Raw genomic sequence first — 46631 nt, 5'->3', positions numbered from 1 at the left:
TCCGCCGACGCCGCCATCAAGCCCGCGCAAGAAATAGCCACTACGCCCGACAAGCCCTCACCAAGCCGTGATCACGATCCCCGGCTGGAGTACTAAGCGACGACGTAGAGAGCACCCCGACGAAGCCGTCGCCCACGATCATTCCTTCCCGGCCGAACAACATCGCCGAGCTGCCTGTCACTCCCACCCGCGATGCCGACGCTGAACGCGAGGCCGTCGAAGCCTCCGCCAAGGCGGACCGCCAGCGCCAAGAGCAGGAGGCGCGGGAAGAGGCGGATCAACGGCGCCAGGAGCAGCAAGCGCGGGAAGCGGCGGAACTCGAACGCGCAGAGCAGCGACAGGAGGAGGAATCCGAAGAGGAATCGCAGTCGGCGTACTACGCGAACTGTTCCGCGGCGAGGGCGGCCGGCGCGGCCCCGCTCTATCGCGGCGACCCGGGCTACCGCAAAGGCTTGGACCGCGATGACGACGGCGACGCCTGCGAGTGACCAAGGCGGGCTCGCCTCCACCGACGGGTTGAATCGCAAAAGTACGCAGTACGCATCGCCGACCGGTAGAGAGGAACCTGCTGTGCCAGAGGACGCTGAGGCGCTGGCGGAATTCGGGTACGAGCTGGGGTTGCTGATACGGGTGAGGCGTTCCGGTTGGTGGCATGCCGGCGTACGCGATCCGGAGTCTGTCGCCGAGCACAGCATGCGTGCCGCCCAGTTGGCCGCGTTGATCGCGGTCGAGGAGGGTGCTGATCCGGCTCGGGCTGCGCTGCTGGCCCTGTGGCACGACACTCAGGAAACCCGTACCGGCGACCTCCCGCATACCGCCGCCGCCTATGTGGCCAAGCCCGATCCGCGCCAGATCACCGCGGACCAGACGGCAAGACTCCCCGAGCGGTCGGGGGCGATGGTTCGCGGCGCTGTCGACGAGTACGAGGCCCGTGAGACGCTCGAAGCCCGCTGCGCCAAGGACGCTGATCAGTTGGAGATGCTGCTGCAAGCCGTCGAGTACCGCGATGTCGGGGTGCGGCGCACGGCGGGCTGGATCGACTCGGCGCGCAAGGGTCTCCGTACCGAAACCGGTAGGCGGATTGCCGAAGTAGCGGTCAACCTTTCGCCGCTCTCCTGGCGCGACCGCTGATCAAGATCCGCGCCTGAGCCGAGACCGGCGTTGATGTCGTGGAAGTGGGAGTTCGGTGCTGCCGTCTTTGGCTCCCACCGTGGTGTAGCCGGCGCGTTCGAGGGCGAACGTGAGCATGTGGCGCAGGTCGGTGTCGTCCTCGGCGACGAGGATCAGGTTCTCGTTCAAGTGGGCAGTCATCGGCGGGATCGGTCGCGATGATCTTTGTGATACATCGATCACGCTGAGAATCCGCGCGCCCTCGCGGCGTTGTCGGGGTTGGGGTAGGAGACTGCAGGAATGCTGGGACGAAACTCATCGCACTTCTGGGGCGTGGTGCTCGAGACTCCCGATCCGCTGGCTCTGGCGGAGTTCTATGCGGCGCTGATGGATTGGAGAATCGTCAAGGACGATCCGGACTTCGTGGCCCTGGCGCCCCTGGGTGACCATGTGGAGTATCTGGCCTTCCAGCGGTCGCCGGACTACGAGCAGCCGACCTGGCCCAACAAGGCGCACAAGCAGCAGATGATGATGCATCTCGATATCGAGGTGCCGGATCTGGAATCGGCGGTGAAGAGCGCCACCGCGGCGGGTGCGACCGAGGCGGATCATCAGACTCAGGACACCGTACGGGTGATGCTCGATCCGGACGGCCACCCCTTCTGCTTGTACGTCGACACAGAAGCTTAGGGCTTCGCCAAGCTCGTGGTGGTTTCGTTGTAGTTGTTACGACCGATCGGTTGACCGGCGGGCGCGGCACCGGATCATCAGCGATATGACCTCCTTCATCGCTCAGCTCAGCGACTCTCACCTCACCACCGGGCCGTTGGGGGGCGGCCCGGCTGCCGGGCTCCAGCTCGCCCTGGCCCGCGTCATGGCGCTCGATCCGCGGCCCGACTGCGTCGTCGTCACCGGCGATCTCACCGACAACGGGCGCGAAGAGGAGTACGCCGCCCTCAAGGAGGTCATCGGCGACTTCCCGTTGCCGCTGCATCTGACCACCGGCAACCATGACGACCGGGACGCCATGGTGAAGGCCTTCGGGGGTGAGCCCTACTACGCGGTCGACTATCCGGGGTTCACGCTGATCGCGTTGGATTCGTTGATTCCGGGTTCGCCGGCCGGGCGGCTCGGCGCGGAGCAGCTCGAATGGCTCGACGCGGTGCTGGCGACGCGTCCCGGCGTGCCGGCGATGATCGGGCTGCATCATCCGCCGATGCCCATCGGCATTCCGTTCCTGGACGGCATGCGGCTGCTCGACGGCGAGCGGCTCCACGAGGTCGTCTCCGCGCACGACAATGTCGCGCGGATCATGGCGGGGCATATCCACCGGCCGGTCACCGCCGCGTTCGCCGGGTCGGTGCTGACCGTGGGCCCGAGCACCTGGCGTCAGACCGGGCTGCTGCTGAATTCCGACGCCCCGCCCGGGTACGTGGCCGAGCCCACCGGCTTCCTGTTGCACATCCTCGAGGGCCACGACTGTGTGACCCATACCGTGCAGGTCAGCCACGCCGCGGCTCTGCTCGGCGCATACTGACAGCCACTCGGCGCAGCGATCATCGAAGTGTCGTACCCCCGCTATACGGTCGATGTTCAGCGGGAGGGGAGACCGATGATCGACCACGTCATTCTCGGGGTGCACCACCTCGACGAGAGCCGGCACTTCTACGAGCATGCCCTGCGTCCGCTCGGGCTCAAGGTCGTGATCGCGGGGCCCCAGATGATCGGCTTCGGGAACGACAGCGGGCGGCCGTTCTTCTGGCTGGCCGTGCGGGAGCCGACGCACCGCGTGCACGTGGCGTTCACGGCGGCGGACCGCGCGGCGGTTGACGCCTTCCACGCCGCGGCGCTGCACGCGGGCGGGGTGGACAACGGCCCTCCGGGGCTTCGGCCGCATTACCACGAGAACTACTACGGCGCCTTCGCGTTCGACGCGGACGGAAACAACATCGAGGCGGTCTGTCACCGACCTGGATGAGCAATATGGCCGAAATGACGGCCTTGCTACTTTTGGGTGGTACCTCTGAAGGCAGTCTCGGAGGTGACCGTCATGCAAGCGCCCCTGCCCACCAATGAAATTGACCGTCTCGCCGCCCTCTACGAACTCAACATCCTCGACTCCGCACCAGAGAAGGACTTCGACGACATCGTCGCGCTGGCCTCCACGGTGTGCGGCGTGCCGATGGCACTCGTGTCGCTGGTCGACGTCGACCGCCAGTGGTTCAAGGCTCGGATCGGCACCGATCTGACGGAGACGCCGCGCGACCTGTCGTTCTGCGCTCACACGATCATGGGCAAGGATCTCCAGGTCGTTCCCGACGCCACCCAGGATGAGCGGTTCGCCAACCACCCGACCGTCCTCGGCGAGGGCGGGGTCAGGTTCTACGCGGGGGCACCGCTGATCACCACCGGCGGGTTCGCCCTGGGCTGCCTGTGCGTCTTCGACACACACCCGCGCCGGCTCGACGGCGAGCAGTTGCAGGCCCTGCGCGCGCTCGCGCGCCAGGTCACCTCGCAGCTCGAACTGCGGCGGTATGCCTCCAGCCTGGCCAACACCACCGCCCGCCTGCAGGAGCTCGAACGCCGCAAGGACGCTCTCGCCGGGCTCGTCGACGGATCGCTGCGCGCGCCGCTGCGGCTGATGCGGTCATATCTGGCCGACCTCGGCGACAAGGGAGTGCACAACGCGGAGCTGGCCGATCTCGTGGGCCGGGCCACCGCCGCACACGTGCGGGGCCTGACCGACCTGCTCGACCACCTGTCCTCCATGGCGCAGGCCGGGCACGGCGCCGACAGCCTCCACATGCGCGAGATCGACCTGACCCGGCTCACCCAGCGCGCGGTCGAGGCGGTGCGGCCCATCGCCGCCACCAAGCGGATCTGGATCCTCAACCACGCCGGCGGGCCGTCGCTGCCGATCATCGCTGATCCCGTACGCCTGGAGCAGGTCCTCATGCAGTTGCTCTTCGCCGCGGTGAAATACACGCCGGCCGGCGGTCGGGTGCGCGTCGGGACCGAGATGGAGTCCGGGCCCGCGGTGCACCTCGACGACATGGACCTGCCGGACGGTCTGCGTCCGGACCTCTTCCCGCATCTGTACTACGGCACGATGTCGCACCCGCCCTCGGAGCCCGGCGCCGATCAGGGGCTGGCCGTGGCCAAGCGCATCCTCGACGCCCACCACGCCACGGTGGCGCTCTCCGACCGCCCGGGTGACGGAACGTCCTTGCACGTGGTCTTCCCCGTCGCGGAGAAGGAAAGGGAGCTGGTCGGCGTGTGACACCCAGACCCGCTCCCGCCCGGCTGCAGTTCGGGCGGGAGCGGTCCGGTCGGGAATGCGGCGGATCGTGACGCGAGCCCGTCACGAGCGGCCGGTCACCCCCGAGCCCCGCGCGTGAAGCCGGGGCCGGAACCGCCGCCCGGGGGCGAGCCGGCCGACGGAAGGTCTTCGGGTGGCAGGACGCGATCCTGCGGATTCGGGCTCTGCGTCGGAACCGGCGGCCGGGCCGTGGCCCGCCCCGACGCCGGATGGGTCGCCGGGAGCCGCTGATCGCCGCTCGGCGGCCAGGTGTCCACCGCCGGAGCGACGCTCTGCTGCGGCAGGACGACCGAGGTCTTGGAGGCGGGCACCGACATCCCGGCCAGCCCGGCGCGGTGCAGCTTGTGCCAGCGCAGCCGGGCGCCCGTCATCGCGGTCATCGCGGACTGGATCAAGACCAGATACATGAGCTGCCGGTACGCGAACTGCTGCAGCGGCAGCCGCCACAACGGCCGCAGCGACTCACGGTCGAACCGGAACGCGACCGCCGCGGTGAACATCTGCAGGGCGAGCATGCCCAGCCAGGCCGTGACCGTGGCGCCGAGCTCCCAGAACACGATGCCGTACAGCAGCATGATGTCGACGACCGGCGCGAGCATGGGCAGCGCCACCCCGAACAGCGCGAGGAACGGCAGCCCGACCCGGCCGAAGCGGCCCGAGTCGCCGGTGTCGGTCAGCGCCCCCCGGTGCTTCCACATCGCCTGCATGGTCCCGTAGCTCCAGCGGTAGCGCTGGCGGTAGAGCTGCTCCAGCGTCGCCGGCGCCTCCGTCCACGCCCTGGCGCGCTCCTCGTAGACGACCCGCCAGCCGGCCCGGCACAGCGCGATCGTCACGTCGGTGTCCTCGGCCAGCGTCTCGTCGCTGATGCCGCCGACCTCGGCGAGCGCCGTACGCCGGAACGCCCCGATCGCCCCGGGCACGGTCGGCATGCAGTTGAGCACCTCGTAGAGCCGGCGATCGAGGTTGAAGCCGATCACGTACTCGATGTGCTGCCAGGCCGAGACGATGTTCTCCCGATTCCCGACCTTGACGTTGCCGGCGACCGCGCCGACCGCCGGGCTGGCGAACGGCTGCACCAGCATGCGGATCGAGTCCGGCTCGAAGATCGTGTCGCCGTCCACGGTCACGACGATGTCGTGCCGGGCCATCGCGATGCCGGTGTTCAACGCGTTCGGCTTGCCGCCGTTGGGCACCCTGATCACCCGTACGTTGCTCAGGTGGAGACGTTCCACGAGGTCCGCGGTGCCGTCGGTGGAGCCGTCGTCCACGACGACGACCTCGATGTCCGGATAGTCGCCGCCGGCGAGCGAGCGGACCGCCGCCTCGATGCCCGCCTTCTCGTTGTAGGCGGGCACGATCACCGACACCGGATCGGTCACCGGTGGGCCCCAGGTGAAGGTCTTCTTGCGGCGCTGCCGGGCGTGCCGGGTCGCGAGCACCAGAAGCAGCACCGTACGGGCCACGGTCAGCGACCCGACCACGAGGAAGAGTCCGGCGATCGCCCAAACCAGGCCGTCGGCTGTCCGTACGGTCCACAGCAGGGCCGATCCCCGCAGGCGATCCGTACCCTCGGCTTCGGGGTTGACCGGCAGTAGCGGGACCGGCGCGGCCGCTTGCCCCTCCTGCTGGCCGATGGCGAGGTTCATGCCCTCGGTGACCGTGGTGAAGGAGTAGCCGCGCGCCTTCATCATCGGGATGAAGATCCTGAGCGCCGCGACGGTCTGCGACCGGTCACCACCCGCGTCGTGGAAGAGCACGACCGCGCCGTTGTCGCCGGCCGGGGTCGCGTTGCGCACGATGGCCTCGACGCCCGGGCGCTGCCAGTCCTCGCTGTCCAGGTCGTTGACCACGACCAGGTAGCCGTTCGCGCCGGCATCCTTGATGATCTCCCAGTTGATGTCGTCGATCGCCTGCGGCTTTGACGAGTACGGGAACCGAGCCAGATTGGTACGCACGTTCGCGGCGCGGGCGATGGCGACCTGGGTCTGCGACAGCTCGAGATGACGCCGCCACGGCGCGATGCGTTGCAGGTTCGGATGGGTGAACGTGTGCAGCCCTACCTCGTTGCCCTGGTCGGTGATCCGCTTGGTCAACTCGGGATGCCGGGCGACCTCGGCGCCGACCACGAAGAACGTGCCGTGCGCGCCGTTCTCCGCCAGCACGTCAAGGATCTTGGGCGTCCAGGTGGGATCGGGGCCGTCGTCGAAGGTCAGCGCGATGGTCCGGGCCGGCAGCCGGTTCGAACTCTGCTGGCCACCGGTGGTGTTGATGATCGGCCCGCCGCCGCGGATCGCGGCCGGGACGCCGGCCTGGTCACCGACCTCGGACTCGACATGGTCGCCGCGGAACTCGGCGTTGATGTACGCCTGCACGACGAGAACGCCGACGAAGAGGCCGATCAGGAGCACACCGAGCATGACCCGGGGGCGCGGCAGGATCCGGCGCCGGGAGCGACTCCGGTTGCGGTTGCGGCGCTTGGTCACCGGGGGGCCTCGTCGCCGGGATCGGTCCCGGGTTCGTCGGAGCCGATGGGGTCCCCGGCAGGCTCGTCGGTGTCGGCGGGGTCGTTGGCCGGGGTGGTGGGTGTCGTCGTCGGCGCGCGGCCGTCATCTCCACCGCCGGAGTCGCCGCCTCCGCTTGTGGAACCGCTGCTGCTGCTGCTGCTGCTGCTGCTGCCGCTGCCGCTGCCGCTGCCGCTGCTGCCGCTGCCGCTGCCGCTGCTGCCGCTGCTGCCTCCGCTGCCGCCGCCGTTCGTGCTGCCTCCGCCGCTTCCGCTGGTGGTGTTGGCGCCGCTGCCGCCGCTGCCGCCGCTGGCTCCGCCTGCGCTGCTGCCTTGGCCGCTTCCGCTGGTGGTGCTGCCTGGGGTGCCGCCTGCGCCGTCCGTGTCGCTGTCTTCATTGCGGGTGCCGCCGCTGGTGCCACCAGTGCCACCGGTGGCACCGCCGCCGCCGGTGCCTCCGGTTCCGGGGAGGGGCGGCGGGGCGGGCGGCGCGGGTGGCGCGGGTGGGGGCGCTTCGACCGGGGTGGTCGGCGTGCTGGTGGGCGTGGTCGGCGCTGGGGTGGGCGGCTTCGTCGTGCTCGACTCGACCGGCTTCGTCGTGGCCGTGGGGGAGGTCGGGGTCGGGGTCGGCTTCGGATTCGGGGTCCGCGCGGGACGGGCGGCGGGCGTCACGGACCTCGGCAGCTCACCCGACTCCACCGTGTGGCGCGTGACCGGCACGTTGCGACGGGGATAGATCTCCAACACCGGGTGGGTGCTCGGCGTCGCGGTGAAAGGATCCGGCGTCGGGCTTGGCCGTGGCGCGGCGACCGCCTGGTCTTCGTCGCCGTCCGCGAGGTCAGGCAGGGGCAGAACCGCGTTCGGACTCACCGGCCCGCCGGCGAGACTGACGCTGATGAGTCCCCCGTAGACCATGCAGAGGGCACCGAACCCGTACGCGACGCGTCGCAGCAGACGCCGGCGGCGTCCGGTCGAGTCCACGAACACCGGGGAGGGGTGCGCGACGACGATCACCTCGGTGTCCGGGATCTCGGCGTCGGCGAAAAGCTGGTTCTCAGACTCCTGCAATGTCACGCGGCGAGCTTAGAAACATCTACGAAGATCATGATCGGACTCACCTGATCAGATGACGTCCATATGCGGTAGGGAAATCATCCGAAACGGTGAGGGTTTGCGTTTGACCTGATCACGCAGGTGTGCGTCGCTGATATGCGGCCCGTTCTGACCTGCGGGAAAAGGTCATGAGGCAGAAGGTTACGCGCCTTTATCGAAGGTTCAGTTGTCGCATTCGCGACTCCCGTTCGCGCCATTTCCGAATGCTATTCACCAATAGATAAATGGCTTAAAGGGCAATATAGCCTTATGTCTGGTTTATCGCAAACGGTGCGAGTCGTGGTGCGCTTACGTCAGTCGGGGCCCGGAATTCCTGGGGGGCGCGGCCGCGACGCATCGATCGCTGACGTTCCCGCAGGCCCCGGGTCGGGTTCGCGGGCGAGGATCGTAGGCGGTGACCAGGTCGGCCGAGCCGGCCCGGGTCGGCCCAGGTGGGCGCAGCTCGGCAGGGGTCTGTCGTTGGGCGCGGAGAGAAGATTCCGACAACCGACGGACTCCACCCGTTGTGTCCGCCAACAACGCTCGTTAAGCTTCATCTTGCGCGCCCCTATCGCCCGCTTCCCCCGTGGCAGGCGATCGGGGCGTTGCCTATCTCGGTCATCCGAGCCGCAGCCCTCCAAGCCGCCACCCACCCGTGGCGGCTTTCGTGCGTCTAGGTCGGCAAGCGCGCGTCCGACGGCATGACGGCCCGGCGGGACGGGTGGGGGCCGCTCAGATCCAGCGGCTGCCCAGCCACATCCGCGCCGACCAATCGTCATACGGCAGCAGTTGCCCCACGAAGATCGGATGGAAGTAGGCGAAGCACAACGCGACGAGCAGCACGTACACCCCGGCAACGATCGTGCCGATCAGCTGCCGGTCTGTGCGCCGGGCACCCTCGGCGGTTCCGGATGGCGGGGTCATGAGGGCGCCCAACGCGTAGACGACCGCCAGGATGAGGAATGGCAGCGCCGGCAGGACGTAGAACGCGAACATCGTGCGGCTGTCCGCTAGGGCGAAGTAGAACCACGGCAGCAGGCCGGCCACTACGCCCGTACCGATGGCGAAGGCCCGCCAGTCGCGGCGGGCGATGCCGAACCAGAGCAGTGCCGCCAGGGCCGGCAGGAACGACCACCACAGCAGCGGCGTGCCGAGCAGCAGGATCTCCGCGGCGCAGCTCGGGGCGCCGCAGTTGCCGTCGCCGTTCCAGTAGAAGGCGACCGGGCGGCCGAGCAGCAGCCACTGCCACGGCCACGACTGGTAGACGTGGTGGTCGTCCAGACCGCTGTGGAATGTGTACGCCTCGTGGTGGTAGTGCAGGAGGTTGAGCAGGGCGCCCAGGATCGGCGGTTCGTCGAGCCCGTTGGCCTCGCGGTAGTGGCGGAAGTAGCCGGTGTCGGTGACGAACCAGCCGGTCCAGGTGGCGAAGTAGACCAGCACCGTGAGGACGAAGCTCAGGATCAGGTAGCCGAGATCGCCCACGATGCCGGAGAGGATCGGGCGGCGTACCCCGGCCGAGCGGCGGGCCTGCACCCGCCAGATGACCACCAGCAGGGCGAAGAACGGGGCGAAGAACAGCGCGCTCCATTTGACGCCGCAGGCGAGCCCGAACGTCCCTCCGGCGGCGAGCAGCCACCACGGGAAGACGGAGATGCGGCCGCGCGGGCTGGTCGGGTCGTGGCCGTCCGCCAGGGCCCTGAGCCAGCGCCTGCGGTAGTGGTCGCGGTCCAGCACGAGGGCCGCGAAGGTCATCAGGATGAACAGTCCGAGGAAGATGTCGAGCAGCGACGTCCGGGACAGCACGAGGTGGAAGCCGTCGAGGGTCATCAGCAGACCCGCCGTGCCGGCCAGCACGATCGAGTGGAACAGCCGGTAGGCGACGCGGATCAGCACGAGGATCATCAGCGTGCCGGCGATGGCGGCGGGGAAGCGCCAGCCCAGCTCGTTGTTGCCGAACGCCTTCTCCCCGAGGGCGATCAACCATTTGCCGAGCGGCGGATGCACCACGTACGCGGGACCGTTGGTCTTCTCGTCCCACTCGACGCCGTGCTGGAGCATGTCCCACGCGTCGGTCGGGTAGTAGACCTCGTCGAAGATGTACCCCTTCGGGCGGTGCAGCCCGACCAGCCGCAGCACCGCCGCGATACCCACGATGGCGGCGGTGACCAGCCACGAGTACGGGTTCAGCCAGTTGTCGAGCGTGCTCAGCCGGCGCCGTACGGCTTCCGGAACGCCGCGTACGCCGCCGGCACCGTCGCCGGGGATCTCGTCCACGGGGGTGGGGCTCGGGGTGTCCGTCTCCGCTGTCGCCGAAGTCACCCCGCGATCGTAGGCCGCGCGACTGAGAACCGGTGCTCGCAGGCCACGGCCCGTCGCGGATGTGATGGAGCGGATGTGATGGACTCGGGTCGTGGACGAGAACGGGGCAGGTCGGGTCGTGCTGGTCGGTGCGCCGCTCGGCAACGTCGGCGACGCCTCGGCGCGGCTACGCGAGGTGCTGGCCAGCGCCGACGTGGTCGCCGCCGAGGACACCCGCCGGCTGGCCCGGTTGGCCCGCGACCTGGGCGTCACCGTCGCCGGGCGGGTCGTGTCGTATTTCGAGGGCAACGAGGAGCGGCGTACCCCCGAGCTGGTCGAGGCTCTGCGCGGCGGCGCGGTCGTCGCCGTCGTCACCGACGGCGGCATGCCCAGCGTGTCCGACCCCGGCTACCGTCTGGTGCGCGCCGCCCTGGACGCCGGTTTCCCGGTGACCGCCGCGCCCGGTCCGAGTGCGGTCACGACCGCGCTAGCGCTGTCTGGGCTGCCCAGTGACCGGTTCTGCTTCGAAGGCTTCCTGCCGCGCAGCGGATCGGGACGCCGGTCGCGCCTGCGCGAGCTCACCGCCGAGCCTCGGACGCTGGTGTTCTTCGAGGCGCCGCACCGGATCGCCGGCATGGTGCAGGACCTCGCCGGTGCGTTCGGCGCCGAGCGCGAGGCCGCGGTCTGCCGTGAACTGACGAAAACGTACGAGGAGATCCGTCGCGGTCCGCTCGGGGAGCTGGCCGTCTGGGCCGCCGAGGCGGGACCGCGCGGCGAGATCACGGTGGTCGTGGCCGGCGCGCCCGCCGGCCCGGCCGAGCGGCCGGCCGACGAGGACCTGCGGGCGGCGGTCGCCGAGCGGGAGGCCGCCGGCGCCTCGCGGCGGGACGCGGTCCAGGCTGTCGCCGACGTGTACGGCCTGCGCAAACGCGAGGTGTACGAGTTGGTGCACGCCGCTCAGTAGGCGACGAGCAGGAACCCGGCGAGCAGGGCGAGCGGGCCGGCGAGGCTGGTCAGCAGCGCGGCGCGCCGGGACCGGGCGGAGTCGAGCCGCCACGCCCCGGTCAGGCCGGCGATGCCGAGCCCACACAGCACCACGAGCACGAAGCCCAGCGACCAGCGCAGGTGCACCAGGGTGCCGGTCGCGCCGACGTACGCCTGCCTGCTGTCCTGGCTGACCATCCGCGCGGAGGCGACCGACCCGGTGGCCCGCTGAGCCGGCTCGACCCCGAACAGGGCGATCCGCGGAACGGTGTAGACGCCGTCGGCGGAAGTGAATTGTCCGTAGCAGCGTTGGGTGACGCCGTCGCCGGTGCATCGCGCGATCGTCGCGGTGCCCGCGTGGCCGTGGCCGACCGCGAGCCAGAACGGTTCCGCGCTGACCCAGGAGAAGAACGTGGCCACCAGCCCGAGGGCGAGCAGCGCCAACAGTCCGCTCACCGGCCGGCGCGGTTCACGCGGCTTGCGCCTCGGCGGCCGGCCCGTGCCCCGGGGAGTCTCGTGCTCCGGCGCCGGGGTGCGCTGTTCCTCGCTCAGCCAGAACGGTGAGGTTTCGAGCAGGGCGGATGCGCGCTCGGCGCGTACCCGATCCTGAAGGGCCCGGTCGGCGCGGGCGTGATCCTCCCGGGCCCGGCCGAGGGGTCCCTGACCCGGCACGGCCCCCCGGTCGATGGCCACCGTCGGCCGGTCGCGCTCCGGTTCCGGCAAAATCATCACATCGGGTACGGCGGCAGCGGCCGGTTCGCGCTCCGCGGGTGGCCCGGGCGGCTCCGCGGCGAGCAGGTCCACGATCGTGGGTTCCTGGTCCTTCTCGTTCGCCCTCTGTGGTGGGTCGGCGCTCTTGCGGGGTTCGTATGCCGCGGCCGTGCCCTCGGTGTTGAAGCGTTCGGCGTCCGGCTGGTCGTGGTCGCGTTCGACGGCCTTGGGCGCTTCTGGAGTCTCGGCGGGTTGTTCGAGGGCGGCCGTGGCGTCCCGCACGCCGGCCCGGTGTGCCTCGGCCGCGTCGCCGGTGCGTGCGGTGGTCTGTGCCGGCTCCGTCGCTGGTCCGGCGCCTTGTGGTGGCTCCATCGTGGGCGCGGCGGCCGGTGCGTTCACCGACTCCGGGGCGGCGGGTGCCGCGCTTTCCGGGGCGGCGGGTGCCGCGCTTTCCGGGGAGGCGGAGGCCCGCGGCGACTCCATCGTGGGCGCGGCGGGCGCGGCAGGCGCGGTGGGCGTCTGCGTCGTGGGCGCGGCGGGCGTGACCGGGGCCGGGGCTGGGCTCAGAGCTGGGCGGCGCTGGTGCCTCGGTTGGGGGCGGGCGGGGGCGTCCGCGGGCGCCGGGTTCCCCTCCGGGCGCCACCAGGCGCCGGTGCCGGGGTCGTGCCAGGACCACGGGTTTCCCTCGGTCCGCGGAGTTTCCCCAGGCTGCGGCGCGTCTCCGGTCATGGCTCCCATTGGACTACGCGCCGCACCGTGGTTCCGGGAGATGACGGGCGTGTCGGAGCAAAAAGGGCGGATGCCTATCCGTTCGCGAGGTGGACCCCCGAGTCACTACGCTTGGTCGTCATGAGTCACGTTCTCGCCGCGGTCGCCTGGCCCTACGCCAACGGTCCGCGCCACATCGGTCATGTCTCCGGCTTCGGAGTGCCCTCCGACGTATTCAGCCGGTTCATGCGGATGTCCGGCCACGACGTGCTCATGGTCTCGGGCACCGACGAGCACGGCACGCCGATCCAGGTGCAGGCCGACGCCGACGGCGTGAAGCCGCGCGAGCTCGCCGACCGCTACAACCGGGTGATCGTCGAGGACCTGCACGGCCTCGGGCTGTCGTACGACCTCTTCACCCGTACGACGACCACTAATCACTATGCCGTCGTGCAGGACCTCTTCACGGGACTGCACGAGAACGGCTACATCGTCGCCAAGACGACGCTGGGCGCGATCTCGCCGTCGACCGGCCGCACCCTGCCCGACCGCTACATCGAGGGCACCTGCCCGATCTGCCGCTACGAGAGCGCCCGCGGCGACCAGTGCGACAACTGCGGCAACCAGCTCGACCCCGAGCAGCTGATCGACCCGAAGTCGCGGATCAACGGCGAGACCCCGAAGTTTGTCGAGACCGAACATTTCTTCCTTGACCTGCCCGCGTTCGCCCAGGCGCTGGGCAAGTGGCTCGACACCCGCGACGGCTGGCGCCCCAACGTGCTGAAGTTCTCTCGGAACCTGCTCGAGGACCTGCAGCCGCGGGCCATCACCCGGGACCTCGAATGGGGCGTACCCATTCCGCTGGACGACTGGCGTGACCGCACCGACAAGCGCATCTACGTCTGGTTCGACGCGGTCATCGGCTATCTGTCGGCGTCCATCGAGTGGGCGCGACGTTCCGGTGACCCGCAGGCGTGGCGCAAGTGGTGGACGCCCGGGGGCGGCTCCCGCGGTTACTACTTCATGGGCAAGGACAACATCGTCTTCCACTCGGTGATCTGGCCGTCGCTGCTGCTCGGCTACTCGGGCGAGGGCGACCGGGGCGGCAACGCCGGTGCGCTGGGAGCTCTGGATCTGCCGACCGAAGTGGTCTCGAGCGAGTATCTGACGATGGAGGGGCGCAAGTTCTCCTCGTCGCGCAAGGTCGTCATCTATGTCCGCGACTTCCTCGAGCGCTACGACGCCGACGCCCTGCGGTATTTCATCGCCGCGGCCGGCCCGGAGTCGAACGACACCGACTTCACCTGGTCCGAGTTCGTGCGGCGCAACAACGACGAGCTCGTCGCGGGCTGGGGCAATCTGGTCAACCGGTCCATCTCCATGGCGGCCAAGAACTTCGGTGCCATCCCCGAGGCGGTCGACCTGACCGACGACGACCGTGCGCTGCTCGAGGTGGCCCGGGCGGGCTTCGCTACCGTGGGTGACCTCATCGGCAAGCACCGCCAGAAGGCGGCCATCGGCGAGGCGATGCGGGTCGTCGCGGAAGCGAATAAGTACCTTTCGGATCAGGCGCCGTGGAAGCTCAAGGACGAGGCCTCGAAGCTTCGGATGGGCACGATCCTGCACGTCGCGTTGCAGGTGGTGAGCGACGCCAACACCCTGCTCACGCCGTTCCTGCCGCATTCCGCGCAAAAGGTGCACGAGCTGCTCGGTGGCACCGGCGTGCACGCGCCGATGCCCTCCATCGTCGAGGTCGACGATCTGGACGGGGGCCCGGGCTATCCCGTGCTGACGGGCGACTACTCCATCGGCGCCCGGTGGGAGTCGGTGCCGCTGGTGGCCGGCACGCCGCTGGCCGCCCCGAAGCCGGTCTTCCGCAAGCTCGACCCGTCGGTGGTGGAGGAGGAGTTGGAGCGGCTCGGCTCCTGACCAAACTGGCGTAAAAAGCCCATCGATGCCCGCGCATCGGTGGGCTTTGTCATGTTCGGGCCGGAACGGGATTGATCAACGCGCGCTAGTCGTATACCTTCGGCGCCGACCACGGGGGAAACGCTTGCGTTTCATCGGTCCGACACCGTTCCATCGTGAACGAGAATCGGGTCGTGTCGTTTTGTCTCCTTCGTCCAGGTCGAGCCCCTCGAAGGAGTTTCCTTGAATTCACGTCTTTCGCGTCCGCTGCTGGCAGTCGCCATCAGTGGTGCGCTTCTGGCCGGTAGCGCCCTCGTCGGCACCTCGCCGGCCTTCGCCGCCGACACGAACGAGTCGACCGCCGCCGTCCGGGAGGTGCTCGGCGACGACCCCGGCACGGACCCGACGACGCCGCCCCCTCCGGGCACGGGTACCGGCACTGAGCCGGGCACTGGCACGGGCACCGAGCCGGGCACTGGCACGGGCACCGAGCCGGGCACTGGCACGGGCACTGAGCCGGGCACGGGTACCGGCACTGAGCCGGGCACTGGCACGGGCACCGAGCCGGGCACGGGTACCGGCACCGAGCCGGGCACTGGCACGGGCACTGAGCCGGGCACCGGCACGGGCACTGAGCCGGGCACTGGCACAGGCACTGAGCCGGGCACCGGCACAGGCACTGAGCCGGGCACCGGCACGGGCACGGGCACCGAGCCGGGCACGGGCACCGGCACCGAGCCGGGCACGGGCACGGGCACCGGCACCGAGCCGGGTACCGGCACGGGCACCGAGCCGGGCACGGACACGCCGACTGACAAGACCCCGCCGGTGGGCAGCTTCACGCTGGGCGTGACCTCGCTGTGGATCGGGCAGCGGGTGACCCTGACCCAGGGCGACGTCACCGACGAGACCAGCACCCCTGAGCAGATCAGCCGCGTGGTGAACTGGGGCGACGGCACGTCGACCACGCTTCGCGCGGACAAGGCGCCGGTTCGCAAGCAGTACACGAAGGTTGGCCGTTTCACGATCACGGTCACGCTCAAGGACGCCGCGGGCAACTCGGCCGAGGCGAAGGCGCCGACCACCAACGCGGTCACGGTGACGAGCCCCGGCAAGTTCAAGCTGAGCAAGACCACCCTGTGGCCGGGTCAGCGGTTCACCGTCTCGATCAGCGGTGTCCCGAGCGGCACCAAGGAAATCCAGCTGCACTGGGGCGACGGTTCCACCAGCAAGCTCCCGGGCAAGAGCCAGTCGATCACCACGTTCTACCCGCAGAACACGGGCAAGGCCAAGCTGAGCGCGACGTTCGTCAACGGCAACGGCGCGTCCTCGGCGGTCCCGGTCGGCACGATCACCGTGAACAACGACCGCTGGAAGCCGGTCGTCAAGGTCAACAAGCCGAAGAACTCGAACCGGCTGAAGTCCTGGAAGTACGCCACCGGCACGGTCAAGGACAAGGGCGCCGGCGTCCCCTACGTCTTCGTGCTGGCGACCCGCATCACGGGCAACAAGGTCTACTGCTTCACTCCGAAGAAGAAGTGGAAGCGCGTCTACAACGAAGCGCAGTTCCGCAACTGCGTTCCGGTCGCGGTGAAGGTCTCCAAGGGCAAGTGGTCGCTGAAGCTGACCGGCCTGAAGAAGGGCACCCTCTACGTCGACACGATCGCGCGGGACTGGGGCGGCAACCTGAGCAAGGTGGCCTCTGTCAAGGCGAAGATCACCCGTAACTGAGCAAGGCACGTAGCAACACGCGGGGTCCGGCACACACGTGCCGGGCCCCGCGTTCGTGTGCGGTCAGAGCTGGTACGGAATCTCCGCGATGCCGTGGTCGGTGAGCTCCCGCAACGGCGCCCACACCTCGTACACGCCGCGCTCGTAACAGCGCGCCCCCACCGCCGAGACCGAGTCGGCGTCGGGGCGGACCAGTCTGAGCCGCGCCCAGTTTTCGTCGCGTTGCAGCACCCACATCGGCACGGTGCGCCACAGGGCCCGCTCGGCGCGGCGGACCAGAGAATGCACGGGGTAGCGGGCGGCGCGGGTCAGCGCCCGGACCCGGAAGTCCTCCGGCGGGTCGGCGACCGCCTGATATTCGTGGTCGCCGACCCGGCCGATGAAGCGTGCCGAGCCGGCGTCGGTGCACGGGAGGTATTCGCGGTCCGGACTGACCCCGGGCACCCCCTCGAGCAGGTGCCGCCAGCGGGGACCGGCCAGCCGCAGCCAGCCGTGCTGCTCGGGCTGGTAGGTGTAGAGCACGACCTCGTCGCCGGTGCCGGGATAGGCCAGCAGCTGCGCGTTCGCCGGCATCGGCAGGTCGGCGAATCCCGCGGTGACGAACTCCGGGATCAGGTCGCCGGTGCTGGGGGTGAAGCCGGTGCCGAGCACCATCGGACCGATCCGGGAGTGGGCGGGCAGGGCGGGCAGCCCGGGCTGCACATCGCCCATCGGCACCTCGAAGTCGATCGGGTCGGTGGCGCGCCAGCGCAACGCGTACACGACCGGCTGGGTGTCGGCGCCGTCGGTGCGCAGCAGGGACAGCTCGCCCGGCGTACGCAGATGGGCGATGTCGCAGGCGCGGTAACAGAACCCGTACGGCAGCCAACCGGCCAGGTGCCCGGCGAGCTGAACGGCGGAGAGCACTTTGGTCATACGCGTGCCGCGGCACACGGCGGCGGTGGCCCGGATCCCTTGCAGCACGGGATCGTCCTGGTGCCCGAGGGACTGGGTCATCGACTGGACCCGCTCCCAGGAGAGTTCGCGGCGTAGCGGCGCCATCAGGGGCGGCTCGAGCGGATCGCTGCCCACGGCGGCGTCCTCACCGGTCAGGGTCACTCCGCACAACCTAGGGGGACGGGGTTGATTTCGGGTGAACGCGAGGTTATGTCGTGTGTGATGCTGGACGGCGATGAACACGCAACCGTCCGAATCTCGCAAGCAACGTTCCGCCCGCCGAGCCGGCGAGTTTCCGCCCCCGCCCGAGCCGTTGGCCGTGCCGGTCTTTGACAGCCACACCCACCTGGACATCACGGTGCACGAGGCGGGCGTGCCCGGTGGTGGCGACGACCCGGTCGAGGCGCTGATCACCGCCGCCGCGAAGTCCGGTGTGGACCGGCTGGTGCAGGTGGGCGTCGACGTGGCGTCGTCGCGCTGGGGAGCCGAACTGGCCGCCCGTCATCCCTCGGTTCTCGCGACGGTCGCGCTGCATCCCAACGAGGCGCCGACCCTGGCCGACCTCGACGAGGCGCTGCGGGAGATCGAGACCCTGGCGGCCGAACCGCGCGTGCGCGGCCTGGGAGAAACGGGCCTGGACACTTTCCGTACGGGCGAAGCCGGCCGTCCCGCCCAGGAACACAGCTTCCGCGCCCACATCGCCATCGCCAAGCGCTACGGCAAACCGCTGATCATCCACGATCGGGACGCGCACGAGGACGTGCTGAGGGTCCTGGACTCCGAAGGCGCACCGGAGTCCGTGGTGCTGCACTGCTTCTCCGGCGACGCGGAGTTCGCGGCCGAGTGCGTGCGCCGGGGCTATCTGCTGAGCTTCGCGGGCACGGTGACGTTCGCCAGCGCGGGCGAGCTGCGGGCGGCAGCGGCACTGACGCCGCCGGAGCAGTTGCTGGTCGAGACGGATGCGCCGTACCTGACGCCGGTGCCGCACCGGGGGCGTCCCAACGCGTCGTATCTGATCCCGGTGACGGTGCGGGCGCTGGCGGAGGTGACCGGCCGGGATCTCGACACCCTGTGCGCGGCGATCTCCGCGAACGGTGAGCGGGTCTTCGGGCCTTGGCGCTGATCCTCGGGGTTGGTTGTGGTCACTGTGGGGGCTTTCGGGGGGAGGGATGACCCACTCCGGGCTGTCAGGCTTGATCCCTGCGTGGGCCATCCCTCCCCCCGAAAGCCGTGGTGGTCGCGCTCGCGAATCGGCCCTGGCCGTGGTGGCGGCCGGACGGCGGCGCCAGGGCCTGTCCCAGGCCGGTCGCTAAGCCGGAAGGGGATAGGCGGCGCAGTCGAGGCGCTCGCCGAGTCCGCCGAGGAGCTTGGCGAACGCGGTCGGGGCGGCGTGCAGCGGACCGCGGGAGACGAAGCGCACCGCCCAGCGGTGCCCCGGGGCGACGTTGAAGATGCGATAGACCACCAGGGAGCCGCGGTCGTCCGGTTCGACGCTGGTGACCCCGCGATACCACCATTCGCCCTGCTGGGCGACCGAGCGCGCGGCCCGGTCGATGGTCACCGTCATGGTGCTGCCGTCCCTGGTGACGGTGAACTCGTCGCCCTTCGAGGGCTTGGCCGAGCCGGTGGCCGCGATCGGCGACCGCCCGCCCGGTCGCGCGTCGAGCAACACGGCGGCGACCTCGTCCGGTGTCGCCTCGACTACGCCTCGCAGTTCGAGCAGCTCCGTCATGCCCTCGTTGTACTCCCTTCGCGCATCTCGCCGCTGCCTCGTGACTCAGCGTCACGCGAACGGCGCCCCGACCGCCGCCAGCCCCGGGAACGCGTCCCGTGACGCGATGCCCCGGTCGGCCGCCGGACTCGGGACGACGTCCCGTGACACGGGTGCCCGCCTGTTGCCGGACCGGACGATGGCTTCACGTGAAACGGCGTCCGGCCCGGCCAATGGCGTTGCCGGCGGCGCCGTAGGCTGTGACGTCATGGCTGACGCACTGCTCGGCCCGGCGGAGATCCGGGAGCTCGCCGCGCGGCTCGGTGTCGCGCCGACGAAGAAGCTCGGCCAGAACTTCGTGCACGATCCCAACACGGTTCGGCGCATCGTCGCCGCGGCCGGCCTCACCGACGCTGACGTCGTGCTGGAGGTCGGTCCGGGGCTGGGTTCGCTGACCCTGGGGCTGCTCGGTGCCGCCGCACACGTGCACGCCGTGGAGATCGATCCGGTGCTGGCGGCGGCGCTGACGGCGACGGTGCAAGAGCGGGCGGATGCTCAGAAGCTGTCCGTGCACCCCGCCGACGCGCTCAAGGTCACCGCGGACCTGTTCCACCCGGCGCCGACCATGCTCGTGGCGAACCTGCCCTACAACGTGGCGGTTCCGGTCGTGCTGCACCTGTTGGCCGCCCTGCCGACCCTGCGGGGCGGGCTGGTGATGGTGCAGAAGGAGGTCGCCGACCGGCTCGTCGCCGGTCCCGGGTCGAAGATCTACGGCGTGCCCTCGGTCAAGCTCGCCTGGTACGGGGAGTCGCGCGCCGCGGGTCGCGTACCCCCGGCGGTCTTCTGGCCGGTGCCCAACGTCGATTCCGGCCTGGTCGCTTTCACCCGCCGCGAGCAGGCGTTCGACGTGCCGCGCGGGGTCGTGTTCCAGGTCATCGACGCCGCCTTCGCGCAGCGGCGCAAGACGTTGCGGGCCGCACTCGCCGGATGGGCCGGTGGCGCCGGCGCGGCCGAGGAGATCCTCGTGGCGGCGGGGGTCGATCCCCAGGCCCGGGGCGAGTCGTTGACCGTACGGGAGTTCGCCGCGCTCGCGGCGGCGGCGATCTCTCTGGGGCACGGCGGTAAGCTCAGCGCTACCGGAAGGCGGCACGAGGAGGTGGACTCATGACGGCAGGACCGCAGGGGCCCGTCGTGTGCTCGTCGCCGAGTTGCGCACCGGTGATCCAGGATCCCGCTCCGTGACGGAGGCTTGGGGGCCGGACGACGACAAACCGCGCCGGTTTCCCGGTCCGGTGCGGGTCCGCGTGCCCGCCAAGATCAATCTGCATCTCGGGGTCGGCCCGTTGCGCGCCGACGGCTTCCACGAGCTGAGTACCGTCTACCACGCGATCAGCCTGTTCGATGAGCTGACCGCGCGCCGCGGCGACACCCTCGCGCTGACCATGGAGGGCGAGGGCGCCGGCGAGCTGGAGCTGGACGAGAGCAATCTGATCATCCGGGCGGCCCGGGCGCTGGCCCACAAGGCGCGGGTGCCGGCCCATGCCCGGTTGCACCTGCGCAAGACCATCCCGCTGGCGGGCGGCCTCGCCGGCGGCAGCGCCGACGCCGCCGCGACCCTGCTCGCCTGCGACCTGCTCTGGGGCACCGGCTACAGCAAGGAAGAGCTGGCGGAGATCGGCGCCGAGCTCGGCTCGGACGTGCCGTTCCTGCTGCACGGCGGCACCGCGCTGGGCACGGGGCACGGCGAGGCGATCAGTCCGATCCTGGCCCGCCCGACCACCTGGCACTGGGTGGTGGCGATCGCCGACGGCGGGCTGTCCACGCCGGCGGTCTACCGCGAGCTGGACCGCCTCCGCGACAGCCCGTGGCCCCCGACCCCGCTGGAGAGCCCCGACGAGCTGATGGCCGCCCTGCGCCAGCGCAAGCCGGAGGTCCTGGGCGCGGCCCTCGCCAACGACCTGCAACCGGCGGCGCTGTCGCTGCGTCCGGCCCTGTCCGACGTGCTCAAGGCCGGTTACGACGCGGGCGCGCTGGCGGGCATCGTGTCCGGCTCCGGGCCGACGTGCGTCTTCCTCGCCACGGACGGCAGGCACGCGGAGCAGGTGGCGGGACTCCTGGCGGACAGCGGGGTCTGCCGCACGGCGGTGACCGCCCGCGGACCGATGCCGGGCGCCCGAGCCGTCTGACGCGCCGCGGCGGACCGGGCGGCGATGTCTGCCCCGAAGACCTCAGCGACCAGCGGGTCGGCCACACCGGCGGACCTCGGCGCGGGGACTTGTCGCTCGTCAAGGTAGGCTGGACGGCATCGTGGCCAACATTGTCAATCTGGACCGGGTCAACAAGGGCTACGGCGCCGCCGGTCAACTGCTCACCGACGTCTCTCTCGGGCTGGACGACGACGCCCGGGTCGGCATCGTCGGTCTCAACGGCGCCGGGAAATCGACCCTGCTGCGGCTGCTCGCCAAGCTCGAGGAGCCGGATTCCGGCCGGGTCACCCACCGCCGCGACCTGCGGGTCGCCGCCCTTCCGCAGAGCCTCGTCCTCGCCGGCGAGGCGACCGTGCGCGACGTCGTGCTGGGCACCGCCTGGCTCGCCGAGGGCATGGGCGCCGATCATGAGTGGGCCGGCGACTCCGGCGTTCGCGAGATCCTCGACGGGCTCGGCATGGGTTATCTGGGCCTGGAGACGCCGGTCGGACCCATGTCCGGCGGTGAGCGGCGCCGGGTGGCCCTCGCCGCCCTGCTCGTGCGCGAGTCCGACCTGCTGATCCTCGACGAGCCCACCAACCACCTCGACGTGGCCGGCGTCGACTGGCTCGCCCGTTACCTGCTCGGCCGTCGGGGCGCGCTGGTCGTCGTCACGCACGACCGCTGGTTCCTCGACGCCGTCTGCACCGCGACCTGGGAGGTCGTCGACGAGCAGGTCCACACCTACGAGGGCGGCTACGCGGCCTGGACCCTGGCCCGGGCCGAGCGGCAGCGGGTCGCCGCGGCCGTCGAGGCGCGGCGGCAGAACCTGCTCCGCAAGGAGATCGCCTGGCTGCGTCGCGGTCCGCCGGCCCGAACCTCGAAGCCGCAGTTCCGCATCGACGCGGCGAACGCGCTGATCGCCGACGTCCCGCCGGTGCGCGACACGGTCAGCCTCCAGCGGCTGGCGACCACCCGGCTGGGCAAGCAGGTGTACGACCTCGAGAACGTTCGCCTCGACGCCGGTCCCAAGAGCATCTTCTCGGATCTCACCTGGCATGTCGGCCCCGGCGACCGGATCGCGATCCTGGGCGCCAACGGCGCGGGTAAGACCACGCTGCTGCGCATGCTCGCCGGCGTCACCGAGCCGGACGGCGGGCGCCTGGTGCGGGGCTCGACCGTGCGCCCCGCGTTTCTGTCGCAGGAGCTCAAGGAGCTGCCGGGGCACCTGCGCCTGCTCGAGGCCGTCGAGGAGGTGGCCAAGCGCGTCAAGCTCGGCGACCGGGAGTTGTCGGCGGGGCAGCTCGCCGAGGTGTTCGGCTTCACCGACAAGCGCATCTGGACCCCGGTGAGCGACCTCTCCGGCGGCGAGCGGCGCCGGCTCCAGTTGCTGCGCCTGCTTGCCGCGGAGCCGAACGTGCTGCTCCTCGACGAGCCCACCAACGACCTCGACACCGACACGCTGGCCTCGCTGGAGGACCTGCTCGACTCGTGGCCGGGCACGATGGTGGTGGCCAGCCACGACCGCTACCTGGTCGAACGGGTGACCGACACCGCGTACGGAATGTTCGGCGACGGCCGGCTGGTGCACCTGCCCGGCGGTGTCGACGAATACCTCGCGCGGACGTCCGGGGCGCCCGTGGTGTCGACCTCGGCGACGGCGGCGGGGCAGAATTCGGCCGCGAGTGCCGAGAGTGTCGCGGGCGCGGCGGGCGCGGGGATGTCGGCGAGCGAGCTGCGGACGGCCCGCAAGGATCTGGCCCGGCTCGAGCGGCAGCTCGCCAAGTTCGCCGAGCGCATCGCGAAGATCAACGAGGGCCTTGCCGAGCACGGCAGCGACTACGACAAGATCATGGAGTTGGACGCGCAGCTCAAGGCGGTGCAGGCGGAGCAGGCGCAGGTCGAACAGGCCTGGCTGGAGCTGGCCGAGCAGGTGCCCGACGCCTGATCCGGGGGTGCTCCTGCAGCCGCCGGAGGGATGCGCGAGAATCTCTCCAGACCCATACCGACGTTGGAGACGGACACCATGGCGCACATTCCGGTCAATCACCCGCTGCGGCCGATCTACCGCGCCCTGGGCGCGCTGACCGGGGTCTACCTCATCCTCTTCGGGATCGTGGGCATCATCGTCACCGCCAGCGACGGCCTGTTCGCCAACGGCGGCGACCGGGTCCTCGGGCAGGGGGCCAACCTGTTCTGGTCGATCGTGTCCCTGCTGGTCGGGGCCATCGTGGTGCTCGCCTCCGTCATCGGGCGCAACTCCGATGTCGAGGTCGACAAGTACTTCGGCTGGGGCCTGCTGGTCGTCGGCAGCTACGAGCTCGCGGTGATCCGCACCGACGCCAACTTCCTCGACTTCACCGTCTCGACGGTCGTGGTCACCTACCTTGCCGGCCTCATGCTGATCATGGCCAGCCTCTACAGCAAGGTCGCTCCGGCCGCGCAGACCGGCGAGCCGCGCCAGGTGCGGCAGGCGCGGGCGACCCAGAACGTCTGATGGCCCACTACCCCGTCAACCACAGCCTCCGCCAGACCTATCGCCTGCTCGCCGGCGCCGCCGGGGCGTACCTGATCCTGGCCGGAGCCGTCGGCGTCGCCGCCACCTGGGGCGAACCGTTCTTCCACCGCGGCCACGACTGGGCGCTGGGGCTGCGCATGAATCCCGCCGGGGCGTGGCTGGCCGTCGTGCTCGGTCTGGCGGTGCTGGGCGCCGTGCTGCTCGGCGGCAACGTGCACCATCACGGCAGCCTGCTGATGGGCTGGGGCGTGCTGAGCGTGTCCATGGTGCTGCTGGCGCTCATCCAGACCGACGCGAACGTCCTGAACGTCTCGATGGTCAACATCATCGTGCTCACGCTGCTGGGCCTGGTGGTCCTGACCGCCGGACTGTACGGAAAAGTGGGCGATCCCGAGGCCGAACGCGCCGAGAACGAGCTGGCGCACCGACGCGGCTGAGCCGGGCGTCAGCGGGCCTTGCGGGTCAGCGGGCCCCGGGGATTGCGGGCCCCGGGGATTGCGGGCCCCGGGCATTGCGGGCCCCGGGCTGCGGGCCCCGGGTATTGCGGGCTGCGGGCTGCGGGCCCCGGGCATTGCGGGCCGCGGGTCAGTGGGCAGCGGGCCGCGGGTCAGCGGGCCTTGCGGGTCAGCAGGGTCGGCTTCGCCTCCAGGTTCGACAGGCCGTTCCAGGCCAGGTTGACCAGGTGCGCGGCCACCATCTCCTTCTTCGGCTTGCGGGCGTCGGGCCACCACTGGCCGACCAGGGCCACCATGCCCACCAGCGCCTGCGAGTAGAGCTCGGCGAACCTGGGTTCCAGCCCGCGGGCGGTGAACTCGCCGCCGAGGATGTGCTCGACCTGGTGTGCCACGTCGTTCATCACGCTGGAGAAGTTGCCCGCCGGCTGCAGCACCGGTGACTCGCGGACCAGCACCCGGAAGCCGTGCGGCTCCTCCTCGATGTAGTCCAGCAGGGCGAGTGCGGCCTGTTCGAGCAGCTCGCGGGGGTGTCCGGCGGTCAGGGCGGTGGTGACCCGGTCGAGCAGGGCGCGCACCTCCCGGTCCACGACGACCGCGTAGAGGCCCTCCTTGCCGCCGAAGTGCTCGTACACGACCGGCTTGGAGACCTTGGCGCGCGAGGCGACCTCCTCCACCGCGGTCCCCTCGAAGCCGCGCTCGGCGAAGAGCTGGCGGCCGATGGCGATGAGCTGTTCGCGTCGCTGCGCCGCCGACATGCGTACGCGGGAGGAAGGTGTGCCCGCGCCCCGGCTCGCCCCCGTGGCCGGGCGCACGCGGCGACCGCGGGGGTGGTTGCTGGTCTCGCTGTGGTCGGTCACCCGGCCATCCTGCCAGTACCGGACGGTTCCCACCGACCTGCGCGCCGCTGGTGAGCGGGCGCCAAATGTTAACAACTTACGCTTACGTCACCGTAACTTACGGCCGCTCCGGACCGGCGGGGCAAGCTCTGTCGGACCTTGGACCACGCTTGCCATGATCACCCTCCGAAGTGAGATGTGGATCATAAGCAACGGAGTGAAGATCCTGCTGGTGGCCCTTGTGGAACCCGCAGTGACGACGGAATGACGCCCGGTGGAAGACAAAATCTGCACCTTGTCCATCGAGAAGGTGTAACGCCGCTGTAACTCCAAGTCGATAACGTGCGCTCCGAGCAACATTCATGTATCGACATCTCTCTTTTCTCCTCTGCCCTTGCGTGCCTGTGCGACGGTGTCCGAACCATTTGGCGGGAGTCCGATGAAGACAGTGCGACAGACGAGGTCACTGGTGCTGGCCGTCAGCGGTGGCGCCGGTCTGGAAGCGAGTCCGCACCAGGTCACCGCCGCGATGCGGGCCGGGGGCGTCGGCATCGTGGACCTGGGGCACGGCGACGCCTGGAGCCTGCGGGTGCTGGCGCAGACCGCCCGCCGCGCGGGCGAAGGGCTCGGGGTGCGCGTCACCGCGGCTTGCGCCGCGACCGTGGCCGATCTGGAGCGCGTCGCCGGCGCGGCCGTCGAACTGGTGGTCGTCACGGCGGACGCGGGCTGGGATGTCGCCGCCCTGGCCGACCGCTACCGCGTCTTTGTCGAGGTCACCGATCTCGCCGAGGCTCAGGCCGCCGTCACTCTGGGTGCTCACGGCCTGGTTGCCCGCGGTATGGAGTCGGGGGGTCGGGTGGGCGACCTCAGCTCGTTCGTGCTCCTCCAGCAGCTCGTCGGCGTCGGGTTGCCGATCTGGGTGGCCGGCGGCATCGGTCCGCACACCGCGGCGGCCTGCGTCGTGGGCGGCGCGGCGGGCATCCTGCTGGACACCCAGCTGGGCCTGCTCCCCGAGTCCACATTGTCCGATCAACACCTTTCGTTGCTTCGCCGGATGGATGGCACCGAGACGGTGCTGCGCGACGGCGTGCGAGGCGTCGAGAGCGGTGGCACGCTGGTGCCCATCGGCCAGGACGGCTGGCTCGCCGGTGACTTCGCCAAGCGCTACGCGGACACCGCCGCGGCCGTACGCGGCATCCGCGACTCGATCCTCGAGGCCCTGGACCACGCCGAAGCCGGCGAGGCGCTGAGCCCCGGCGCGCCCCTGGCCCGCACGCTCGGCGTCGACCTTCCCGTCGCCCAGGGCCCGATGACCCGGGTGAGCGACGTGGCCGGTTTCGCCCGCTCCGTCGCCGACGGCGGAGCCCTGCCCTTCATCGCCCTGGCCCTGGCCAACGCCGAGCAGACCCGGCGGATGCTGACCGAGACCGCCGCGGCGCTCGGCGACCGCCCCTGGGGCGTCGGCGTGCTGGGCTTCGCGCCCGAGCACCTGCGGGCCGCGCAGATCGAGGTCGTCCGCGAGGTCCGCCCCGCGGTCGCGATCATCGCGGGTGGCCGTCCCGCCCAGGCCAAGGGCCTCGAGGCCGACGGCATCAGCTCCTTCCTGCACGTGCCGTCGCCAGGCTTGCTGCGGCAATTCCTGCAAGCGGGCTCCCGCAAGTTCATCTTCGAGGGCGCCGAATGCGGCGGGCACGTCGGCCCGCGCGCCAGCTTCCCGCTGTGGGAGGCGCAGCTCGGGGTCATCGAGGAGTTCCTCGCCGGACGTCCCGAGGGCACGGCCGCGGAGCTGCAGATCTTCTTCGCCGGCGGCATCCACGACGAGCGGTCGGCGGCGATGGTGGCCGCGATGACGGGCCCGCTCACCCGGCGCGGCGCGCAGACCGGCGTGCTGATGGGCACGGCGTACCTGTTCACCGCCGAAGCCGTCACCCACGGCGCGATCCAGCCGCTGTTCCAGCAGCAGGCGATCGAGGCGACGCGGACGGCGCTGCTGGAGACCGCACCCGGCCATGCGACCCGGTGCCTGCAGTCGGGCTTCGTGGACGACTTCCACAGCCTGCGCGAGCAGCTCGAGGGCGCCGGCGTGGAGAACCGCGTCGTCTGGGAACAGCTCGAGATGCTCAACGTGGGCCGGCTGCGCATCGCCAGCAAGGGCATCACCCGCGACGGCGATCAGCTGGTGACCGTCGACGAGGCGACCCAGGCGGCCGAGGGCCTGTTCATGGCCGGGCAGGTCGCGGTCCTGCGCGACGCCACGACCACGATCGCCGGCCTGCACGCCCAGGTGAGCACCGCGGCCGCGGCCGCACACGCCGATCGGGTCGCGGACCTTCGCGTCGACCTCGGGCTGGACCCGGTCGGAGAGCCGGAGGTCGTCGACCCGCTGGACATCGCGATCGTCGGCATGGCGTGCGTCTTCCCCGGCTCGCCGGACCTGGCCGCCTTCTGGGAGACCGTGGTCAGCGGCGCCGACAAGGTCGGCGAGGTGCCGGCGGACCGCTGGGACGTCGACACCTACTACGCGCCCGAGGTCGGGCCCGGGCAGACCGGCCGGATCACCGTCTCCAAGTGGGGCGGGTTCATCGACCCGGTGCCGTTCGACGCGATCAAGTACGGCATCCCGCCGGCGGCGCTGGCCAGCATCGACCCCACCCAGCTTCTCGCCCTGGAGATCTCCCACCGGGCGCTCGTCGACGCCGGGTACGCGTACGACTCCGGCCACGACCACGGGCGCACCGGGGTGGTGTTCGGCGCCGAGGCCGGCAGCGACATGAGCCAGACGCAGACGCTGCGCACCCTGCTGCCCGGCTACCTCGGCGACCTCCCCGAGCAGCTCGAGGGCCTGCTCCCGACGGTCACCGAGGACACCTTCCCCGGCGTGCTCGCCAACGTCATCGCCGGCCGGGTCGCCAACCGCCTCGACCTCGGCGGGCCCAACTACACCGTGGACGCCGCCTGCGCCTCGTCGCTGGCCGCGATGGACTCCGCCTGCAAGGAACTGATCGCCGGCGACAGCGACCTGATGATCTGCGGCGGCGCCGACCTGCACAACGGCATCAACGACTACCTGATGTTCACCTCGGCGCACGCGCTCTCGCCGACCGGCCGCTGCCGCACCTTCGACAGCACCGGCGACGGCATCGCGCTGGGCGAGGGTGTCGCCGCCGTGGTGCTCAAGCGGCTCGCCGACGCCGAGCGCGACGGCGACCGGGTGTACGCCGTGATCAAGGGCCTCGGCGGCGCCAGCGACGGTCGGGCGCTGGGCCTGACCGCGCCGCGCGCCGAGGGCCAGCGTCGGGCGCTCGACCGGGCGTACGGCGGCGCGGGCATCTCCCCGAGCGAGGTGGGGCTGGTCGAGGCGCATGGCACCGGCACGGTCGTCGGTGACCGCACCGAGCTGGAGACGCTGACCCGGCTCTTCACCGAGTCGGGCGCGCGGCCCGGCACCGCCGTGCTGGGCTCGGTCAAGTCGCAGATCGGCCACACCAAGTGCGCGGCGGGCATGGCCGGGGTCATCAAGGCCGCGCTCGCCCTGCACACCGGCGTGAAGCCGCCGACGATCGGCCTCAGCCGGCCCAACCCGGCGTGGAACCCGCAGACCAGCCCGTTCGCCTTCCACACCGAGACCCGGCCCTGGGCGGCGCCCGCCGCCGAGCGGATCGCGGGGGTCAGCGCGTTCGGCTTCGGCGGCACCAACTTCCACGTGGTCCTCAGCGCCCACCCCGCCACCGCGGACCCGCGGCACACTCGCCAGGAGTGGCCAGCCGAGCTGTTCATGTTCCGGGGCGCCACGGTGGAGGCGGCCCGCCGCGGCGTGGCCAAGCTGCTGGACAAACTGCCCGGCAACGGCCTGCTGCGGGAGCTGGCCGCCACGGCCGCGCGGGAGTCCGACGCGCGAACCGGCCCGGTGCGTATCGCGGTCGTCGCGTCCCACGTCGACGACCTGGCCGGTCTGCTGCGCCGCGCTCTCGACGGCGAGCACGATCCGCGTAAGGGCCTGATCCAGCCGGCGGCGAGCACCGAGCCGGGCAAGGTCGCGTTCCTCTTCCCGGGCCAGGGCAGCCAGCGGCCCGGGGCTCTGTCCGACCTGTTTGTGGCCTTCCCGGAGCTGCGCGAATATCTCGAGCTCGGCCGGGAGTGGGCGGATCTGCTCTTCCCCCCGACCGCGTTCGGCGAGGAAGCCGAGAAGGCCCAGGCCGACCGGGTCCGCGACACCCGCGTCGCCCAGCCGGTCCTCGGCATCGGCGGCCTCGCCGTCGACCACGTCCTGCGCCGCCTCGGCGTGCGCCCGGACATGGCCGGCGGGCACAGCTATGGCGAGCTGGTCGCGCTCTGCACCGCCGGCGCCTTCGACCCGGCCACGCTGCTCGACCTGAGCCGGGAGCGGGCCGCGGCCATTCTCGCGGCCGCCGGAGACGACCCGGGGACGATGGCCGCTGTCAGCGGCACCGCCGAGCAGGTCGGGGCCGCGCTGGCCGCCGCAGGGCTCGACGGCGAGGTCGTGGTTGCCAACCACAACGCGCCGACCCAGGTCGTCGTCTCCGGCCCCACCGAGGCGGTCGGTCGCGCGACTGCCGCGCTGAAGGAGGCCGGCCTGCGGGCCAGAGCCATCCCGGTTGCCGCCGCCTTCCACAGCCCGGTCGTCGCCCAGGGAGCGGTGGCCTTCGCCGAGGTGCTCGCCGCTCGCGAGATCACCGCGCCGACCGTGCCGGTCTGGTCGAACCACAGCGCCGAGCCGTACCCGCTGGACGCGGGCGGGGTCCGCGCCGGGCTCACCGCGCAGATCGGCTCGCCGGTCCGATTCGTCGAGCAGATCGAGGCGATGTACGCCGCCGGCGCCCGCGTCTTCGTCGAGGCCGGCCCCGGCCAGGTCCTCGGCAAACTGGTCGCCGCCGTGCTCGGCGACCGCCCGCACCTGGTCGTCACCGTCGACGGCCGTCCGGGCCAGGGGCTGCGCGCCCTGCTCACCGCCGCCGCCGAGCTGGCCTGTGCGGGGGTGGGAGTGCAGACCGGCTGGCTCTTCGCCGGCCGGGACACCTCCGGCCCCACGGCCCCGGCGGCCAACCGTCCCACCTGGACCGTCGACGGCCAGGCCGTGCGGGACCGCACCGGACAGTGCCTGCCCGGCGGGATGACCCCCGCCCGGCGCATCGAGATCGAGGAGTTCACGATGACCGCAGTGCAGGGCACCGACGGCGCCCGCGACAGCCGTAGCGAACTGGTCAGCGAGTTCCTGCGGACGAGCCGGGACCTGATCGCGACCCAGCGCGACGTGCTGCTGGCGTTCCTCGGCGAGGGCTCCGGCGGCCGCCTGGTGTGGCAGCCCACCGAGGCCGCGCCGACCCAGGCCCTGGCAGCGGCGCCGGCATCGGCACCCGTGGCGGCGGCGCCCTCGATGCAGGCTGCGGCGCTGGCCGCTCCCGTCAGTCCCGCGCCCACGTCGATGACCGCGGTGCACTATCCGACGATCGCCGAGACGGAAGCGCTGCTCGCACCGCAGCCCGCGCGTCCCGACCTGGACGTGCAGGGTGCCGTGCTGGCGGTGATCAGTGAGCGGACGGGTTATCCGGAGGAATTGATCGAGCTCGACCTGGATCTCGAGGCGGATCTGAGCGTCGACTCGATCAAGCGGGCCGAGGTGGCCGGCGAGGTCGCCAACAAGCTGGGGTTGACCGTCGAGGGTGACGAGTCCGAGCTGGAGGATCTGGTCAAGGCCCGCACCGTACGGGCGATGGTGACCTGGCTCGACACGAAGATCAACGCGAACCCCACTCCCGTCACGGTCGCGGTGGCTGTCGCGCCCGCCGCACCGGCCATGGATGTGCAGGGTGCCGTGCTGGCGGTGATCAGTGAGCGGACGGGTTATCCGGAGGAGTTGATCGAGCTCGACCTGGATCTCGAGGCGGATCTGAGCGTCGACTCGATCAAGCGGGCCGAGGTGGCCGGCGAGGTCGCCAACAAGCTGGGGTTGACCGTCGAGGGTGACGAGTCCGAGCTGGAGGATCTGGTCAAGGCCCGCACCGTACGGGCGATGGTGACCTGGCTCGACACGAAGATCAACGCACCGGCAGCGCCCGCCTCGGCCGCACCCGCCCCGGCGGTGGCCGTCGGAGCACCCGAGGTTCGAGCGCTCGAGGCGCCCCCGCGGGCAGGCATCGCGCCGCAGCGGCTGGTCTCCCGCCTTCAGCCCGCGCCGCCGGCCGAGGCGGACGGCACCGGGCTCGCGGATACCCGCTTCCTGATCACCGGCGGCGGCGCGACCGGCGTCCGGCTCGCCGAACTGCTCGCCAACGCCGGAGCGAGCGGGGTGAGCGGCTCGACCGCCGACGACCCCGCAGGCCTGGACGGGATCATGCTGCTCGATGGCCTGGGCGCAGACGGTGGCTCGCTGCTGCCGGATACGTTCGGCTTCCTCAAGCGGGCGCTGTCGGCCGGGCCGCGCTGGCTGATCGCCGCCGGACCGCAGGCGGGCAGCGCGCGTACGGACGGGATGACCGGCCTGTTCCGCACGATCGCCCGGGAGTATCCGGAGACGGTCGTCCGCTTTGTCGAGGTGGACGCCACGGCGTCCGCCGACGACATCGCCCAGGGGCTCGTCGAGGAACTGCACGACCCCGCCCCGGCCCCGGTCGTCTACCGACGGGCGGACGGGCGGCACGTCGGGCAGCTCACCGAGGCCGGACTGGGCATGTTGGCCGACGGGGGAGCGGGGCCGGCCGGCGACGGCGCGGCCGAGGCGCGGGCGATCGGGCTCGACCCCGACTCGGTCGTCGTGCTCATCGGCGGGGCGCGGGGGATCACCCCGTGGTTCGCGCGGACGGTGGCCGCCGCCTCGCGGTGCCGGATCGAGCTGGTGGGTCGTACCCCGCTGCCGCAGACCGACGAGGACCCGGAGCTGGCGGCCGCCGGTGACAAGGCGGCGCTGCGGTCGGCACTGGCACGGCGAGGCATGCGCTCGCCCTCGGACATCGACCGCACCGCTTCCGCCATCCTCGCCGCCCGCGAGGTCAACGCGACGGTCGCGGAGCTGACCGAGCTCGGCGCCCACGTGCGCTACCACTCGCTGGACGTCCGGGACGACGAGGCGACCCGCCGGCTGGTCAAGCGGATCCACGACGAGTACGGGCGCATCGACGGCCTGGTCTACGCCGCCGGGATCATCGAGGACAAGCTCATCGGCGACAAGGACCCCGCCTCCTTCGAGCGGGTGTTCCGCACCAAGGTCGACGGCGCCCGGTCGGTGCTCGACGCCCTGGACGGCTGCGGCGCCGCGCCCCGGTTCGTGGTCATGTTCGGCAGCATCGCGGCCGCATACGGCAACCGCGGCCAGAGCGATTACGCGGCCGCCAACGACGCGCTCGACGCCATGGGCACCCGCTGGTCGCAGGTCACCGGTCATCGCGCGCTGACGGTGCACTGGGGACCGTGGGCCCCGGTCGGCGCGCACGGAGGCATGGTCACCCCCGAGCTGACCGCCGAGTACGCCCGCCGCGGCATCGGCCTGATCGATCCGGAGGAGGGCGCGCTGAGCCTGCTGCGGGAACTCGCCTTCGGCGATCCGGCGCAGACCTCGGTCGTGCTCACCGCGTCGGGCTGGTAGGGCCGGCGATGGAGCAGATCGCCATCGTGGGGATGGCGGCGATCTTTCCCGGCGCCGCCACCATCGAGCAGTACTGGCAGAACCTGGTCAACGGCAAGGACATGATCTCCGACGTCCCGGAGGACCGCTTCGACGCGATCTTCTACGACCCGGAGAACGCGCACCGGCCGGACCGGCTCTACACCCGGCGCGGGGGCTTCCTCGACGACCAGGCGGTGTTCGAGCCGCTGAAGTTCGGCATCATGCCGAACTCGGTCGGCGACATCGAGCCGGACCAGCTCATCGCGCTGGAGGTCGCCACCGCCGCGATCGCCGACGCGGGCGGGGCGGCGCGGATGCCCGACGCGGACCGGATCGGCGTGATCCTGGGCCGCGGCGGCCTGCTCAACCCGGCCGCGTCCCGTTACGCCAACCGGGTGCGCATGGCCAGCCAGGTCATCAGCCTGCTGCGGGAGCTCATGCCGGACCTCGACGAGGATCGCCTCGGCATGCTGCGGGACCGCATCGACGAGCGGCTCGGCAAGCACCAGCCGGAGGGCACGATCGGGCTGGTGCCCAACCTCGCCGCGTCCCGCGTGGCGAACCGGCTCAACCTGCGCGGCCCGGCGTACACGATCGACGCGGCGTGTGCGTCCTCGCTGCTCGCGGTCGACCAGGGCATGACCGAACTGCTGAACGGCCGGCTCGACGCCGTGCTGGCCGGCGGCGTGCACCACGTGCACGACATCAGCTTCTGGTCGGTGTTCAGCCAGCTGCAGGCGTTGAGCCGCAAGGGCGAGATCCGGCCCTTCGACGCCGACGCCGACGGCGTGCTGATCGGCGAGGGCACCGGCATGGTGGTGCTCAAACGGCTGGCCGACGCCGAACGCGACGGCGACCGCGTGTACGCGGTCATCCGCGGCAGCGGCACCTCCAGCGACGGCCGCTCGGCGAGCATGTTCAACCCGGCGAGCTCCGGTCAGTCGCTGGCGATCCGGCGCGCCTGGGAGATGGCCGGGCTCGACCCGACGGCTCCGGACGCGCTCGGCCTGCTCGAGGCGCACGGCACGGCGACGCCGACCGGAGACGCCGCCGAGCTCACCACGGTCGCCGAGGTGTTCGGGCCGCACACCGGTGGCGGCGATCGGCCGGTGATCGGCTCGGTGAAGTCGATGATCGGACACGCGATGCCCGCCGCCGGGGTCGCCGGCCTGATCAAGGCCACACTCGCCGTCTACCACGGCGTGCTGCCGCCCACCCTGAACGTGGTGAAGCCCCGCGCCGAGATGGCGAAGACCCGCTTCCGGCCCATCTCGTCGGCGCAGCCCTGGCAGGGCACCGCGCCCCGGCGGGCCGGCGTCAACGCGTTCGGCTTCGGTGGCATCAACGCGCACGTCATCGTCGAGCAGTACGCCTCGGCCACACCGGCGGTCATCGCCGAGCCGGAGCGCGTCGTGTGGCTGTCCGCCGCCACGACCGACGAGCTGGCCGCGCTGCTGGAGCGCGACGACGTCCGGGAGCTGCCGCGCTCGCTCACCGGCGGACCGGTGCGCCTGGGCATCGTCGACCCCACGGACCAGCGTCTCGGCATCGCCCGCAAGATGGTCGCCCGGGGCGAGCCGTGGCGGGGCGGCCGTGACATCTGGTTCACGCCCCGGCCGCTGCTCGGCCCCGGCGGCGGCAAGCTCGCCTTCGTCTTCCCGGGCGTGGAGGCGGAGTTCGCGCCGCGTACGGCGGACATCGCCGCGCACTTCGGGCTGCCGCACCGCGAGTGGACGGCCGAGGACCTGGGCCACCACGGCACCGGCCTGGTCGAGGTCGGCAAGCTTCTGGACGCGGCCCTGCGCCGGATGAACGTAGCGCCGGACGCGGTCGCCGGGCACAGCATCGGCGAATGGACGGCCGCCGCCGTCACCGGACAGATGAGCACCCAGGGCGTCGACGCGTTCCTCGGCCTCTTCGACGCCGACAGCGTCGAGGTCTCCGGGTATGCGTTCGCGGCGGTCAGCGCGCCCATGGAGACCGTGACCCCGCTGCTGGACGGCTATCCCGGCGTGGTGCTGTCGCACGACAACGCGCCCAACCAGTGCGTCGTCAACGGCCCGCGCGAGCAGGTGCAGCGACTGGTGGACGACCTGCGCGCCCGCACCATCCTGTGCCAGCTGCTGCCGTTCCGGTCAGCGTTCCACACCCCCGTCTTCGCCGAGGGGTTGCAGGCCATCGGGGCGGCCCTGGGTCGCTGGGAGGTGCACCCGACGGAGGTGCCGGTCTGGTCCGGCACGATCTCGGCGCCGTTCCCGTCCGACCCGGACGAGGTCAACCAGCTGTTCATCCGGCACATGATCGAGCCGGTCTGGTTCCGTCGGACCGTCGACGCCATGTACGCCGACGGCATCCGCGTCTTCCTGCAGATGGGTGCGGGCCAGCTCGCCTCGCTCATCGACGACAACCTGCGCGACCGTGAACACCTGGCGATGCCGGTCAACGTCTCGCGCCGCGACGGCCTGGCCCAGCTCCGCCGGGTCGCGACGGCACTGTGGGTCGACGGCGGCGACCCGGACCTGGCGGTGCTCGATTCGGCCCCGATCCTGCGGGCCGCGCCCAAGGTCAACACCGTCGCGGAGCCGTCGGCCCGCAAGGGCCCGGCGATCCGCCTCGACCTCGGCGGCCCCCTGGTCAAGCTGGGAGACGGCGCCGACCAAATCCTCGGCCTGAACGCGGGAAACAGTCGGCAAACGACGCCGGCGGCACAAGCACCACAGCCGCAGGCGCAGGCGCAAAGTCAGCCCCAGACGCAGAACCAGCCCCAGCCGCAGGTTCACTCACAAGCCGAGCAAGCCGAGGCGCACAGCGCGGCGTTGTCAGCGTTGAGCAAGATGGCCGGCACGTCGAAGGCTGCCGCCGAGCTCGCCGCCCTGCTCCAGGAGACCGCGAGCGACGCGGTCACGGTGATGAACGCCGCGGCGGCCTCACCGGCCCGCCGCCCGGTCATCCCGCGCCAGACACCGCCGCAGGCACCGCAGCGGCCAGTGATTCCGCAGCAGCGACCGGCGACGGAGCCGGCGGCGCGCCCGGTAGCGACACCACCGCCGGTAAACGCTGGGCACGGATCGACGGTGTCACGGGAGTCGGTAGCCGTACATAAAAAGACAGCCGGCAAAGCAGAAGCGGAAGAGGTCGTCTTCAGAAAGACCCTCGATGTCTCTGTGGAAACGATGCCCTACCTGCGTGACCATTGCTTCTTTGTGCAGCCGGACGACTGGCCGCGGGTCGAGGATCGGTGGCCCGTGGTGCCCGCGACGACCGTGGTGCAGCACATGATGGACGCTGCCGAGCAGGCCGCGCCGGGCCTGAAGGCCGTCGCGGTGCGCGACGCGAAGTTCAACCGGTGGCTGATCGCGGCGCCCCCGCAGCAGGTCGAGATCACGGTCAAGCGGGCCGGTCCGGGTGTGTTCACCGTGATCTTCGGCGGTTACGCGCGCTCGACGGTCGAGGTGGCGGCGGCCTATCCGGAGCCGGCGGAGCGGCCATGGGACCAGGATCCGGCGACGGAGTTTCCGCCCACGACCAGCGCCGAGCAGATGTACGCCGAGCGCCTCATGTTCCACGGTCCGCTCTTCCAGGGCGTCACCGCGGTGCACGCGCTGGGTGACATGCACGTGCGTGGCATCGTCACCGCGCCGACGCCGCCCGGCGCCCTGCTGGACAACGCGTTGCAGTTGATCGGCAACTGGCTCATCACGACCCAGCCGTTCCGCACGGTGGCCCTGCCGGTGGGGCTGCGTCACGTCAGGTTCTATGGCCCGCAGCCGGCGCCCGGGACCGCGTTCGACTGCGCGGCCCGGGTCCGGTCCATCACCGACGGTGAGCTGATCGCCGACACGCAACTGTCGGTGAACGGCCGGGTGTGGGCGCAGATCGACGGGGCGACCGATCGGCGCTTCGACAGTCATCCGACCGCGCGGGCCTGCGAGCGGTTCCCGGAGAAGTACCCGATGTCGCAGCGCCAGCCCGGCGGGTGGACCGTGGTGTTCGACGCCTGGACGGACCTGGTCACGCGCGGCATGGCCGCGCGCGGCATCCTCGGCGGTGAGGCGGCCGTCGAGTACGAGCGCATGCCCGGCGCCAAGCGCAACCAGTGGATGCTGGGCCGGATAGCGGCGAAGGACGCGGTGCGGTTCCGGCAGTGGGACGCCGGGCACACGGACGTGTACCCGATCGAGCTGACCGTGCGCAACGAGCCGAGCGGGAAGCCGTACGTCGAGCTGCGGCCGGGCCGGGGCCTGCTGGACTGCGCCGTGTCGATCGCGCACACCGGCGAGGCGGGGGTAGCCATCGCCGGTCCGGCGGGCGCCGCGGTCGGCATCGACGTGGTCGAGATCGTGCCGCGGGACGAGACCACCTACCGCTACGCGCTCACCGACACCGAGCGTGCTCAGCTCACGGACGACCGCAGCTTCGCCCGGCTGTGGGCGGCGAAGGAGGCCGCCGGCAAGGCGCTCGGCACGGGGCTCGACGGCGCGCCTCGCCGGTTCGTGGTGTCCCTCACCGACGGCACCGTGACCGTCGGCGACCGGGTCCTGCGGGTCGCCTGGCAGGAGATCGAGAACCCGCCGGAGCTTCCACCGCGCCGCTACGTCGTCGCCTGGACCAGTACCGAAGAACACTAAGGAGCACCGCCATGCCCACGGATCAGACCGCCGTCCTCGCCGACGTCTCCTCGATGCTGCGTTCGGTCCTCGGTGACTTCGGCGACGATGCCGACATCGCCATGGACACCACTTTCAGCGACGACCTAGGCATGGAGAGCATCGACGTGGTGTCGCTCGCGGGCCGGTTGCAGGCGCGCTACGGCACCTCGGTCAACTTCGCGCTCTTCGTCTCCGGCCTCGACGTGCAGTCGGTGGGTCAGTTGAAGGTCGGCGAGCTCGTCGATTACATCGTGGACTCGCTGAGGAAGGCGCCGGCCGGGTCATGAGCATGGTCAGCGCCAACGGGGTCGATCTCCATGTGGAGGAAGTGGCGCCCATCGGCACCCGCCGGGGCACGGTGGTGCTTCTGCACGGCATGACGTCGGACAGCATGGCGAGCTGGTTTCTCACGCTCGTCCACCCGCTCGCCGAGGCGGGGATGCGGGTCCTGCTCTACGACCTGCGCGGCCACGGTCACAGCTCCCGGCCGGCGACCGGCTACCGGTTGGACGACTTCGTCGACGACCTGGAGGCGCTGATCGCGCACTGGGCCGTCGACGGTCCGGTCCACCTGTTCGGCAACTCGTTCGGGGGCACGGTGGCCTTCGCCTATGCGGCCCGCCACCCGGACGCGGTGGCCGGCATCGTCGCGATCGAGTCCGCCCCGCCGACCTCCGCCTGGTTCGCCCGGATGGCCCGCCGGCTGGCCCGGGCCGCCGAGACCCTCGCCGACGCGGAGGCGGTGGCCAGCAGCCGCCCCCTGCTCGCCCGGCGGCTGCGCGCCGCCTCCGCCCTGCTCGCCGACACGGACATCGGCGAGGAACTGCCCGCCAGCACCCTGCCCGACCCGTCGGCCTTCACGGCGATCACCTGCCCGGTCCTCTGTCTGTACGGCGGCGACTCCGCGGTCAAGGAGCTCGCCGGCCAGACCCAGCGCCTGGTGCCGCAGTCGAAGCACGTCGTCGTCGCCGGTCAGAAGCACACCCTGCTCATCAAGGCTCCCGACCAGGTCCGCGCCGAGGTGCTGCCCTGGCTCGCCACCTGCGTGCATTAGGAGATTCCATGGACCGCGCCATCATCATCAGCAACGGCCGCTGTGGTTCGACCCTGCTCTCCGACCTGATCGTCGAGGAGCGGGAGACCTGTTCGGTCCAGGAGTTCTTCATGTCGGTGGCGCCGTGGAACCGGAGCACCGAGATCATCACCGGTCCCGAGTACTGGCGGGTGCTCAGCGGTCCCAAGGAGGAGCTGTCGGTCCTGTTCCGGATCGGCGTGCCGCCCAAGGAGGTCCGCTACCCGCAGTCCGGCCGCTTCAACGACGACCTCGTCAACCTGCCCCGCATCCTGGCCATCACCCTGGCGAAGCTGACCGACGACCCGGACGCGCTCTTCGACCGGCTCGCCCCGCGGGTGCAGGCGTTCGAAACCCAGTCCGTGGGCGCCCACCACCAGGCGTTTCTCGATCTGCTCACCGAGTTGACCGGCAAGAAGCGCTGGGTCGAGCGTTCCGGCGGCAGCAGCCAGGTCACGACCTCACTGCTCGAGAATTTCCCCAGCGCCAAGATCGTGTATCTGACCCGCGACTGGGCGGCCACCGCGAAGTCGATGAGCCGGCATTCGTCGTTCCAACTCGTCCAGCTCCGGGTCGAGGCGGTCGGCCGGTACGGCGTGGACCCGCTCACCGCCGACCCGGACGACGACATGCCCGACGAGGTCCGGGCGTACCTGCCGGACCGCCTCACCGCCGAGTTCCTGCGGGAGCGGGGCAAGGACCCGAAGCGGTTCATCGGCCTGTGCGCGTTCATGAGCAGCCAGGCCGAGCAGGCACTCGCCGACCGGCCGCCGGCGCACCTGCACACGATGGCCTACGAGGATCTGGTCGCGGACCCGGTGGGGCAGCTCACCGCGCTGGGCTCGTTCCTCGGGTTCGCCGACCCGGCCGGCTGGGCCGCCTCCGTCGCCGGCCGGGTGCGTGCGCCTGAACCTGTGGCGGTGCCCGCATGAATGCCCTGGCCGGGTTGGCGGCGGCGTTGGTCCTCGGCGCGGGGGCCGCGGTCGCGCCGGCGCCGGCCGTGGCCGACACGTACGCCTACCAGCTGTTGGGTAAGGCCGCGCCGGACGAGTGCTTCGCCGGCATCGGGCAGCCCTATCCGCCCGGGCCGCCGTGCGCCCAGGGCCAGGCGAAGGTCAACCAGTCGTACGTGTGGGGCATGACCCGCGTCGGCCGGCAGGTCTGGTTCGGCACCGGCGCCAACACGCACTGCCTGACCAGTGGTTCGGGCCTCGCCGACACGAACCCCGTGGTCAACGACGACTATGTCTGCGAGTTCGCCGAGAGCCAGGTGGCCAAGGAGCACCCGACCGTGCCGGACGCGCTGGGCGACGTGCGGGTTCCGCAGATCTGGCTGTATGACGCCGGCGTCCTGACAAATCGGAGCGCTGAGGTGCTGGCCGCGGACGCCGACGCCCGCCGCCTGCGCAGCACCCTGGGCCTGCGTGCGGCCGGCACCGCCAACGGCGTCGTGCTGTTCGCCGGGCCGTCGCTGTCCAGCACCCTCAACATCTTCGCCTTCGACGCCGTCACCCAGCGGTTCCTCGGTTCCCGCACACTCGCCCAGTACGGCAACGCCCGCACGTTCCTCGCCGCCGCGGGCGACCTCTACCTCGGCGCCGGCATCGGCCCGGACGGCAGCTTCGGCGGCGCGGTGCTGCGCTGGCGCGGCAACCGGATCGCCCCGTTCCTCTTCGACCGGGTGGCGACCCTGCCGGCGCAGGCGGCCGACCTCGCGTACGCCGACGGCCGGCTCTACGCGACGACCTGGTCCACCGCCCGACCGACCACGGACGCTCAGCTGGCCGGGGTGTGGCGCAGCCCGGCGCTGCCCCTCGACGGTGGCGAGTGGACCCAGATGTGGCAGGCCGGCTCCTACGAGAAGGATCCGCTCACCGCCACCACGTACGGCGTCGGCGGGGTCGCGGCGTACGGCGGCTGGCTGTATTGGGGCAGCATGCACGTTCCGCTGAAGGCGACCAAGGCGCATCAGGCGGCGTATCCGCAGCCCACCGAGGAGACCAGGAACGCGCAGATCCGGTTCACCCAGCGGGCGGCGACCATCTGGCGTGGGCGCAACCTCGGCACGCCCGAGCAAGAGATCGAGCTGCTGTACGGCGAGTCGACGCTGCCCGTGTATCAGCCCGCCACCGGCGCCTGGACGCCCGCGCAGACCGGTTGGACCGCGCGGTACGGCAAGTCCGGCTTCGGCAACGTTTTCAACAACTACACCTGGCGCATGACGGTCGCGGGCGATCGTCTCTACGTAGCGACGATGGACTGGAGCTACCTGGTCCACCTGCTGTCCGACACCGCGCCTCCGACCGATCCCGCCGGGTGGGGCGCCGACCTGTGGACCTTCCCGTCGGCCGACGAGGCCGCCCAGCCGGTCGACGTCCGCGGGTTCGGCAATTACCTCAACTACGGCATTCGGACCATGGCCGCCGATGGCGACGACCTGTATCTCGGCATGGCCAACCCGATGAACCTGCGTACCGACCCGGCCGATTCCGTCCCCGAAGGCGGCTGGGAGCTTATCCGGCTGATGAGAACCGTGTCCTGAGAGGACCCGTCCCGTGAGAGCAACCCTGCGCAGACTCGGCACCGGCGCCGCGGCCGCCCTGCTGCTCCTGACCGCACCGGCCGGCGCGGCCGCCGCCGACGGTGACACCTACACGTTCAAGCTGCTGGCCAAGGCGGCTCCCGACGAGTGCTTCAACGGCATCGGCAACCCCTATCCGCCGGGGCCGCCGTGCGCCCAGGGGCAGGCCAAGGTCAGCCAGGCGTACGTGTGGGGCCTCACCAAGGTGGGCGGTGACATCTGGTTCGGCACCGGCGCCAACGTCAACTGCCTGGTCAGCGGCGCCACGCTGGACAGCGTCACCCCGGTGGTCAACGAGGACTACGTCTGCGAGTACGCCGAGAGCCAGATCGTGCACAACGACCCGGACTGGCCGGCGGAGATCGGCGACCAGCGGGCCCCGGAGGTGTGGCTCTACAACGCGTACACGAAGCGGAAGGTGAACAAGAGCGCGGAGATCAGGGCTAAGAGCACCGGCGACGCGGAGCGGCTGCGCACCACCATCGGCCTGCGTGCCGCCGGCAACCTCGACGGTGTCGTGCTGCTCGGCGGCCCGGCGCTCAACGATTCCCTCAATCTGTTCGCCTTCGACGCCCGGACCAGGCGCTTCCTCGGCTCGGTCAACCTCCCGCAGTACGGCAACATCCGCACCTTCCTGGTCGCGGAAAACGAGATGTACCTCGGCGTCGGCATCGGGGCCAACGGCGGCTCGGGCGGCGGCGTGCTGCGCTGGACCGGCGACCTGACCAACCCGTTCGCCTTCGAGATCGTGGCGAACCTGCCGGTGCAGGCGGCCGACCTCGCCTACCACGACGGGCGGGTCGCCGCGACCAGTTGGCCGGCCAACCAGCCCACCTCGACGGCCCAGCTCGCCGGCGTCTGGCTCAGCCCGGCACTCGCCGACGGCGCTCCCGGCCTCAACGCGGAGGACGCGGCCGGCTGGAGGCAGGCCTGGCACGTGCGCCAGTACGAGACCGACCGGGTCGTCGCCGCGACCTATGGCGGGGGTGGCGTCGCGTCCTACGGCGGCTATCTCTACTGGGGCACGATGCACGTGCCGCTGAAGTCCACGAAGGTGCACCAGCAGGTCTACCCGCAGCCCACCGACGAGACCAAGCAGGCTCAGGTGGCGAACACCCAGCGGGCCATCAGCATCTGGCGCGGCAAGGATCTGGGCTTGCCGACCCAGAAGATCGAACTGCTCTACGGGGCGACGGCGCTTCCCGCGTACGACCCGGCGACCGCGGCCTGGACCTCGGTGCCTACCGGCTGGACCCCGCTCTACGGCAAGTCCGGCTTCGACAATCCCTTCAACAACTACACCTGGCGGATGGCCGTCGCCGGCGGCAGGCTCTACGTCGGAACGATGGACTGGAGCTACATCGTCCAGCACATCGTCGCCGAGAACCCCGGCATCAGGGTCAAGGACGTCGCTCCGCCGCCGATCGACCCCGCGATCTACGGCGGCGACCTGTGGATGTTCCCGTCCACCTCGGAGAAAGCCCAGGCGGTGAACACCCAGGGCGTCGGCAACTACCTCAACTACGGGATTCGGAACATGGTCCCGGACGGTCCGGACCTGTATCTCGGCATGGCCGATCCGATGAACCTGCGGACCGACCCCACCGACGACGTTCCGGAGGGCGGCTGGGAGCTGATCAAGCTCACCGCGCCCTGCACGTAACACCGCAAGCGTGGGCGGGCGGCGCATCCCACGACGCCGCCCGTCCACTCACCACCTCTTACGCGCCCCTGCGGACACCCCGCGGCGGGCGCTCGTTGCGTCTCGGAAAGGAATTCAGGTCGATCAATATGAGAAGACTCTTTGCCGTCGGGGCGGTGGCTCTCATGGCCGTCGGCGCCGCGGTATCGCCCGCGACGGCCGCCCCCGCACGGTTCGACTACACCTTCACCCGGCTGGCCAAGGCCAAGGCCGATGAGTGCTTCGACGGCGTCGGGAAGGCGTACCCCGCCGGCCCGCGGTGCAAGACCGGCAAGCCCAAGGTCAACCAGGCGTACGTCTGGGGCCTCACCCAGGTCGACAAGACCCTCTGGTTCGGCACCGGCGCGAACGTGCACTGCCTGGTGAGCGGCGCCACCCTCGACTACGTCAAGCCCACCGCCAACGACAACTGGACCTGCGAGTACGGCGAGAGCCAGGCCCGCACGAACGACCCGGCCATCCCGGACTACATGGGCGACATGCGCGCGCCCGAGGTGTGGACGTACGACACCACCACCGGAAAGTCCGTCAACAAGAGCGCCGAGATCCGCGCGAAGTCTCCCGACGACGCTCTGCGCCTGTCGCACACCGTGGGCCTGCGTGCCGCCGGCCACCTCGGCAACGTCGTGCTGCTCGGCGGGCCGGCGCTCGAGAACACGCTCAACATGTTCGCCTTCGACGCCACCACCCAGCAGTACCTCGGCTCGATCAACTTCCCGGACTTCGGCAACATCCGTACGTTCCTCGTCGCCGAGGACGCCCTCTACCTCGGCGTCGGCATCGGCCGCAACGGCTCTGCCGGCGGCGCGGTCTGGCGCTGGACCGGCGACGTCACCACCCCCTTCAGCTTCACCACCGTCGCCGCCCTGCCCGTGCAGGCCGCCGACCTGACCGTCTACGACGGCCGCCTCGCCGCCACGAGTTGGCCCGCCGAGCAGCCGACCAGCCAGCAGATGCTCGCCGGCCTCTGGATCAGCCCCAAGCTCGCCGACGGCCTGCCCGGCCTCAACGACGAGGACAAGGCCAACTGGCGTCAGGTCTGGAACGCCCGCCAGTACGAGCAGGACCGCGTCGTCTCCGCGACCTACGGCGGCGGCGGCATCGCGGCGTTCGACGGTTACGTCTACTGGGGCACCATGCACGTCCCGATGAAGTCCAGCATGGTGCACGCCACCGTCTATCCGCCCGCCACCGATCAGGCGGCCAAGGACCAGTCGGTCAAGACCCAGCGCGCGATCAGCATCTGGCGCGGCAAGGACCTGGGCCTGCCGACCCAGAAGATCGAGCTCCTGTACGGCGAGAAGACCCTGCCCGCCTGGGACCCGGCAACCTCCACCTGGTCGGACAAGCCCACCAACTACACGCCGCTCTACGGCAAGTCCGGCTTCGGATACCTGTTCAACAACTACACGTGGCGTATGACCGTGGTCGACAACAAGCTCTTCGTCGGCACGATGGACTGGAGCTACCTGGTCAAGGACCTGTTGGCCGGCGCGGCGCCGCAGCCGCCGGTCAACGCCAAGGCCAAGCGCGCGCTCGCCGACCCGGACAACTGGCACACGCCCCTGATCGATCCGACCAAGTTCGGCGGCGACCTCTACATGTTCCCCGACTCGAACTCCCCGGCCCAGGCCGTGAACGTCCGTGGCCTCGGCAACTACCTCAACTACGGCATCCGCAACATGGTCCCGAACGGCAAGGGCGGGCTCTACGTCGGCATGGCCAACCCGATGAACCTGCGTACGGAGAAGTTCGACCTGCGCCCCCAGGGCGGGTGGGAGCTTCTCGAGATGAACAAGCGTTGATCGCACGCCGGGCGGGTATCCACCGTGGATATTCGCCCGGCCCCCTTGCTGACCGCACCCGAACAATCCCCGAACATCGCCGAGGAAGGCTGGTTCCATGAAGCGCCAGACCGCCCTCGCGGCCGTGCTCCTGCTGTTCCTCGCCGGCTGCACCGCCCGCGACCGCCGTGACCCGTCTCCCGCGCCGACCTCCGCCGGCGCCTCCCATGCTCCCTCCGGTTCCGCCTCCGCGCCGCCGACCGGTGAGTCCGGCGCCCCCGGCCCCGCGCCCACCTCCGCCCTGCCGCTGGGGAGATCCAGTGCCTCGCTGACCGTCGACGGTCGCAAACGCACCTACCTGCTCTACAAGCCCGGCTCCGCCAAGGCCAGTGCGCCCCTCGTCGTCGTGCTGCACGGCGCGGTGGGCACCGGGCGTCAGGCCGAGCAGGCGTACGGCTGGGATGCCGAAGCCGACAAGGGTGGCTTCATCGTCGCGTACCCCGACGGGGTGAACCGCACCTGGAACGTGAGCCCGGACTGCTGCGGGGTCGCGGCCCGCGACGATGTGGACGACGTCGGCTTCATCACCCGCCTGGTGGCGGCGGTGCCCGGGGTCGACCCGAACCGCGTCTACGCGACGGGCATCTCCAACGGCGCGATGCTCGCCTACCGCCTCGCCTGCGAGACGACCGTCTTCGCCGGCATCGGCCCGGTGGCGGGCACGATGCTCAACGGCTGCGACGACCCCGCGCCGATCTCGATCATCCATGTCCACGGCGACAAGGACCCCACCATTCCGTACGGCGGGGGCCCCGGCAAACGCAGCAACAGCGGCTCCGGCCGGCTCCCGGTGAAGATCGACGGCCCGTCCGTACCCTCCCTCATCGAGACCTGGCGTGAGACGGACGACTGCCCGGCGCCGATCAGCACCAAGTCGGGCGTGGTGACCACGTCGCTGGCGACGTGCCCGCAGGGGCGAGCGGTGGAGCTCATCACGGTGGCCGGCGCGGGCCACCAGTGGCCGGGATCGAAAGCGACCCCGGTCGCACAGCGCCTTCTGAAGCTGGATCCGCCGTCGACGGCTCTGAACGCGACGTCCACGATCTGGGCCTTCCTGAATGCCCATCCCAAGCGGTGACGTCCACCGTGGGCGGGTTGCGCGGGAAGACGCACAATCCGTCCACGGATCGCTGTCAGGTCGGGGATTCTTATCGTGGCTGTGCCACGGGTGGATCGAGGACGTGATGCGGGCGGGGGAGACGCTAGTATGTAACCCGCGAACATGACCTAGGTCGCTTTGTCCGCTCTACCCTCCCGGGTCGTCTAATGGTAGGACCGCGGCTTTTGGTGCCGTTTATAGGGGTTCGAATCCTCTCCCGGGAGCTTTCAGCCCGCGGCTGAGTCGGCGCCGCTTCTCTGACACACTGCGAACAATGGAGTCCCGCGTGAGCCAGGCCTCGAGTCGTACCGTCGTCGTCCTCGCCGCCGGCGAGGGCAAGCGGATGAAGTCCGCCCTGCCCAAGATGCTGCACCCGCTGCTCGGGCGGACGCTGCTCGGGCACGTCCTGCACGCCGCCGAGGCCGCGCGCGCGTCGCGGACCGTGGTGGTCGTGGGGCACAAGGCCGATCAGGTGCGCGCCCACCTCGCCGAGATCGCGCCCGGCGCCACGCCGGTGCTCCAGGCCGAGCAGAACGGCACCGGGCACGCCGTGCGCATCGCTCTGGACGCCATCCCCGAGGCGGCCGGCACCGTCGTCGTGCTGAACGCCGACGTGCCGCTGCTGCGGCCGGAGACCGTCGAGGCGCTCATCGCCGCGCACGAGAGCGCCCAGACCGGCGCGACCGTGCTCGCCGCCGAGGTCGCCGACCCGTCCGGGCTCGGGCGGATCGTGCGCGGCGCCGACGGCAACCTCGAGCGCATCGTGGAAGAGCGGGACGCGACCGCCGAGGTCCGGGCGATCCGCGAGATCAACGCCGGCATCTACGTCTTCGACGCCCTGCTGCTGCGGGAGGCGCTCGGCAAGCTCTCCACCGACAACGACCAGGGCGAGGAATACCTCACCGACGTCTTCGGCATCCTGGCGTCCGTCGGCCACCCGGTCGGCGTCTACGTCGCCGCCGACGCGCGGGAGACGCTCGGCTGCAACGACCGGGCCGAGCTGGCGCGGCTGCGGTCATTGCTGCGCGAGCGGGTCAACACCGCCTGGATGCGCTCCGGC

General features: G+C 70.9%; 33 protein-coding genes and 1 tRNA gene (1 of these 34 only partly in view). 27 read left to right on the top strand and 7 right to left on the bottom strand.

The window, feature by feature from the left end:
- Positions 1–137 precede the first annotated feature (137 nt).
- Positions 138–488: an excalibur calcium-binding domain-containing protein gene (locus AB0M36_RS11320; RefSeq protein WP_364155439.1), complete on the top strand. Its 351-nt coding sequence runs from the start codon at positions 138–140 to the stop codon at positions 486–488.
- Positions 489–570: 82 nt separating this feature from the next.
- On the top strand, positions 571–1131 hold the full coding sequence (locus AB0M36_RS11315) for an HD domain-containing protein (protein WP_364155380.1): 561 nt from the start codon (positions 571–573) through the stop codon (positions 1129–1131).
- Here the strand turns inward: AB0M36_RS11315 and AB0M36_RS11310 are convergent, their stop codons facing one another.
- Positions 1132–1311 carry a hypothetical protein gene (locus AB0M36_RS11310; RefSeq protein ID WP_364155378.1) on the bottom strand — a complete coding sequence of 60 codons (180 nt, stop codon included), beginning with the start codon at positions 1309–1311 and terminating at the stop codon, positions 1132–1134. It lies immediately after the preceding gene.
- Positions 1312–1410: 99 nt separating this feature from the next.
- Between AB0M36_RS11310 and AB0M36_RS11305 the strand changes: the two genes are divergently transcribed.
- From AB0M36_RS11305 to AB0M36_RS11290, 4 genes are all read left to right on the top strand, one after another.
- Complete coding sequence (locus AB0M36_RS11305; RefSeq protein ID WP_364155376.1) at positions 1411–1800, top strand: VOC family protein; 390 nt, start codon at positions 1411–1413, stop codon at positions 1798–1800.
- Between the two features lie 85 nt (positions 1801–1885).
- Positions 1886–2647 carry a phosphodiesterase gene (locus AB0M36_RS11300; protein ID WP_364155374.1) on the top strand — a complete coding sequence of 254 codons (762 nt, stop codon included), beginning with the start codon at positions 1886–1888 and terminating at the stop codon, positions 2645–2647.
- A 75-nt stretch (positions 2648–2722) separates the two neighbouring features.
- Entirely contained in the window at positions 2723–3088 is a 366-nt protein-coding gene (locus AB0M36_RS11295; protein ID WP_364155372.1) for a VOC family protein, read from the top strand.
- 72 nt (positions 3089–3160) lie between these two features.
- Positions 3161–4390 carry a GAF domain-containing protein gene (locus tag AB0M36_RS11290; protein ID WP_364155371.1) on the top strand — a complete coding sequence of 410 codons (1230 nt, stop codon included), beginning with the start codon at positions 3161–3163 and terminating at the stop codon, positions 4388–4390.
- A gap of 95 nt (positions 4391–4485) precedes the next feature.
- Here the strand turns inward: AB0M36_RS11290 and AB0M36_RS11285 are convergent, their stop codons facing one another.
- Complete coding sequence (locus AB0M36_RS11285; RefSeq protein ID WP_364155438.1) at positions 4486–6846, bottom strand: bifunctional polysaccharide deacetylase/glycosyltransferase family 2 protein; 2361 nt, start codon at positions 6844–6846, stop codon at positions 4486–4488.
- 111 nt (positions 6847–6957) lie between these two features.
- Here AB0M36_RS11285 and AB0M36_RS11280 point away from each other — a divergent pair, with 111 nt between their 5' ends.
- On the top strand, positions 6958–7665 hold the full coding sequence (locus tag AB0M36_RS11280; RefSeq protein WP_364155369.1) for a hypothetical protein: 708 nt from the start codon (positions 6958–6960) through the stop codon (positions 7663–7665).
- A gap of 1088 nt (positions 7666–8753) precedes the next feature.
- Here the strand turns inward: AB0M36_RS11280 and AB0M36_RS11275 are convergent.
- Positions 8754–10295 (bottom strand): glycosyltransferase family 39 protein, encoded by a 1542-nt coding sequence (locus tag AB0M36_RS11275; protein WP_364155436.1) that lies wholly within the window; start codon positions 10293–10295, stop codon positions 8754–8756.
- Between the two features lie 136 nt (positions 10296–10431).
- On the opposite strand from AB0M36_RS11275, the gene rsmI reads away from it, so the two are divergent.
- Positions 10432–11283, top strand: coding sequence for a 16S rRNA (cytidine(1402)-2'-O)-methyltransferase (gene rsmI / locus AB0M36_RS11270; RefSeq protein ID WP_364155368.1), 852 nt, complete (start codon positions 10432–10434; stop codon positions 11281–11283).
- Here rsmI and AB0M36_RS11265 read toward each other — a convergent pair.
- Positions 11277–12743: a hypothetical protein gene (locus tag AB0M36_RS11265; protein ID WP_364155367.1), complete on the bottom strand. Its 1467-nt coding sequence runs from the start codon at positions 12741–12743 to the stop codon at positions 11277–11279. The two genes, rsmI and AB0M36_RS11265, sit on opposite strands and share 7 nt — an antisense overlap.
- A 120-nt stretch (positions 12744–12863) precedes the next feature.
- Between AB0M36_RS11265 and metG the strand changes: the two genes are divergently transcribed.
- Positions 12864–14651 (top strand): methionine--tRNA ligase, encoded by a 1788-nt coding sequence (metG, locus tag AB0M36_RS11260; protein ID WP_364155365.1) that lies wholly within the window; start codon positions 12864–12866, stop codon positions 14649–14651.
- 222 nt (positions 14652–14873) lie between these two features.
- The gene (locus AB0M36_RS11255; protein WP_364155363.1) at positions 14874–16361 is read left to right on the top strand and encodes a hypothetical protein; all 1488 of its coding nucleotides are present in this window, start codon (positions 14874–14876) and stop codon (positions 16359–16361) included.
- 63 nt (positions 16362–16424) lie between these two features.
- Here the strand turns inward: AB0M36_RS11255 and AB0M36_RS11250 are convergent, their stop codons facing one another.
- Complete coding sequence (locus AB0M36_RS11250) at positions 16425–17459, bottom strand: hypothetical protein (RefSeq protein WP_364155361.1); 1035 nt, start codon at positions 17457–17459, stop codon at positions 16425–16427.
- A 73-nt stretch (positions 17460–17532) separates the two neighbouring features.
- Between AB0M36_RS11250 and AB0M36_RS11245 the strand changes: the two genes are divergently transcribed.
- Complete coding sequence (locus AB0M36_RS11245) at positions 17533–18420, top strand: TatD family hydrolase (protein ID WP_364155360.1); 888 nt, start codon at positions 17533–17535, stop codon at positions 18418–18420.
- A 186-nt stretch (positions 18421–18606) separates the two neighbouring features.
- On the opposite strand, the gene AB0M36_RS11240 is transcribed toward AB0M36_RS11245, so the two are convergent.
- Complete coding sequence (locus AB0M36_RS11240; RefSeq protein ID WP_364155359.1) at positions 18607–19029, bottom strand: hypothetical protein; 423 nt, start codon at positions 19027–19029, stop codon at positions 18607–18609.
- A 247-nt stretch (positions 19030–19276) separates the two neighbouring features.
- Between AB0M36_RS11240 and rsmA the strand changes: the two genes are divergently transcribed.
- The 5 genes from rsmA to AB0M36_RS11215 all read left to right on the top strand — a co-directional run bounded on the left by rsmA (position 19277) and on the right by AB0M36_RS11215 (position 24149).
- On the top strand, positions 19277–20176 hold the full coding sequence (gene rsmA / locus AB0M36_RS11235) for a 16S rRNA (adenine(1518)-N(6)/adenine(1519)-N(6))-dimethyltransferase RsmA (protein WP_364155357.1): 900 nt from the start codon (positions 19277–19279) through the stop codon (positions 20174–20176).
- A gap of 70 nt (positions 20177–20246) precedes the next feature.
- A complete protein-coding gene (locus AB0M36_RS11230; RefSeq protein WP_364155355.1) occupies positions 20247–21194 on the top strand; it encodes a 4-(cytidine 5'-diphospho)-2-C-methyl-D-erythritol kinase in 948 nt (315 codons plus the stop codon).
- A gap of 121 nt (positions 21195–21315) precedes the next feature.
- The gene (locus AB0M36_RS11225) at positions 21316–23142 is read left to right on the top strand and encodes an ABC-F family ATP-binding cassette domain-containing protein (protein ID WP_364155354.1); all 1827 of its coding nucleotides are present in this window, start codon (positions 21316–21318) and stop codon (positions 23140–23142) included.
- Between the two features lie 78 nt (positions 23143–23220).
- A complete protein-coding gene (locus AB0M36_RS11220; protein ID WP_364155352.1) occupies positions 23221–23691 on the top strand; it encodes a DUF4383 domain-containing protein in 471 nt (156 codons plus the stop codon).
- Entirely contained in the window at positions 23691–24149 is a 459-nt protein-coding gene (locus AB0M36_RS11215) for a DUF4383 domain-containing protein (RefSeq protein ID WP_364155350.1), read from the top strand. Before AB0M36_RS11220 ends, AB0M36_RS11215 begins: the two co-directional genes overlap by 1 nt.
- A gap of 170 nt (positions 24150–24319) precedes the next feature.
- On the opposite strand, the gene AB0M36_RS11210 is transcribed toward AB0M36_RS11215, so the two are convergent.
- Positions 24320–24922, bottom strand: a complete 603-nt coding sequence (locus AB0M36_RS11210) for a TetR/AcrR family transcriptional regulator (RefSeq protein WP_364155434.1) — start codon at positions 24920–24922, stop codon at positions 24320–24322.
- 520 nt (positions 24923–25442) lie between these two features.
- Here AB0M36_RS11210 and AB0M36_RS11205 point away from each other — a divergent pair.
- From AB0M36_RS11205 to glmU, 11 genes are all read left to right on the top strand, one after another.
- Complete coding sequence (locus AB0M36_RS11205) at positions 25443–32603, top strand: SDR family NAD(P)-dependent oxidoreductase (RefSeq protein WP_364155348.1); 7161 nt, start codon at positions 25443–25445, stop codon at positions 32601–32603.
- Between the two features lie 8 nt (positions 32604–32611).
- Positions 32612–37252 (top strand): beta-ketoacyl synthase N-terminal-like domain-containing protein, encoded by a 4641-nt coding sequence (locus tag AB0M36_RS11200; protein ID WP_364155347.1) that lies wholly within the window; start codon positions 32612–32614, stop codon positions 37250–37252.
- Between the two features lie 11 nt (positions 37253–37263).
- Positions 37264–37560 (top strand): acyl carrier protein, encoded by a 297-nt coding sequence (locus tag AB0M36_RS11195; protein WP_364155346.1) that lies wholly within the window; start codon positions 37264–37266, stop codon positions 37558–37560.
- Positions 37557–38327, top strand: a complete 771-nt coding sequence (locus tag AB0M36_RS11190; protein ID WP_364155344.1) for an alpha/beta hydrolase — start codon at positions 37557–37559, stop codon at positions 38325–38327. Before AB0M36_RS11195 ends, AB0M36_RS11190 begins: the two co-directional genes overlap by 4 nt.
- A gap of 8 nt (positions 38328–38335) precedes the next feature.
- Positions 38336–39277: a sulfotransferase domain-containing protein gene (locus AB0M36_RS11185; protein WP_364155342.1), complete on the top strand. Its 942-nt coding sequence runs from the start codon at positions 38336–38338 to the stop codon at positions 39275–39277.
- Positions 39274–40887 (top strand): hypothetical protein, encoded by a 1614-nt coding sequence (locus AB0M36_RS11180; protein WP_364155341.1) that lies wholly within the window; start codon positions 39274–39276, stop codon positions 40885–40887. The genes AB0M36_RS11185 and AB0M36_RS11180 overlap by 4 nt, the downstream gene beginning before the upstream one ends.
- 13 nt (positions 40888–40900) lie before the next feature.
- On the top strand, positions 40901–42589 hold the full coding sequence (locus AB0M36_RS11175; protein ID WP_364155339.1) for a hypothetical protein: 1689 nt from the start codon (positions 40901–40903) through the stop codon (positions 42587–42589).
- Positions 42590–42717: 128 nt separating this feature from the next.
- The gene (locus AB0M36_RS11170) at positions 42718–44433 is read left to right on the top strand and encodes a hypothetical protein (protein ID WP_364155337.1); all 1716 of its coding nucleotides are present in this window, start codon (positions 42718–42720) and stop codon (positions 44431–44433) included.
- Between the two features lie 97 nt (positions 44434–44530).
- Positions 44531–45550: a PHB depolymerase family esterase gene (locus AB0M36_RS11165; protein WP_364155335.1), complete on the top strand. Its 1020-nt coding sequence runs from the start codon at positions 44531–44533 to the stop codon at positions 45548–45550.
- 174 nt (positions 45551–45724) lie between these two features.
- A tRNA-Gln gene (locus AB0M36_RS11160) sits at positions 45725–45795 on the top strand.
- Between the two features lie 50 nt (positions 45796–45845).
- Positions 45846–46631: the 5' portion of a bifunctional UDP-N-acetylglucosamine diphosphorylase/glucosamine-1-phosphate N-acetyltransferase GlmU gene (gene glmU, locus AB0M36_RS11155; RefSeq protein WP_364155333.1), read on the top strand. 663 nt of this gene lie beyond the right edge of the window; 786 of the gene's 1449 nt are visible here — the first part of the coding sequence; its start codon is at positions 45846–45848; its stop codon lies beyond the right edge, outside the window.

The sequence above is a fragment of the Actinoplanes sp. NPDC051346 genome, from assembly GCF_040682215.1.
Lineage (GTDB): Bacteria > Actinomycetota > Actinomycetes > Mycobacteriales > Micromonosporaceae > Actinoplanes.
The sequence above is the reverse complement of the archived record's forward strand: the minus strand, read 5'-3'. Positions and strand labels throughout refer to the sequence as shown.

Excerpts from the sequence above, each read along its gene's own strand:
- AB0M36_RS11265 (WP_364155367.1), bottom strand. The coding sequence starts at position 12,743 with ATGACCGGAGACGCGCCGCAGCCTGGGGAAACTCCGCGGACCGAGGGA.
- AB0M36_RS11170 (WP_364155337.1), top strand. The coding sequence starts at position 42,718 with ATGAGAAGACTCTTTGCCGTCGGGGCGGTGGCTCTCATGGCCGTCGGC.
- AB0M36_RS11295 (WP_364155372.1), top strand. The coding sequence starts at position 2,723 with ATGATCGACCACGTCATTCTCGGGGTGCACCACCTCGACGAGAGCCGG.
- AB0M36_RS11190 (WP_364155344.1), top strand. The coding sequence starts at position 37,557 with ATGAGCATGGTCAGCGCCAACGGGGTCGATCTCCATGTGGAGGAAGTG.
- AB0M36_RS11300 (WP_364155374.1), top strand. The coding sequence starts at position 1,886 with ATGACCTCCTTCATCGCTCAGCTCAGCGACTCTCACCTCACCACCGGG.
- AB0M36_RS11240 (WP_364155359.1), bottom strand. The coding sequence starts at position 19,029 with ATGACGGAGCTGCTCGAACTGCGAGGCGTAGTCGAGGCGACACCGGAC.
- AB0M36_RS11200 (WP_364155347.1), top strand. The coding sequence starts at position 32,612 with ATGGAGCAGATCGCCATCGTGGGGATGGCGGCGATCTTTCCCGGCGCC.
- AB0M36_RS11305 (WP_364155376.1), top strand. The coding sequence starts at position 1,411 with ATGCTGGGACGAAACTCATCGCACTTCTGGGGCGTGGTGCTCGAGACT.
- AB0M36_RS11220 (WP_364155352.1), top strand. The coding sequence starts at position 23,221 with ATGGCGCACATTCCGGTCAATCACCCGCTGCGGCCGATCTACCGCGCC.
- AB0M36_RS11180 (WP_364155341.1), top strand. The coding sequence starts at position 39,274 with ATGAATGCCCTGGCCGGGTTGGCGGCGGCGTTGGTCCTCGGCGCGGGG.
- AB0M36_RS11205 (WP_364155348.1), top strand. The coding sequence starts at position 25,443 with ATGAAGACAGTGCGACAGACGAGGTCACTGGTGCTGGCCGTCAGCGGT.
- AB0M36_RS11165 (WP_364155335.1), top strand. The coding sequence starts at position 44,531 with ATGAAGCGCCAGACCGCCCTCGCGGCCGTGCTCCTGCTGTTCCTCGCC.
- AB0M36_RS11185 (WP_364155342.1), top strand. The coding sequence starts at position 38,336 with ATGGACCGCGCCATCATCATCAGCAACGGCCGCTGTGGTTCGACCCTG.
- AB0M36_RS11245 (WP_364155360.1), top strand. The coding sequence starts at position 17,533 with ATGAACACGCAACCGTCCGAATCTCGCAAGCAACGTTCCGCCCGCCGA.
- AB0M36_RS11290 (WP_364155371.1), top strand. The coding sequence starts at position 3,161 with ATGCAAGCGCCCCTGCCCACCAATGAAATTGACCGTCTCGCCGCCCTC.
- metG (WP_364155365.1), top strand. The coding sequence starts at position 12,864 with ATGAGTCACGTTCTCGCCGCGGTCGCCTGGCCCTACGCCAACGGTCCG.
- AB0M36_RS11215 (WP_364155350.1), top strand. The coding sequence starts at position 23,691 with ATGGCCCACTACCCCGTCAACCACAGCCTCCGCCAGACCTATCGCCTG.
- AB0M36_RS11310 (WP_364155378.1), bottom strand. The coding sequence starts at position 1,311 with ATGACTGCCCACTTGAACGAGAACCTGATCCTCGTCGCCGAGGACGAC.
- rsmA (WP_364155357.1), top strand. The coding sequence starts at position 19,277 with ATGGCTGACGCACTGCTCGGCCCGGCGGAGATCCGGGAGCTCGCCGCG.
- AB0M36_RS11195 (WP_364155346.1), top strand. The coding sequence starts at position 37,264 with ATGCCCACGGATCAGACCGCCGTCCTCGCCGACGTCTCCTCGATGCTG.
- AB0M36_RS11285 (WP_364155438.1), bottom strand. The coding sequence starts at position 6,846 with ATGCTCGGTGTGCTCCTGATCGGCCTCTTCGTCGGCGTTCTCGTCGTG.
- AB0M36_RS11280 (WP_364155369.1), top strand. The coding sequence starts at position 6,958 with ATGGGGTCCCCGGCAGGCTCGTCGGTGTCGGCGGGGTCGTTGGCCGGG.
- AB0M36_RS11210 (WP_364155434.1), bottom strand. The coding sequence starts at position 24,922 with ATGTCGGCGGCGCAGCGACGCGAACAGCTCATCGCCATCGGCCGCCAG.